This window comes from Hymenobacter sp. M1-2 (assembly GCF_057808495.1).
The window spans coordinates 56913-114583 of record NZ_JBTYZO010000004.1; the positions used below are offsets into that span (position 1 = coordinate 56913).

Annotated in this window: 43 protein-coding genes (2 of these 43 cut by a window edge); 19 read left to right on the forward strand and 24 right to left on the reverse strand. The window is 56.2% G+C overall.

The window, feature by feature from the left end; translation table 11 throughout:
- A protein-coding gene (locus tag ACYSMN_RS05425; protein WP_488922834.1) for an N-acetyl sugar amidotransferase crosses the window boundary here: on the reverse strand, positions 1 to 954 show its 5' portion. It extends 210 nt beyond the left edge of the window; the window shows 954 of its 1164 coding nt (coding positions 1-954); it begins with the start codon at positions 952 to 954; its stop codon lies beyond the left edge, outside the window.
- 193 nt (positions 955 to 1147) lie between these two features.
- A complete protein-coding gene (locus ACYSMN_RS05430; protein ID WP_488922835.1) occupies positions 1148 to 2089 on the reverse strand; it encodes a carbon-nitrogen hydrolase family protein in 942 nt (313 codons plus the stop codon).
- Between the two features lie 449 nt (positions 2090 to 2538).
- On the opposite strand from ACYSMN_RS05430, the gene ACYSMN_RS05435 reads away from it, so the two are divergent.
- Positions 2539 to 5223 (forward strand): valine--tRNA ligase, encoded by a 2685-nt coding sequence (locus tag ACYSMN_RS05435; RefSeq protein ID WP_488922989.1) that lies wholly within the window; start codon positions 2539 to 2541, stop codon positions 5221 to 5223.
- 621 nt (positions 5224 to 5844) lie between these two features.
- Here ACYSMN_RS05435 and ACYSMN_RS05440 read toward each other — a convergent pair.
- The 5 genes from ACYSMN_RS05440 to ACYSMN_RS05460 form a co-directional block, all read right to left on the reverse strand.
- Positions 5845 to 6375 (reverse strand): hypothetical protein, encoded by a 531-nt coding sequence (locus ACYSMN_RS05440; protein ID WP_488922836.1) that lies wholly within the window; start codon positions 6373 to 6375, stop codon positions 5845 to 5847.
- A 325-nt stretch (positions 6376 to 6700) separates the two neighbouring features.
- A complete protein-coding gene (locus tag ACYSMN_RS05445; protein ID WP_488922837.1) occupies positions 6701 to 8455 on the reverse strand; it encodes a tetratricopeptide repeat protein in 1755 nt (584 codons plus the stop codon).
- A gap of 440 nt (positions 8456 to 8895) precedes the next feature.
- The gene (locus ACYSMN_RS05450) at positions 8896 to 9102 is read right to left on the reverse strand and encodes a hypothetical protein (RefSeq protein WP_488922838.1); all 207 of its coding nucleotides are present in this window, start codon (positions 9100 to 9102) and stop codon (positions 8896 to 8898) included.
- 96 nt (positions 9103 to 9198) lie between these two features.
- Entirely contained in the window at positions 9199 to 10626 is a 1428-nt protein-coding gene (locus ACYSMN_RS05455) for a dihydrolipoamide acetyltransferase family protein (RefSeq protein WP_488922839.1), read from the reverse strand.
- Positions 10627 to 10863: 237 nt separating this feature from the next.
- Entirely contained in the window at positions 10864 to 12120 is a 1257-nt protein-coding gene (locus tag ACYSMN_RS05460) for a competence/damage-inducible protein A (protein WP_488922840.1), read from the reverse strand.
- Positions 12121 to 12220: 100 nt separating this feature from the next.
- Here ACYSMN_RS05460 and ACYSMN_RS05465 point away from each other — a divergent pair, with 100 nt between their 5' ends.
- Both ACYSMN_RS05465 and ACYSMN_RS05470 read left to right on the forward strand, forming a co-directional pair.
- The gene (locus ACYSMN_RS05465; protein ID WP_488922841.1) at positions 12221 to 13027 is read left to right on the forward strand and encodes a DUF4197 domain-containing protein; all 807 of its coding nucleotides are present in this window, start codon (positions 12221 to 12223) and stop codon (positions 13025 to 13027) included.
- 368 nt (positions 13028 to 13395) lie between these two features.
- Positions 13396 to 14169 (forward strand): DUF4197 domain-containing protein, encoded by a 774-nt coding sequence (locus tag ACYSMN_RS05470; protein WP_488922842.1) that lies wholly within the window; start codon positions 13396 to 13398, stop codon positions 14167 to 14169.
- Between the two features lie 125 nt (positions 14170 to 14294).
- On the opposite strand, the gene ACYSMN_RS05475 is transcribed toward ACYSMN_RS05470, so the two are convergent.
- The 8 genes from ACYSMN_RS05475 to ACYSMN_RS05510 form a co-directional block, all read right to left on the reverse strand.
- Entirely contained in the window at positions 14295 to 14651 is a 357-nt protein-coding gene (locus ACYSMN_RS05475; protein ID WP_488922843.1) for a hypothetical protein, read from the reverse strand.
- Positions 14652 to 14780: 129 nt separating this feature from the next.
- Positions 14781 to 15356 carry a Uma2 family endonuclease gene (locus ACYSMN_RS05480; protein WP_488922844.1) on the reverse strand — a complete coding sequence of 192 codons (576 nt, stop codon included), beginning with the start codon at positions 15354 to 15356 and terminating at the stop codon, positions 14781 to 14783.
- A 39-nt stretch (positions 15357 to 15395) separates the two neighbouring features.
- On the reverse strand, positions 15396 to 16022 hold the full coding sequence (locus ACYSMN_RS05485; protein ID WP_488922845.1) for a Uma2 family endonuclease: 627 nt from the start codon (positions 16020 to 16022) through the stop codon (positions 15396 to 15398).
- Positions 16023 to 16070: 48 nt separating this feature from the next.
- Entirely contained in the window at positions 16071 to 16706 is a 636-nt protein-coding gene (locus tag ACYSMN_RS05490) for an ABC transporter ATP-binding protein (RefSeq protein ID WP_488922846.1), read from the reverse strand.
- Positions 16707 to 16809: 103 nt separating this feature from the next.
- A complete protein-coding gene (gene lpxA / locus ACYSMN_RS05495) occupies positions 16810 to 17607 on the reverse strand; it encodes an acyl-ACP--UDP-N-acetylglucosamine O-acyltransferase (RefSeq protein WP_488922847.1) in 798 nt (265 codons plus the stop codon).
- Between the two features lie 118 nt (positions 17608 to 17725).
- On the reverse strand, positions 17726 to 19120 hold the full coding sequence (locus ACYSMN_RS05500) for a bifunctional UDP-3-O-[3-hydroxymyristoyl] N-acetylglucosamine deacetylase/3-hydroxyacyl-ACP dehydratase (RefSeq protein ID WP_488922848.1): 1395 nt from the start codon (positions 19118 to 19120) through the stop codon (positions 17726 to 17728).
- 119 nt (positions 19121 to 19239) lie between these two features.
- Positions 19240 to 20280, reverse strand: a complete 1041-nt coding sequence (gene lpxD, locus ACYSMN_RS05505; protein ID WP_488922849.1) for a UDP-3-O-(3-hydroxymyristoyl)glucosamine N-acyltransferase — start codon at positions 20278 to 20280, stop codon at positions 19240 to 19242.
- Positions 20281 to 20429: 149 nt separating this feature from the next.
- Positions 20430 to 21659, reverse strand: a complete 1230-nt coding sequence (locus ACYSMN_RS05510) for an HD domain-containing protein (RefSeq protein ID WP_488922850.1) — start codon at positions 21657 to 21659, stop codon at positions 20430 to 20432.
- A 360-nt stretch (positions 21660 to 22019) separates the two neighbouring features.
- On the opposite strand from ACYSMN_RS05510, the gene porX reads away from it, so the two are divergent.
- On the forward strand, positions 22020 to 23588 hold the full coding sequence (gene porX, locus ACYSMN_RS05515; RefSeq protein WP_488922851.1) for a T9SS response regulator signal transducer PorX: 1569 nt from the start codon (positions 22020 to 22022) through the stop codon (positions 23586 to 23588).
- 422 nt (positions 23589 to 24010) lie between these two features.
- On the opposite strand, the gene ACYSMN_RS05520 is transcribed toward porX, so the two are convergent.
- The 5 genes from ACYSMN_RS05520 to ACYSMN_RS05540 form a co-directional block, all read right to left on the reverse strand.
- On the reverse strand, positions 24011 to 24304 hold the full coding sequence (locus ACYSMN_RS05520) for a hypothetical protein (RefSeq protein ID WP_488922852.1): 294 nt from the start codon (positions 24302 to 24304) through the stop codon (positions 24011 to 24013).
- Positions 24305 to 24358: 54 nt separating this feature from the next.
- Positions 24359 to 26224, reverse strand: a complete 1866-nt coding sequence (locus ACYSMN_RS05525) for a M1 family metallopeptidase (RefSeq protein WP_488922853.1) — start codon at positions 26222 to 26224, stop codon at positions 24359 to 24361.
- A gap of 413 nt (positions 26225 to 26637) precedes the next feature.
- Positions 26638 to 27552, reverse strand: a complete 915-nt coding sequence (locus ACYSMN_RS05530; protein ID WP_488922854.1) for a metallophosphoesterase — start codon at positions 27550 to 27552, stop codon at positions 26638 to 26640.
- A gap of 507 nt (positions 27553 to 28059) precedes the next feature.
- Complete coding sequence (locus ACYSMN_RS05535; protein ID WP_488922855.1) at positions 28060 to 29166, reverse strand: Smr/MutS family protein; 1107 nt, start codon at positions 29164 to 29166, stop codon at positions 28060 to 28062.
- A gap of 323 nt (positions 29167 to 29489) precedes the next feature.
- On the reverse strand, positions 29490 to 30281 hold the full coding sequence (locus ACYSMN_RS05540) for a DUF2279 domain-containing protein (RefSeq protein WP_488922856.1): 792 nt from the start codon (positions 30279 to 30281) through the stop codon (positions 29490 to 29492).
- 407 nt (positions 30282 to 30688) lie between these two features.
- Here ACYSMN_RS05540 and ACYSMN_RS05545 point away from each other — a divergent pair, with 407 nt between their 5' ends.
- On the forward strand, positions 30689 to 33514 hold the full coding sequence (locus ACYSMN_RS05545; protein WP_488922857.1) for an alpha-amylase family glycosyl hydrolase: 2826 nt from the start codon (positions 30689 to 30691) through the stop codon (positions 33512 to 33514).
- 122 nt (positions 33515 to 33636) lie between these two features.
- Here ACYSMN_RS05545 and ACYSMN_RS05550 read toward each other — a convergent pair whose 3' ends face one another.
- Positions 33637 to 34479 carry an N-acetylglucosamine kinase gene (locus ACYSMN_RS05550; RefSeq protein WP_488922858.1) on the reverse strand — a complete coding sequence of 281 codons (843 nt, stop codon included), beginning with the start codon at positions 34477 to 34479 and terminating at the stop codon, positions 33637 to 33639.
- Between the two features lie 460 nt (positions 34480 to 34939).
- Between ACYSMN_RS05550 and ACYSMN_RS05555 the strand changes: the two genes are divergently transcribed.
- Positions 34940 to 36160, forward strand: coding sequence for a T9SS type A sorting domain-containing protein (locus tag ACYSMN_RS05555; protein ID WP_488922859.1), 1221 nt, complete (start codon positions 34940 to 34942; stop codon positions 36158 to 36160).
- 465 nt (positions 36161 to 36625) lie between these two features.
- On the opposite strand, the gene ACYSMN_RS05560 is transcribed toward ACYSMN_RS05555, so the two are convergent.
- The 3 genes from ACYSMN_RS05560 to ACYSMN_RS05570 form a co-directional block, all read right to left on the reverse strand.
- Positions 36626 to 37423, reverse strand: a complete 798-nt coding sequence (locus ACYSMN_RS05560) for a SusE domain-containing protein (RefSeq protein ID WP_488922860.1) — start codon at positions 37421 to 37423, stop codon at positions 36626 to 36628.
- Positions 37424 to 37491: 68 nt separating this feature from the next.
- Complete coding sequence (locus tag ACYSMN_RS05565) at positions 37492 to 39087, reverse strand: RagB/SusD family nutrient uptake outer membrane protein (protein ID WP_488922861.1); 1596 nt, start codon at positions 39085 to 39087, stop codon at positions 37492 to 37494.
- Positions 39088 to 39110: 23 nt separating this feature from the next.
- Positions 39111 to 42122, reverse strand: a complete 3012-nt coding sequence (locus ACYSMN_RS05570) for a SusC/RagA family TonB-linked outer membrane protein (RefSeq protein ID WP_488922862.1) — start codon at positions 42120 to 42122, stop codon at positions 39111 to 39113.
- Positions 42123 to 43509: 1387 nt separating this feature from the next.
- On the opposite strand from ACYSMN_RS05570, the gene ACYSMN_RS05575 reads away from it, so the two are divergent.
- From ACYSMN_RS05575 to ACYSMN_RS05635, 13 genes are all read left to right on the forward strand, one after another.
- Entirely contained in the window at positions 43510 to 44493 is a 984-nt protein-coding gene (locus tag ACYSMN_RS05575; RefSeq protein WP_488922863.1) for an alpha/beta hydrolase-fold protein, read from the forward strand.
- Between the two features lie 306 nt (positions 44494 to 44799).
- Positions 44800 to 46215: an anthranilate synthase component I family protein gene (locus ACYSMN_RS05580; protein WP_488922864.1), complete on the forward strand. Its 1416-nt coding sequence runs from the start codon at positions 44800 to 44802 to the stop codon at positions 46213 to 46215.
- A gap of 96 nt (positions 46216 to 46311) precedes the next feature.
- On the forward strand, positions 46312 to 46878 hold the full coding sequence (locus ACYSMN_RS05585; RefSeq protein ID WP_488922865.1) for an anthranilate synthase component II: 567 nt from the start codon (positions 46312 to 46314) through the stop codon (positions 46876 to 46878).
- Between the two features lie 103 nt (positions 46879 to 46981).
- Positions 46982 to 47971 carry an anthranilate phosphoribosyltransferase gene (gene trpD / locus ACYSMN_RS05590; protein WP_488922866.1) on the forward strand — a complete coding sequence of 330 codons (990 nt, stop codon included), beginning with the start codon at positions 46982 to 46984 and terminating at the stop codon, positions 47969 to 47971.
- A 105-nt stretch (positions 47972 to 48076) separates the two neighbouring features.
- Positions 48077 to 48883, forward strand: a complete 807-nt coding sequence (gene trpC / locus ACYSMN_RS05595) for an indole-3-glycerol phosphate synthase TrpC (protein WP_488922867.1) — start codon at positions 48077 to 48079, stop codon at positions 48881 to 48883.
- A gap of 240 nt (positions 48884 to 49123) precedes the next feature.
- On the forward strand, positions 49124 to 49756 hold the full coding sequence (locus ACYSMN_RS05600) for a phosphoribosylanthranilate isomerase (protein ID WP_488922868.1): 633 nt from the start codon (positions 49124 to 49126) through the stop codon (positions 49754 to 49756).
- A gap of 78 nt (positions 49757 to 49834) precedes the next feature.
- A complete protein-coding gene (trpB, locus tag ACYSMN_RS05605; protein ID WP_488922869.1) occupies positions 49835 to 51025 on the forward strand; it encodes a tryptophan synthase subunit beta in 1191 nt (396 codons plus the stop codon).
- Between the two features lie 97 nt (positions 51026 to 51122).
- Entirely contained in the window at positions 51123 to 51902 is a 780-nt protein-coding gene (gene trpA, locus ACYSMN_RS05610) for a tryptophan synthase subunit alpha (RefSeq protein WP_488922870.1), read from the forward strand.
- A gap of 92 nt (positions 51903 to 51994) precedes the next feature.
- Positions 51995 to 53008, forward strand: coding sequence for a 3-deoxy-7-phosphoheptulonate synthase (gene aroF, locus ACYSMN_RS05615; RefSeq protein ID WP_488922871.1), 1014 nt, complete (start codon positions 51995 to 51997; stop codon positions 53006 to 53008).
- 833 nt (positions 53009 to 53841) lie between these two features.
- Entirely contained in the window at positions 53842 to 55173 is a 1332-nt protein-coding gene (locus ACYSMN_RS05620; RefSeq protein ID WP_488922872.1) for a helix-turn-helix domain-containing protein, read from the forward strand.
- Between the two features lie 90 nt (positions 55174 to 55263).
- A complete protein-coding gene (locus tag ACYSMN_RS05625; protein ID WP_488922873.1) occupies positions 55264 to 55737 on the forward strand; it encodes a hypothetical protein in 474 nt (157 codons plus the stop codon).
- A gap of 447 nt (positions 55738 to 56184) precedes the next feature.
- Positions 56185 to 56919: a phenylalanine 4-monooxygenase gene (locus ACYSMN_RS05630; RefSeq protein ID WP_488922874.1), complete on the forward strand. Its 735-nt coding sequence runs from the start codon at positions 56185 to 56187 to the stop codon at positions 56917 to 56919.
- 255 nt (positions 56920 to 57174) lie between these two features.
- Positions 57175 to 57671, forward strand: the 5' portion of a protein-coding gene (locus ACYSMN_RS05635; RefSeq protein WP_488922875.1) for a phenylalanine 4-monooxygenase. The gene runs 259 nt beyond the window's last position; 497 of the gene's 756 nt are visible here — the first part of the coding sequence; it begins with the start codon at positions 57175 to 57177; the stop codon falls past the right edge of the window.

Here is a 57671-nt window from a genome sequence, read left to right on the forward strand (position 1 = left end):
CTCAATAGGGTTGATGTGGCTGACCCGTTCTAAGGCTACCTCACGCGGCATCTGCCCAGAGCGCACCAGTGCCGAGTAATTGAACAGCCGCCGGTCGATGTTGAATTTGGTGCGGTTGAGGTAGTAGATGACGCTCTGGTACAGGTCGTCGAAGTAGTGCGCGCCGGGGTTCACCCAGTCCAACTCCCGTTGCAGCAGTTCGTCCACGTCGGCTCGCACGTAGTCGACGTGGTAGAGCAGCGTGACGGTTTTGATGCGGCGGATGAAGGCGTAGTAGAACATTTCCTTCAAGTCCAGATTGAAGCCTGGGTCATCAGGCTTCCAGGGGCGCAGCGGCACCGTGCCAAACTGCTTGTGCACGGCTTTCAGGTACTTGCCATCGAGGTAGTTCCAGGAAAGCGGCGCAATGCCTTCCGTGCGAAACGACTGCCCAATGACGATACGCTGAATGCCTTCCTTGGCCGCCACACCATACAAGGCCGTGGCAATACCCAGGTCGGTGCCTTCCTCCATATCGGGCGTGGAAGCCTTCAGGAATACGATTTTCAGGTCCTTGGACTCGCGCCAGTCGGAGGTGATGGTGCGCATTTCCACGCCGAGCTTGCGGCAGGCTTTTACCATGTTCTCGCCGGCCACGGGGTTGCCGAAACCGTCGTTGAAATGCACGGCTAACGGCCGCAGGCCTAGTTTCACCACGCAATACCAGAGGGTGAAGGAAGAGTCGCGGCCTCCGCTCACGCCGAGTACGCAGTCGTACTTTTTGCCTTTGCCGGTGCGTTTGATGTCGGCGGCTAGCTCCTGCACTTTGCGGCGGCCGGCTTCGCCGAGCGGGAAGGCGCGGTCCATATGGTCGTGGACGGCGCAGAAGTTACACTCGCCCCGCGCATCGAACCGGATGCCGGGAACGGTGGTGTCCATGATGCAGCGCGTGCACTGCTGGTACTGTTGCGTCATGCGAAAGCGAAACGGGATACGGGCGCAAGGGGGCTCGTTCCGTCTTAGGTGAAAATGGACAGGTCCAAAGCAGACCCGTGAGTAGTTGAGTTATCGGCTAGAAGCAAGCAGGTAAAGACCGCATGATAGAGCCCTTAAAGTCAGAGTGTGAGCTAAGCTCTAACTTCTCACATCTAAGGTCTCACTACATAGGTTAACTAGGCAGCGTGTCGAACTTAAAGCCTTTGCGTAGCAGCATCTCGCCAATCTGGGTGCCTTTCTCGGCGCGTACCGGCCGGGGTAGGTCCGCTACCACTAGGTCGCCGGCAAATTCGTTGAAGGTGCCCTGGGCCCGAATGCCGGAAGCATCTACGGCCAGCGAGCAGCCTACACTTTTCTTGCCTTCGTAAGGCCCGCCCACGATGTAGCCCACCGAGGTAGTGCCTACCACTGTCACATTGTAAAGTTGAGCCAGAATGGAGTAGGGCTTCACCCACTTTTCGCGGTACGGGTCGTCTTCCTCCGTGATGGAATAATCGACGGTCCACGACGAAGGGGAGAGGATGAACTCAGCGCCCATACGGGCCAGCGTGTGCCCGATGCTGAGGCCGTCGAGGAAGTTATCGGCGCAGATATTGACCCCGATTTTGCCCAGCGGCGTGTCTACCACGTTCAGTGTCTGCCCTACGGCGTAGAACGGATGCTCTACCGTGAGTAGGTTGATTTTGTGGTATTTGGTGATGATTTCGCCCTGGGGGTTGATGAGGATGGCGGCGTTGTAGTTGAGGCCATTGGCGCCGCGCTCCGTGAGGCCCGCGCAGATATAGATCTGGTGGCGGATGGCTTCCTGGCAAAGCCGGTCGGAGTAGAGGCCGGGAATGGGCTGGGCTTCCGTAAGGGCGCTGGGATGGGTCCAGGCAAAGTCAAGGGTTTCGGGGAGGAGCACGACGTCGCAGCGCTGCTGGGCGGCTTCGGCAATCATGAGGGCCGCCCGCTCCAGGTTACGGTCTGGCTCGCCGCCTTCCACTAGCAACTGGCCCATGCCTACGCGCAGCGTGCCCGCCGAAGCTGGCGGGGCCACGGTGACGGGCGGCGCTACAACGGGTGCGGGAGCGGCGGGCGGAGCAGACTTGCGAAACTTAAATAGAGAAGCCATAGGTGTTGGTGAGGCAAACGCGCAGGGGCGCAAACAGAGCTTAAGATAAGGGTGCGAAACCAATTAAACCCCCTGTGCTACTGCTTGCCGGGGGCGAATTTACGGCGAAACGCGGCAGCAGAAATTGACTACTCCAAATTGCGTACAAAGTCTAGGAAGCTGTGGGCTAGTTCCCCTCCTTGGAAAGGAGGGGCTAGGGGTGGTTGAGGACGTTAGAACGATTGTTAGGACTAGCTCTAGTATCGTTCTGACGTAAATCAACCACCCCTAGCCCCTCCTTTCCAAGGAGGGGAACTAGCTTGTAGCTCTAATCGGCGGCTTGAGTTACCTCGAACCGCAAATCCAACCTCACTTTCTACCATCAACCCTGAATGCGGGCCGGGACGGTGGACCGCCGCCGCGAAATGTCTACTTTTGCGGCCATTCTGAACCGATTTTTCCCGTTGTCGATGTCCATCGCCAAAACCTATACGCCGGCCGAGGTCGAAGAAAAGTGGTACCAACGCTGGCAGGAGCAAGGCTTTTTCAAAGCCAAAGCCAACCCCCGCAAAACGCCGTACTCGGTGGTGATTCCACCCCCGAACGTGACGGGCGTGCTGCACATGGGCCACATGCTCAACAACACGATTCAGGACGTGCTGGTGCGCCGGGCGCGGATGCATGGCAAAGAGGCGTGCTGGGTGCCCGGCACCGACCACGCTTCCATTGCCACCGAAGCCAAAGTAGTGGCGCTGCTCAAGGAGCAGGGCATCGACAAGAAAGACCTCACCCGCGAGGAGTTTCTCAAGCACGCCTGGGCGTGGAAGGAGAAGTATGGCGGCATTATTCTGGAGCAGCTCAAGAAGCTCGGCGCCTCCTGCGACTGGGACCGGACGCGCTTCACCATGGAGCCCGAACTAACTGAAGCCGTTCTGCGCGTATTCGTGGACCTCTACCAGAAGGGCCTCATCTACCGCGGCATCCGCATGGTAAACTGGGACCCCCAGGGCGGCACCGCCCTGTCCGACGAAGAAGTAATTCCCAAGGACACGATGGCCAGGATGTACCACCTACGGTATGAAGTGGTGGATGTTAGAAGTGAGAAGTTAGAAGTGAGAAGTGAGAATTTGGCCGACGATTCCGCTAGCACTTCTCACTTCTTAACCGTTGCTACTTCCCGGCCCGAAACTATCATGGCCGACGTGGCGGTGGCGGTGAATCCTAACGACCCGCGGTACACACATTTGCACGGCGCTAAGGTGCGTATTCCGCTGCTGGGGCGCGAAATTCCGGTGATTCTGGACGAGTACGTGAGCATCGACTTTGGGACGGGGGCGCTGAAAGTGACGCCGGCCCACGATTTGAACGACTATGAGCTGGGCCTCAAGCACAACCTGCCCGTCATCGACATTCTCAATAACGACGGCACGCTCAACGAGAAAGCGCAGCTCTACGTGGGGCAGGACCGTTTCGCGGCCCGCCGCAACATCGTGAAGGACCTCGAAGCCGCCGGCCTGCTCGACAAAGTGGAGGAGTACGCCAGCGTGCTGCAAACGTCGGAGCGCACCGGGGCCGTTATTGAGCCGCGCCTGAGCTTGCAGTGGTTCCTGAAAATGGAGCACCTGGCCAAGCCCGCGTTGGCGGTAGTGGAGAGCGACGAAATTCGGCTGCACCCGGCCAAGTTCAAGAACATGTACCGCTCGTGGATGGAGAACGTGCGCGACTGGTGCATTTCGCGGCAGCTGTGGTGGGGGCAGCGCATTCCGGCCTACTACCTGCCCGATGGCACTTTCGTGGTGGCTCTGAACGAAGAAGAGGCGTTGCGCCAGGCCCGCGAGCAAAGCGGCAACGCCAGCTTGCAAGCCACTGACCTGCGCCAGGATGAAGACGTGCTCGATACCTGGTTCTCGTCGTGGCTGTGGCCAATTTCGGTGTTCGACGGATTCAAGGACCCCGACAACGAGGACGTCAACTATTTCTACCCGACCGATGACCTCGTAACGGCGCCCGAAATCTTGTTTTTCTGGGTGGCGCGCATGATTATGGCCGGGCTGGAATACCGCAAGGAAGTGCCGTTTCGCAACGTCTACCTCACGGGCATCGTGCGCGACGACCAGGGCCGCAAGATGAGCAAGCAACTCGGCAACTCGCCCGACCCCCTGGACCTCATTGCCCACTACGGCGCCGACGGCGTGCGGACGGGCATGTTGTTTTCGTCGCCGGCCGGCAACGACTTGCTGTTCGATATCAAACTGGTAGAGCAGGGCCGCAACTTCACCAACAAGCTCTGGAATGCCTTCCGCCTCACCAAGGGCTGGGAGGTGGATGCCGCATTGCCCTTCACCAACGAGAAGGCGGTGGAGTGGTTTTCGGCCAAGCTGCACACCACCCTGGCCGAGCTGGAGGAGCACTTCGACAAGTTCCGGATGAGCGATGCGCTGATGACGGTGTACAAACTCGTGTGGGATGATTTCTGCTCGGTGTACCTGGAAATGGTAAAGCCCGCCTACCAGCACCCCATCGACGCCGAAACGCTGCGCCACACCACCGACTTCCTCGAAACGCTGCTCAAGCTGCTGCACCCCTTCATGCCCTTCATCACGGAGGAAATCTGGCACGAGCTGGCCCAGCGTACCGAGCAGGATTACGTGTGCGTAGCCGCCTGGCCCAAAGCCCAGCCCGTAACCGGCGCCCCCGAGCTGCTGGCCCGCATGGACAAAGCCTTGGAAGTGGTAGCCGGCGTACGCAACATCCGCAACCAGAAGGGCCTCGGCCCCAACAAGCCGCTAGTCTTAGATGCTAAGGCAGATTACGATAACTTGTTGAGTGACTATGGGAGTGTGATCATGAAATTGGCAGCTTTAAGTAGCATCCAGTATGGTAGCAATAACTCAGCAGCATCAATAAGCTTTGTTGCTGCGGGAGCAGAATACTCCGTGCCACTGGAAGGTCAGATTGACCTTGGCGCCGAAAAAGCCCGCCTCGAAAAGGAATTGGAATACGCCCAGGGCTTCCGCGACTCGGTGCTGAAGAAGCTCTCGAACGAGAAGTTCGTGCAGAACGCCAAGCCCGACGTGTTGGAGCGGGAGCGCCAGAAACTCGCCGACGCCGAAGCCAAAATCGTGGCCCTGGAGCAAAGCCTGGCCGGCCTCTAGCGCAAGGTTTCAGTTCCTGTCATTCGCGCAAAGAAGAGGCTCTGCCCATCAGTGGGGTCTTATCCAAATCGCAAAACGCTCCGGCTTAGCCGGAGCGTTTTTGTTGGGCCTAGCTAAGTATTCCATCTGGCGGGGCCTTTTTGCGTGATAGAACTTGCGCCCGGCGGCCTACCGACAGCCCCGGCGGGGCGGCATATCGGTAGCAGCCAATGGGATGTTAACTTTCAAGCCCTGTAGGGGCGACACTAATCGTTGGATGGTTGGTGTCGCCCCTACGGGGCTTTTCTCATTCTTACTACCATTTTACTACCGATATGCCGCCCCTCCGGGGCTTCCCGTAGGCCGCCGGGCGCAAGTCCTTGAGCGGTTTCGGCGTCAGTGTATGGCGGGGTTGGTAGGGGCAGGTCCCACCTTGGTGGCTACTTCTTCTTAAACCGCCCTGAGTAGTGGGGCGACGGACTGAAGTCCGTGCCACAAGCAGCGACCCGGCAACGGCTTGTGGCACGGACTTCAGTCCGTCGCCCGTCTACCTACCGCCCGTCTACCTACCGCCCGTCTACCTGCCGCCCGTCTACCTACCGCCCGTCTACCTACCGCCGCGGGCCTAGAGCGGTTTCGGCGTCAGGGTCCGGCAGGAACGGCCTCTACGCACACGCATCCCGAAACCACTCTAATGTGAATAGTAAAAAGTGGCGAAAAGACGCCTGCCCGGACCAGATGGACCCTCTTACCAACGATGGTAATGACATTCCACACGCGCAGACCTGTCTTACCACAAGCGGTAAGGCTATCCAGCAAATAGTCAAGTTTCCAAGCGGGTAAGAAGCCGCCTGCCCTCAACAGACAGATGCCTTCACGATTCATCGTGAAGGCATCCTGCAAGTGAAAACCTGCCCCACGATCCATCGTGAGGGTACCCAACAGGCGTAGACCAGCTTCACGACTCATCGTGAAGGTCTCAGGCAAGCGCAGACCTGCCTCACGATGAATCGTGAGGATATCCTGCAACCGAAGTATTGCTTCACGATGGATCGTGAAGGTACCCAGCAAACGAAATGCGGCTTCACGATCCATCGTGAGGCCGCATTTCGTTTGCTGAATAGAGGTCCAAACGTTTGGAAAGAGCTCCACGCTTGCAGAATGGCTTTCCAAATGTTTGGACGAAGGAAATCACGCGTCGGGCCTTCATCCAAACGTTTGGAAGCAGGTCTACGCGCGTCAGAGGTCTTTCCAAACGTTTGGATAGAGGTCTACAGGTGTCAGAAGTCTTTCCAAACGTTTGGAAGGAGGTCTACGGGCGTCGGATACCTTTCCAAACGTTTGGAAGGAGGTCCACGCGTGTCGGATGGTCATCCAAACGTTTGGATGGAGGTCTACGCGTGATTTCCTCCTTCCAAACGTTTGGACGCCGGGGAGCGCGCTAGCTGACAGGCTCATCGTAAGGAATGAGGTAGATGGTTCGCCCGCCTTCAGGCTGTCAGGTGCGGGGGCGCGGGGCGGGGCCCGGCTTGCTCGCCAAATCAGGGCTCTTAGCATCCGCCTGCCGGGCCAAAAAGGACTGCGCGGCTCTTAGCTCCGGTCTGGTGGAGCCGGCAGGTGGCGCAACCGCTAGCAGCTGCTGGTAATACTGGCGGGCTTTGGTTGAATTGCCAGCTCGCTCGGCCGCTAACCCGGCCCCGTAGAGAGCATTGAAGCGCCTCGGATGCTTTTGTAAGTCGGCCTCGTAGGCGGCCAGCGCCCGCGCTGGTTGCTGCAATTGCAATAGCATGTCGGCCAGCAGCTCACGGGCAGGAATGACTTCACCGGGCGTGACCGGGTGCTTTTCGGTGTTGTCTTCCAGCTCAGCGGCTAAAGTCATCAGCCGCAGGGCTTCGTCCGGCTTTCCGGCTTGCAGCTGCATCCACGCCTGGCCAGCAGTAATCTGAATGTGGACCTGGTTGGCTTTGTAGGAATCCTTCTGCTGTACCAGGGCCGCCTCTAGCTGCTTGAGCTTATCCAGCTCCCCCTGGGCGGCCTTCTCATCTTTGGTATGCACGGCCCCCATGAGCCGGGTGAAACGGAGGATGGCGTGCTGCCAGGGAAATTTCTCCCACGCAAAAAGAGTCTGCTGGCTCTGTAGCGCGGCAGCTTCCTGCCAGCGCTTGTTTTCGAGCAGGTAGCGGGCCGGAACAGCCGCGAAAGTGTACGCCACTTTGAAGGTGACCGGCTGCACTTTCGTAATAGTGTCCAGGTACTGCCACTGGCGTTTCGCCCGGGTATTGTCGCCCTTTTGCAGGTAGGCATACACGAGGTAATCCACGCCGTGCAGCTCTTCATCCCAGTGGCCTTTAATGCCTGCTTGCTGCGCGTAGCATTGGGCCGCGGAAACGGACTCCAGATTGGACGTTATGCTTTCATCCCACAGCCCCAGCCGGGTGAAAATGTGGGAAGGCATGTGCAGGGCGTGGGCCGAAGAAGGCGCCACCGACGCATACCGGCGGGCGGCCGGCAACGCCCGCTCCGCCAGCGCGGGCACATCGTAGGCGTGAATGAGGTAGTGCACGACGCCAGGATGGTCCAAATTGTTTGGATACAACGCCTCCAGGATGGCCCCGGCCTTCTTTTGCCTGGTAAATGTGGTGTCGGTTGGCTTGGCCGCGGCCGTCAGCGCCAAGGCGTGGAAAATGGCCGCCTCTTTGTCTTGTGGGTACTTCCGGGCGAGTTGTTCCGTGGCTTTTTCAAACCGTACGCAGCGGGTAGGGTGGTCCACGGTAGCCCAATCCTGGTAGAAGGCGCCCACCGCCGCCAGATAATCGGCTTCCCGAGCTGAGGGGCGCGGCAGGCCTTGCGCGATGGCCAAAGCTTGCGCGCCTTTCTGTAGCTCGGGCTCGGAAGGAGGCATCCAGAGCGGGTGAAAGTTGCTCATCGCCACCCCCCAATACGCCATGGCACAATCCGGCTGCTTACTTAGGATGGCCGCGAATACCTTCTCCGCTTCCTCGTACTCGAAGGAGTGCAACAGCTTCAACCCCAGCGCGAAATCAGCTTGCAACTCGGGCCGGCACGAAACCGGAAAATCAACCACGCCAAACTGCTGGTTCGGCACTCCGCACATAATGGGCGAACCCGCTTTCAGGTTCAGCCCGCTTACGGTTTGGCTGGATGGAGGCTGCTTCTTCTGGCTGCAAGATTCACCTAACCCGGCCAGCAAGAGGCCAAGCACGAGGGAGAAAAGGAGGCGTGCGTTTTTCATGACCCAAACCACGGATTGGTTGAACAACCACTCGCCCGGTCGATAAGCTTTGGACGCTTTTCCAGGAGCCAACCAAGCCGCCATTATCCTCGGGCTGTGTAGGATGAAACTACACAAATCCAGTGTAGCCCTCAAGCGGGAAGACGCCATCAGTAACCACCCCACACCGGAAATTTATCCCAGGAGCCGTGCTCCACCAACTTGAGCAACCTAGCATTCAGCTGGCGGAGCATGCTGCTCAGCATAGCTATAAAACAAAGTATACAGCCTCTGCACGGCCTTTTCTACTCTTACGTTGTGCTTTCCTTCCACCGGAGCAGTCCTGTTCCGGGCGCGTATGTGGCCGGTTTTCCTGCTCGGCTGCCTCACATGATTATGTGAGGCAGCCAGGCCAGTCAAGGCACCGTTACCAATGCTGAATATGGCAGCAAAAAGGCACTTTACTCGCCCACTTTCAGGCTATCGGGCACGGGGCCACGGGTGGCGGTGGTGAGCTGGTTCTGAAGCTGGAAGTTCACTTGGTTGCAGTCGTTGAACTGACGTTGCGAGAGTTTCAGTGCTTCTTCGGTCTTGTCGAGGCGTTGGTAGAGGTAGATGATAAGCGCCAGTGAAACCACCAGGGCGACGAGAGAAACGACTTTATTCATGAAGTTTAATGGTTAAATGGCTTAATGGTTAAATGGTTGGTCGTTCAACGAATTAGCAGAACGACCAACCATTCAACCATTAAGCCATTTAACAATTCAAATTGAAGTATTCGGGTCGAACTGCTCCAGATAGTCGGCCACGCGGCGCACGAACATGCCGCCGAGCGAGCCATCGACTACGCGGTGGTCGTAGGAGTGGGAGAGGAACATGAAGTGGCGCACACCGATCAGGTCGCCCTGCGGCGTTTCGATGACGGCGGGCTTCTTCTTGATAGCACCCACGGCCATGATGGCCACCTGCGGCTGCATAATGATGGGCGTGCCCATCACGTTGCCGAACGAGCCTACGTTGCTGACGGTGTAAGTGCCGCCTTCCAGGTCTTCGGGCTTGAGCTTGTTCTGACGGGCGCGGTTGGCGAGGTCGTTCACGCGCTTGCTCAGGCCGTTGAGATTGAGCTGGTCGGCGTTGTGAATCACGGGCACGATGAGGTTGCCAGAGGGCAGGGCCACGGCCACGCCAATGTTGATGTCGCGCTTCTTGATGATGTAGTCCCCATCTACCGACACATTGATGTTGGGGAAGTCCTGAATGGCGCGCGCAATGGCCTGAATGAAAATGGGCGTGAAGGTCAGGTTTTCGCCCTCACGCTTCTTGTAGGTGTCCTTATGCTTGTTGCGCCAGTTCACGATGTCCGTCACGTCGGCCTCTACGAAGGAAGTAACGTGCGGCGAAATCCGCTTGGAATCCACCATGCGCTGGGCAATCATCTTACGCATGCGGTCCATTTCAATCAGCTCCTGCGCCCCACTCACCGAAGGCGCGGCTTTGGGCGCGGCGGTCGAAGTGCTGGCAGCAGACTGTGCGGCGGGTTGCGCGGCGGCAACAGGCTGCGGCGTGGTCGGAGTGGAAGCAGCAGCGGTCGGAACTGGCGTAGCGGCGGGTGCCGTTTGCGAGGCGGGCGCGGCTTGCTGGCTTAGGGGCTGCTTGCCATTGGTTACGTAGTCGAGGATATCTTTCTTGGTCACGCGGCCTTCGCTGCCAGTGCCAGGCAGATACTCCAGATCCGCCATCGAAATACCTTCTTCGCGGGCAATGCTGAGCACCAGTGGCGAGTAGAAACGGCCGGGCTGCGGCTGTGCTGTACTAGCGGCAACGGCCGGTGCCGGGTTGGTCTGCGGAGTGGTGGCCTCAGGCAAATAGGGCAGTTCAGCCGTGCCATTATCGGCTGAAGGCTCGGCAGCAGCTGGCGTAGCGGCCAGAGCGGCAGCGCCAGCGGTGGCCACGTCGGTTTCAACGATGGCGATGGGCGCGCCCACGGCCACCACCTGGCCTTCCTGCACCAGAATCTCCTGCAACACGCCGGCGTGGATGGCGGGCACTTCGGTATCGACTTTGTCGGTAGCCACTTCCAGCACCGATTCGTCCTGCTCAATGGTGTCGCCTACTCGTTTGAGCCATTTCAAAACGGTGCCTTCCATGATGGATTCGCCCATCTTGGGCATCGTCATTTCCACTCGTGCCATGCGGGTTGGGGTAGAGGTTGAGATATTGGGTGGGGAATTTTCGGACTCAAAGGTAACCGAAAACCAGAAGGCCTCGCACGCCGGAGTCACTCAATCACCGGAATGAGTTTTGGAGCGACTATCCGTTTTCCAAGAAATAACGCAGGCCAAGAATGCCTCAACAGGAGACGTGAAGCAGCTAGGCGCAGCTTTTGTCGCCTAGCGTCATGTCAACAATGGCTACCCAGCCAAGGCGTGCTAGTTAGCATCTGGTAGGCTCTTGCGCAGTAAGTCCAACGCCATCGTCACGGTGTATTCCACGTTGAGTTGGCGGCCCCGGTTGAAGGTGAACTTGCGGCTCACGGTTTGGTGGGCGTCGGCGTAAGCAAGGCAGATAGTGCCCACGGGCTTGTCGGGCGTGCCGCCATCGGGGCCGGCAATACCGCTGGTGGCTAACGCCACGTCTACACCAAGGCGGGCGCGGGCGCCTTCGGCCATTTGGCGCACGGCTTCTTCGCTCACGGCTCCGTGCGCAGCCAGCGTTTCGGGCCGCACGCCTAGCTCCTGCGTTTTGATGTCGTTGTGGTAAGCCACGATGCTGCCGCGGAAGTAGCGCGAACTGCCCGGTACACTCGTGATTTTGTGCGCTAGCAGGCCACCCGTGCAGCTTTCGGCGGTGCCCATGGTGAGGCCGCGCTCTTGCAGCAGCGTTCCAATAGCATCTTCAAGCTTCACTTCGCCTTCCGCGAATATGTACTCTCCGATACGGGTGCGCAGTTCCGGTAGCAACGCTTCCATGCGCTGGCGCAGATCGGGTTGGCCGTCGGCGTGGCCGGTGAGACGCAGGCGTACGCCGCCGAGATAGGGCAGGTAGGCCAGCTTGATGTTGGACGGTAGGGCCGTTTCCCAATCGGCAATTTTCTCTGCCAGAAACGACTCGCCCATGCCCACCGTCTGCACCACCACGTGCTCGATGGGCGGTACCTGAAACTGCGTTTGCAGGCGCGGCAGCACGTGTTCCGTCATCAGGTACTTCATCTCATGCGGCACGCCGGGCATGCTCACGAACACCGTACCCTGGTCGTCGAACCACATGCCCGGTGCCGTACCCACTGCGTTAAATAGCACGTCACAGTTGGCGGGCACCAGCGCTTGCTGGCGATTCACCTCCAGCATGGGGCGGTTGAAGCGGCGGAAAATGTCTTCGACGTGGGTGAGCGTGGGTTGGTGCAATACCAGCTCGGCGCCAAAGTAACGAGCCAGCACGTGCTTGGTGAGGTCGTCTTTGGTGGGGCCCAGGCCGCCGGTGATGAGCACCACCTGGGCGCGCTGCCGGGCTTGGTCGAGTGCCGCTACAATCTCATCGGCGCGGTCCGAAACGCTGGAAATCTGCCGGATGCGCAGCCCAATTTTTGCCAGCTCCTGACCCATGAAGGCCGAGTTGGTGTCGATGACTTGCCCGTAAAGCAGTTCGTCGCCAATGGTCATGATTTCTACGTCGGGCAGCAGCGGCATAAGGAGCAGGTTAGGATGAGAAGGGGATTTGGCGCAATTTGGCATCCCCGACGCGTAAGACCGCCACGTTGGCGTTCTGGTTTTCGTCGTTTACTACTTTATGCCCGCATTTCGTACTCTTCTCGTAACTCTCTCGTTGGCGCTAGTAGCTCCGGTAGCCGTGCAGGCCCAGACTAAGACTACAACTACCAAGAAAACCACGACCACCAAAAAAGCCCCGGCTAAGACCACAACGGCCAAAACGGCCGCGAAAACGACTACCACTAAACCGGTGGTAGTAGCGGCCCCGGTAAAAATCCCCCTCACTGCCGACGAAGCCAATGGCGGCCTGAAAGAAGCCCTCACGCAAAGCATCAAGCGCAGCGTGGAGCAAGCCTCCGCCACCGATGGCTTCAACGGCAACGCCGACATCCGCATTCCGTTTCCGCCCGAAGCTGAATTGGTGTCGGCTATGATGCGCAAGCTGCGCCTGGGGGCTTTGGTTGATAATTTCGAAGTGGCCTTGAACCGCGGCGCCGAAACGGCCGCCAAAGAAGCTACCCCCATTTTCTTGGGCGCAGTACAAAACCTGAGTTTCCAGGATGCCTTGGGCCTGGCCACCAGCAAAGAGAACGACGCGGCCACCACTTTTCTTTACGAGAAGACGAATACCGAACTCAAAACGGCCTTTCAGCCCATCATCAAACAGTCGCTCGACCAAACCGGCGCCACCAAGTTGTATGCCGAAATGGTGAGCCGCTACAACAAGATTCCGCTCGTAACGCCTCTGAACTCCGATTTGAACGCCTACGCCAGCGAGAAGACGGTAGATGGCTTGTTCACGCTCATCGCGGCCGAAGAAGCCCGCATCCGGGCCAACCCCACCGCCCGCGGCAGTGAGCTGCTCAAGCGGGTATTCGGGAAGTAGATAGATACTTCAAGACATTGTTTCGGCCGGTGAATTGATGCGCCAAGGCGCCCAATCACTGGCCGAAACTTTATTCTCACGTCTGCCGGTCTGCTGGCTTTTTCGCCAGCTGACCGGTCGCCGCCAGAACGATGCCGCTTAACAGGTTTCTAACTGAAGCTGTTGTATCAAAGCATAGTCAGACATACTGCGGGACCATTCTTCGAATTATGGAGACTTTCAGCGCTATGGCTTGTGGCCTACGCAAGCAACATCAGCGTACTTCGACCGGTCAGCTGGCGAAAAGCCAGCAGACCGGCGGGTGTCAGCACACGGTCAGGTGGTTTGGTCCGGTTTATGTCTAGGGCCTAACGAAACCGTCCTGCACTATGAACAACCGCCTCTTCACCGCCCTGCTGCTTGCTTTGCTGACACTACAATTTCAAGCCAGCGCCCAACTGATTCGCCTGCCTAAAATCGGCGACATCAAGCTGCCAACTCCAACACGTGCCGGCTCAACCATCGGCTCGACCAGTAGAAGCCAAGGCGGCCTCACCAATGCCGAAGCTGCGAGCGGCTTGAAGGAGGCCCTGGCTCAAGGTATCAGCAAAGGTGCCGACCAAGCCTCCCAAACTGACGGGTTTTACCTTAACAAGCTTATCCGCATTCCTTTCCCGCCCGATGCCCAACGCGTTGCCAACACCCTGCGCACGGTTGGACTCGGCGGTCAGGTCGATAAGTTTGAGCTGGCTCTGAACCGGGGCGCGGAAGACGCATCTAAAAGCGCCAAACCCATCTTTTTATCGGCCATCAAGAGCCTGACCTTTTCGGATGTCTGGAACATCCTGACGGGCGAGAAAAACGCGGCTACGCAATACCTGCAACGCACCACTAGCTCGCAGCTAAGCACCGCCTTCAAGCCCATCATCCAGCAAAGTCTGAGTAAAGTAGGTGCCACCCGCTACTACACCGACCTCACCACGCGCTACAACCAGATTCCGCTCGTCACGCCCGTGCAAACCGACCTGAACCAGTACGCCACCGACCGAGCTATTGGTGGGCTGTTCACGCTCATCGCGCAGGAAGAAGCCAATATTCGTGAGAATCCCGTGGCCCGCACTACCGAATTGCTCAAGCGAGTGTTTGGCGGCAAAAGAGCGTAATAGCAGCAATGCCTGCCATTGTAACAGTAGCAACATTCAACGAAAAAGACCCTGTGTGCAACACACGGGGTCTTTTTTATGAGTGATTCGACTAATCGACGGTGCGGGATGGATTCTATGACCGATTAAAAATCGTCGTCGAAGCCCGTGCTGCCACGGCCGGTGCGGCGGCTACCAAAATCCTCCTCGTCGTCTTCATCATCGAAGTCGTCGTCATCGTCGAGGCTGCTGAATCCGCTGCTGCCGTCGGGGTCTTCGGCGGCTTCGGCCGTGGTGTACTCTTCTTCCGTCATGCTGGCTAGGTCCAGCGCCTCGTCGTGCGAGGAGCCGGTGTCGCGCCACATCAGGTAGTCGGCGTACTTGGCGGAGAGCTGGTCTTCGGAGGAACCGCGAGTTTTGCTGCCGCCGGTTTTCGCGAAGGTATCCAGCTCGTCGTCATCGTCGAAGTTGTCGTCGTCGAGGTCGTCGTCGTGTTGTCTCATGGCCTTTGTCAGGGGCGTGAAAGAATGAAAGATTGGGGATTTGGTCCGATGGTTCGTGGCTGCGAAGATACGGGCTGAAAGGTTATGTGGTTGGCGGAATCACGAAGTTTTGTGGCTTGAAAGTGGGTTTCAGGCAGTCAGAAGTACTTTACGGTAGAGTTCCGCGAGCGGCAGCTCTAGGTGCAGAACAGGTAGCGAAAGCACTGCTTGCGGACCCTCAACTTTCTGATATATCCAAGTGCCCGCCGCCCCGCGAGAGTGCGTGCCGACCACCATGCGCCGGCTATCTACCAGCACGTAATGGTACAGGCTGGGAATGCTCTTACATAACATAAACTTGCTCTGCCGGCCGTTTTTGGCAGTGCTCGGCGAAATTACTTCAATCAGCACCACCGGATTGAGCAGCGTGTCAAGGTAAGTTTCATCCAAGTACTGCTCCTCACCGCATACCACCGATACGTCGGGGTAAGTGTAGAGCCCATTGGCTGGCACATGCACGCGCATGTCGCTCGGAAACACATTACACGTGTCGCCTAGCCTGTTGCCTAAACCAATAATGAGGTTAGACACCAGCAAATTATGCGCTCTGCTGGCCCCGGACATGGCAAATACTTCTCCATCATAGTATTCGCTCTTGAAGTCCGCGGCGCGTTCGGCGGCCAGGTACTCTTCGGCAGTGACGTAAGGCTTGGGCTGAGCAGACATGGCAGGTTGAGAAATAGGGAAATAAATGTCAACAGCAGCTCACGAAGAAGCTTCTGACGAGCCTTCCGCCGCACGAAACGGTACTTTACGGTACACTTCTGCCAAGGGTAGCTCCAGTTGCAGAAGTGGTAGTGGCGCTACGGCGTCTGGATTGGTAAACGCCTCGAAAATCCATTTCTCACTCTCCGCCCGCGTATACACGGATACCTCCATTTCCTTGGTTTCAACCAGCACGTAGTGTTGCAGGCTAGGAATGGAACGGTAGTACAGAAATTTGCTGCCCCGGTCGTGCTTGCCGGTGCTCTTTGAAATTACCTCAATGAGCAATGTTGGATTTAGCAGCGTATCAAGATGGGCATCGGGCCGGAACTCCGGCGGCCCACACACCACCGACACGTCGGGGTAGGAGTAGAGGCCGGCGGCACTGGTTTGTAGACGCATGTCGCTGGCGCGCACGGTGCAGTCCCGGTCTCGTATCTGATTGCCTATCAGGATAACCAAATTACTCACAATAAGCGTGTGCTCGTTGCTGGCACCCGCCATGGCGTGAACTTCGCCCTGGTAGTACTCGTGCTTGAACTCCGCCTCGCGCTCCGCCGCCAGATACTCTTCGGGCGTGATGAACGGTTTAGCGGGCGGAAAATACGGTTGGGGCTGGGCAGACATAGCAAGTAGGGCTTTACCAAAACTACTCAGACGGCCGCAAACCAGCACCTAGCGCGCTGCCCGCGCCCCAAAGTCCGTCACGTTTAGCTGCTCGGAGCAGAAATCATACTCCTCTGGCACATTCGACGAAACCAGTACCGTGCGCCCAGCTAGTGTGGCGCGCACGTGTTCCTGGTACCAGGCCACACCGGCTCGGTCGAGGTTAGTGGTTGGTTCGTCGAGTAGCAGCAGAGGGGTATCAGCGTAGAGAGCTAGGGCCAGCTTGAGGCGCTGCTTCATGCCCGACGAAAAGTCGCGGATTAGCTTGTGGCGCGAGTTTTCCAGGTACATCAGCTCCGTAAGCCGAGTAGGAGAGAGGCCGGGCCGCAACGGTTTGAAGCGGGTGTGAAAACGTAGCAGCTCCGTGAGCGTCAGTTCCTCAATCAGCTCCAAATAAGGCGCCGCGTAGGCTAGCAGGGGCGGAACTTCTTCCACGGGTACCGGGCGGCCCTGATGCACGTAGGATAAGGTGCCGGCGGTGGGCAACAACTGGCCCGACAGCGTATTGAGCAAGGTGCTTTTACCCGCGCCGTTGGGCCCCAGCACAGCCGTGGCCGTGCCCGGCTGAAAGGTGTGCGTCAGGTTGCGGAAAATCCATTCGCGGGCGTATCGTTTGCCGAGCCCGCTGGCTTCAATCTGCATCATAGAGAAGTGAGACGGTGAGACCTGAGAAGTGAGACTTTGTACTGGTGCAAGCGCCGCCAGAACGTAGTCTCACCTCTCAGGTCTCACTGTCTCAGGTCTAATATTAATCTGCACCGTTGCCGCCGCGCGAATAGCCTTTGATAATGCCCCGGCCCGAATTGCGCACGAAGTTCACCACCTCATCACGCTCCGGTGAGGGCGCTAGTTCCAACTCGATCTTGTCGAGCGCGTCGTTGTTGTTCATGCCACCCAGGAACAGTAGGCGGTAGAGCTGCTGGATTTCGGAAATCTTCTGGTCCGAAAAGCCCCGGCGGCGCAGCCCGATGCTATTGATACCCGAATACGTAAGCGGTTCGCGGCCCGCTTTCACGAATGGTGGCACGTCTTTCCGCACTAAAGACCCCCCCGAAATCATGGCGTGCGGGCCTACTTTCACAAACTGATGCACCGCCGAAGTGCCACCAATAATGGCATGGTCGCCGATTTCGACGTGGCCGGCTAGCTGCACGGCGTTGGCCAGCACACAGTTGTCGCCGATGATACAGTCGTGGGCTACGTGTACGTAGGCCATCAGCAGGCAATTGGCGCCCACTACGGTTTTGAGCCGGTCTACGGTGCCGCGGTTCACGGTCACGCATTCCCGAATGACGGTGTTGTCGCCGATGTGCACTGTAGTTTTCTCGCCCGCAAACTTGAGGTCCTGGGGCATGGCGGCAATAACGGCGCCAGGAAATATCTTGCAATTCTTACCGATACGGGCCCCAGCCATAATGGTAACGTTGGAGCCAATCCAAGTACCTTCCCCGACTTCCACATCCTTATCAATGGTCGTGAAAGGCTCCACGACCACGTTTTGGGCAATTTTGGCTTCCGGATGGATGTAGGCGAGCGGCTGGTTCATTCGTTGATTAATTAGTAATTAAGAATTAATAATTACTAGTTAAGAATGTCTCAACGCTCCACGAGGCGAATGTCGTATGAGAATTATTCATTCTTAATTACTAATTATTAATTGAGAATTAAGCGTCCTTACGAACGATACTGGCGGACATTTCGGCTTCCATCACCACTTTCCCGTTCACGAAAGCTTGGCCCTTCATCTTGGCGATGCCGCGCTTGATGGGCGCCAGCAGTTGGCAGCGGAAAATGAGCGTGTCGCCGGGAATTACCTTGCGGCGGAAACGGCAATTCTCGATGCCCATGAAGTAGGTCCAGTAATTCTCCGGATCAGTTACGGTGTTGAGCACCAGAATGCCGCCGGTTTGGGCCATAGCTTCAATCTGCAACACCCCGGGCATCACCGGGTTGCCGGGGAAGTGGCCCATGAAAAACGGCTCATTGATCGTCACATTCTTCACGCCCGTTACCGTGGTGGCGTCGAGATGAATGATTTTGTCGATGAGTAGAAAGGGATAGCGGTGCGGCAGCGTGGCCGAAATCTGGTTGATGTCCATCACCGGCGTCCGCGAAGCATCGTAGCTAGGAATCGGCGACGAATCGGCTTCCAGCATCTTCTTCTTGATCTTTTTGGCGAAAGCCACGTTGGCCGCGTGGCCAGGGCGAGCTGCCAAGATCTGGCCTTTCAATGGCCGACCGACTAGGGCTAAATCGCCCACCATGTCGAGGAGCTTGTGGCGGGCGGGCTCGTTTTTGTGGCGCAGGTCCACGTTGTTGAGGATGCCTTCCTTCTTCACGGCCACTTTGGGTTTGCCCAGCATGGTGGCTAGCTCTGTCAGCTCATCTTCGCTCACCACGCGGTCTACTACTACAATGGCGTTGCTGAGGTCGCCGCCGCGGATGAGGTTCTGCTTGTAGAGCGTTTCCAGCTCGTGCAGGAAGCAGAAGGTGCGCGACGAGGAAATTTCGCCTTTGAAATGGCTGATGTCGGTGAGGGAGGCGTGTTGGGAGCCCAGGACCGGCGAATTGTAATCCACCATCACTGTAAGACGGTAGTCGTTCAGGGGCAAGGCGGCAATTTCTACGGCCCGGCCATTATCCAGGAAGCGGATTTCTTCAGGAATCTCGAAGTAGTTGCGAAGTGCGTTCTGCTCTTCCAGTCCGGCTTCTTCCAGCGCCTGAATGAACTCGTAGCTGGAACCGTCCATGATGGGTGGCTCGGGGCCGTCGAGCTGAATCAGGACGTTGTCGAGCTGCAAGCCTACCAGCGCGGCCAGTGTGTGCTCCACGGTGTTGACGCGGGCGCCATTCTGCTCAATTGTGGTGCCGCGCGAAAGGTCTACCACGTTGTCCACGTCGGCATCCACGATGGGCTGGCCGGGTAAATCCACGCGCTGAAATTTGTAGCCGTGGTTTACGGGTGCCGGGCAAAACGTCATGGTAGCCTGCACGCCGGTATGAAGGCCGATGCCACTCACGGTGACGGGCGCCTTGATAGTATGTTGCTTGTCGTTCATTTACAGGAGCTAGGAGCTGGGAGCTAGAAGCTAGGAGCGTGGTAAAGAAGATGGAACGCCAGAACAGCCCTTTCTTCTAGCTCCTGACTCCTAGCTTCTAGCTCCTCAGGGCTGCAAAGCTAGGACTTTTCCGGCGGGTTTGTGTTGCGCTCCAACTGGCTAAGGCGGCGCTCCAAGTCGGGTAGATGGCGGAAAACGGCGTTGGCGCGCAGACTGTCGCGCAGGTTGAAGGCGGGCGCGCCCTGCAAGAACTGGCCTTCTACCTTGATGGATTTGCCCACGCCCGACTGTGCCGTAACGGTCGTCCGGTTCGCCAGCGAAAGGTGCCCCGCAATGCCTGCTTGGCCCGCCAGTACGCAGAAATCTCCGATTTTGGTGGAGCCGGAAATGCCAGTTTGCGCGGCTACCACCGTGTGCCGGCCAATCTCCACGTTATGAGCAATCTGCACGAGGTTATCGATTTTGGCACCTTCCCGGATAATGGTAGAGCCCAGCGTAGCGCAGTCGATGGTGGCGTTGGCGCCGACGCTCACGTTGTCTTCCAGCACCACGTTGCCGATCTGCGGAATGGGGCGATAGGAGCCGTCGGGCTGCGGGGCGAAACCGAATCCATCGGACCCAATAACGGCGCCGGCATGAATGACGCACCGGGCCCCAATCACCGTCTCGGCGTAGATTTTGGCTCCGGGGTACAAGATAGTGCCATCCCCAATGGTGCACCGGTCGCCGATGTACACGTGCGGAAAAATCACCACGTCGTTACCAATCCGGCAGTTCTGCCCGATGTAGGAAAAGGCGCCGCGGTAGTGGTTGTCGCCGATGGTGGAGTTTTCGCCCAGGTAGGCTGGTTCTTCTACGCCTCGTTTGCCGGTGCGCGTGGCCTGCTGATAGAATTCAAGCAACGTGGTGAAGCTCGTGTACGGGTCGTCGACGCGGATGAGGGCCGTAGCCACGGGTTGCTTCAACTCCAGCGTGCGGCTCACGATGACGGCGGAGGCGCCGGTGGTGTAGAGGTGGGGCTCGTATTTGAGGTTGGATAGAAAGGAAAGGGCGCCGGTTTGCGCCTCCTCAATCTTGGCCAAACGGTCAATCCGCTGGCTTGCGTCGCCTTCTACCGCGCCGCGCAACACTTCTGCTATCTGGCCTACCGTAAATTCCATAGGGGGCAAAAGTAGAGAAATTTAGTGCTTAGTACCTGGTGCTTGGTGCTCAGGTTCTTCGGATTTCTCCCCGCAGATTCACGCAAAGCAGGTTCTCTCTTTCCGTAGTAGAACAACCTAAGCACTATGCACCAGGCACTAAGCACTGGTCACAAAATTTCCTTCGGATAGCAGATATAATGTTTCTCCACGCGCTGGCCCAGGGCTTTGATGTTGGGTAGGTCGGAGGCTTCGGCTACGTTGATGACGCGGCCACGCTTGGTGAGTACGTCAATAGTGTCCTGGCCGTCGGCGTCGTAGGCGTTGTTGCTGATGCGGCCGGCAATCATGAGCTGGGCGGCGTCGTTGGGCGGCAGGCCGAAACGCTCGGCAATCAACTCCACGATGCCAAGCTGGAAATCTTCCTCGAAGGGCTCGGCTTGCAAACTGATTTTGAACAGGCGCCGGTCGAGGATGCTTTGGGCGAGGTAGTTGAGTACTTTGTCGGGGTGGTCGGCCCAGAGCTTTACGGCGCTCCACACGTCGGTATCATCGAGGCGGGTGAAGCGGCGCAGGATTTTATCGTCGGCCTCAAACTCCGGCTGCGTCACGTTGCGCGACAAGAAGAAATGCAGGGCGGGCGAGGCAGGCACTTCTACGCCGCTGCGTACCAGGTCGCGGGCGCGCTGCATGATGCGAATCACCATCTGCTCGGCGCTGGTCACGGTTTTGTGCAGGTACACTTGCCAGTACATCAGCCGGCGGCTCACCAGAAAGTTTTCGATGCTGTATACGGCTTTTTCTTCGAGCACCAGCCGTTCGTTCACCACGGTCAGCATCTTGATGAGGCGGTCGGCGCCGGGGCGGCCTTCCTGCACGCCGGTGTAGAACGAGTCGCGGTTGAGGTAGTCGAGCCGGTCCATGTCGAGCTGGCTGCTGACGAGCTGGTGGAAAAACGGCCGGTGGTAGGTGCCCTGAAAGATGGCAATGGCCAAATCCAGCGCCCCGCCAAACTCAGCGTTCAGCTTCTGCATCAAGTGCAGGCTGATTTGCTCGTGGTGGACATCATGAAAAATGCTGCGCTCCAGTGCGTGGGAGAGGGGGCCGTGGCCGATGTCGTGAAGCAGGATGGCGGCCTGCGCCGCTTCGCCCTCCCGGGCCGTGATGGCGACACCCTTGTCTTTGAGTGTGCGCAGGGCCAGCGTCATGAGGTGCATGGCGCCTAGCGCGTGGTGAAAGCGCGTGTGCAGCGCCCCCGGATACACGAACATGGTGAGGCCCAATTGCTGAATGCGCCGCAGCCGCTGGAAATAGGAGTGTTCAATCAGGTCGAACAACAGCTCGGTTGGAATCGTGACAAAGCCGTACACCGGGTCGTTGAAGATTTTCTTTTTGTTCATAAGAAGTAGCGCGAAGTCCTGGATGCGCGCGTCGGGGAAGGGCTAATTAGGGATTGTTGCGCGCTTGTCGGGCAACGATGCGCGAAGCTGGAGCTTCGCGCTACAGGTAGTCGGCGGAACTCAAATCAACTATTTTCCGCTTCTTTACGGCGGAGTTACGGCGAAATATCGGCGGCCGATAATTTTTTCAGAACCAAAAGTCAGGGATTGGGAGTAAAGCTACTTACGAAACAGCAGTTGCAACCTGCGCACTGGGTTTAGCCTCTTTGGGGCAAACTATGCCGCGCGGGCTGCTGTTGAATAAAAGCTCGTTCAACGACGCGCCACGCAGGAGCTTGGCGTTACACTTAAGACCCTACCATGCAACAATACTCCATCCTCTGGGCCGACGACGAAATTGACCTGCTCAAGCCGCACATTCTCTTTCTGAAGGAGAAAGGCTACGAAGTCACCGGCGTCAATTCCGGAGCCGATGCCATCGAACAAATTCAGGAGCAAACCTACGACATCGTCTTTCTGGACGAGAATATGCCCGGCCTCACGGGCCTGGAAACCCTCACCGAAATCAAAGCCGTGCGCCCGACCGTGCCGGTGGTGATGATTACGAAAAGCGAGGAAGAACACATTATGGAAGAGGCCATCGGCAGCAAAATTGCCGATTACCTCATCAAGCCCGTCAACCCGAGCCAGATTCTACTCTCGGTGAAAAAGGTGCTCGACAACAAGCGCCTCGTATCCGAAAAAACCAATTCCGGCTACCAGCGCGACTTCCGCCAGCTGGGTATGCAACTCTCCGACCGGCTCTCGCCGAGCGAGTGGGCCGACGTGTACAAGAAGCTGGTGTACTGGGAGCTGGAAATCAACGAGACGGAAGGCAAGAGCATGGCCGACGTTTTCAACATGCAGAAGGACGAGGCCAATACCTACTTCGGCCGCTTCATCACGGAAAACTACGAGGACTGGGTGAACGGCGACGATAAGGACGCCCCGCTCATGTCGCACCAACTGTTCAAGGACCGCGTGTTTCCGCTCATGAAAGCCACCGGCGAGCAGCCCGTGTACTTCGTGCTGATCGACAACCTGCGCTACGACCAGTGGAAGATACTGGAGCCCATCATCGCCGAGCTGTTCACCGTGGACCAGGAGGAAATGTACTACTCCATTCTGCCCACCACCACGGCCTACGCGCGCAACGCCATCTTCTCAGGCATGATGCCCGGCGACATCCAGAAGAAGTACCCCAACCTGTGGGTGTGGGATGATGACGACGAGGGCAAAAACCTGCACGAGCAGGAATTCATGGAAATCAACTTCCAGAAGGCCGGCCAGAAGCAGAAGTTCAGCTACAACAAGGTCACCAACCTGCAAGCCGGCAAGGACCTGCTGGGCAAAATGGCCAACCTGCACAACAACCACAAGCTCAACGTCATCGTCTACAACTTCGTGGACATGCTCTCGCACGCTCGCACCGACATGGCCATGATTCGGGAGCTGGCCGCCGATGAGTCGGCGTACCGCAGCATTACGCGCTCGTGGTTCCTGCACTCGCCGCTGTACGAGATGCTCCAGCAGATTTCCGAGCGCAAAGGCAAACTCGTTATCACCACCGACCACGGCACCATCCGCGTGCGGCGCCCCTACAAAATCGTGGGCGACCGGAACACCAACACCAACCTGCGCTACAAGCACGGCAAAAACCTGGGCTTCGACGACTCCAAGGACGTGTACACGGTGCGCAAACCAGAGCGCATCTTCCTGCCCCGCGAAAACGTGAGCACGGCCTACGTCTTCACCGTCGGCGACTATTTCTTCGCCTACCCCAACAACTACAACTACTACGTGAACTACTACAAGGACACGTTCCAGCACGGCGGCATTTCGTTGGAAGAATGCATCATCCCGTACATCACGCTGACGCCGAAAGGGTAGGGATGAAGATTGATTTATAGCAAATAAAAAAGGGCGCCAGCAATGGCGCCCTTTTTTAGTCACTCACCCAGTGGCCGTTGTGCTTGTGGTGGTAGGGAAAATGCACCTCTGTCTCTGCCGCGCCTTGCTAACTAAGGCGTCACCGCTCTATTCCTCTAGCAGCTTCAGCAACTCCTGCAACTCGCCAGGACGCAAGTCATCTTTCTCAGCTTTGTCGTAGATGGTGAGCAGCACAATTTCCTCATTCACTACAGCAACATAAGTAATTAGCCGTGCGCCACCGGATTTCCCTTTCCCTTTACTTTCAATAGCAAGGCGTAGCTTATAGCAGTTCATGCCAAGCAGAGTACCAGCCCTAGGATTATCGGGCATTAGGTTCATTAGCTGCCTCAGGTCCTGGGGTAAAGAGGCGTATTTTTTGGCTAGCTTCTTGACGCGGCGCTGAAATTCGTTGGATGGCCTAAATCTTGTAGCTCATCCAGAAATTCTTCGAGGGTAGGCAATGTGATTTCGCCGCGCTTATACTGATTGAGTTCCAGAATAGCTTCTCTCAAGCTGCTAGACAGAGAAAATACTTCTGCTGGCTCCTCCACTTGGTCTTTCGTTTCCAACATCAGCTTGGCGAGCTGCTGCCGCTCATCGGTGGAAAATTGAGTGCGCAGCAACTCGGCCAGTTGAGGAATCGTGAGCGGAATAGTCAGGTGCAGCGTATTCATAACCGGAAGATACAAGGTTTCACTTTTAACGCATAAGCAAGTGAAAAAGTGGCCTCACTTCCCTTCCCATACGTTATCCTTCACGAACTTATCCGGCACGTAGGTGCTGCCTAGCTCTACTTTGCGTACTGTCTTCCTGGTAGCTACAGGCACCGTGACGCTGGTATCTCCGGTTTGCCACACGGCTACGGTGCGGTGGATTTGCTCGGTTTTGCCGTCGGCAAATGTTACGGTCAGGTCCACGGGAACGGGTTTGGTGCCTTTTGCTTGCACTACGATGTCGTAGCCGGTGGCCGATTTATTGACGTTGGCAATGGCCAGGTCGGGGTAGCCGCCTTCGAAGAACCAGCGCTGCCAGAACCAGTTGAGGTTCTGGCCCGCACCGGTGTTCATGGAGTTGAAGAAGTCGTAGGGCATGGGGTGCTTGCCTTGCCAGTTGCGGATGTAGGTGTGCAGAGCCTTCGTGAACAGCTCCTCGCCCAACAAATCCTTGACGTAGAGGTAGCCCAGCGCCGGTTTAGGGTAGGAGTTGAGAAAGAAGGCGGTGCCGGTTTGCTGGGTGCTGAGCGTGGTAATGGGCACATCAAACTCCTGCGCCGAGCCGCGGGCGTAGGGCTCGATGCCGTATTCGTCCACAAAACCAGGCTGAATGATACCCGAGATAATCCACTCGCCGATGGTAGCCCAGCCTTCGTCCATCCAGCCGTACTTGGTTTCGTTGGTACCCATGTAGAACGGAAACATGGTGTGGAATACTTCGTGGTCGGTGAGGCTGATGGCGTCTTGGCGTGTGGCTACGGGGTTGTCGTTCACCATCATGGGGTATTCCATCTGGTCGAGGCCGTCGAATACGGTTTCGTGGGAGTAGGGGAAGGGCCACTTTGGAAACGTGTAGCTCATGGCTTCCACGGTGCGGCGGTTGAACTGTACTACCTCCTCGAAATCCTTGTGCTGCGGATTATACGCGGCATCGACGCGGGTGCGGCGCTTGGTGGCGGGGTCTACTACAAGGCTGCTGGCCTGCCACACGTAATGGTCGGTGGTGGCGAAAACGAAGTCCGTTACGTTTTTGGCTTCAAAGCGCCACGTGTTCTGGGCGTTGCTTGCCGTAATATCCCGGCGCTTGAGGTCGGCCTCGCTGATGATGGTGGTAATGGCGTCTTTCTGCTCAGCATCCTGTAGGCGCTTGGCGTACTTCTTAGTCAGTACCTGGTCGGCGTTGAGTAGGTCGCCGGTGGCCCACACCACGAAATTGCGCGGCACTGTGATAGCCGCCCGGAAGGTGCAAAAGTCGTTGTAGAACTCCTGGGAGCCATTATAGTCGAATAAATTCCAGCCATCGATGTCATCGTAGACGGCGATGCGGGGGAAGAAGTAGGCAATGAAGGCCGAGTTGGGTTCTACCTCGCCGGTACGCATGTGGGAGCCTTTATTGAGGATGTACGAGTACGTCACCCGAACCTTGATGGTACCGCCTGGCATGAGGGGCGCGGCAAGCCTGACGGGCATGTTGGTAGCCTGAATGCGGAGCTTTTTTACATCCTGCTCCTTGCCATTGAGGCTGAGACTCTCAATCTGCACGCCTTCCCCCACATCTTCGGGGCTGATAGGATTGACACGGGGCGCACCTTTCTGGTAGTAGTTGGGGTAAAGCTTGAACTGTAATTGCCGCAGCGAGTCGGGACTCTGGTTCTGGTAGGCGATATCGACGGTGCCCGCCACGCGGCGCGTAGTGGGGTCGAAGCTTACGTTGATGTCGTATTCGGCGGTGTTCTGCCAGTATTTAGGGCCGGGGGCGCCAGTCTCCGAGCGAGTATCTTTGGTGTAAGTAGACCGCAGGTTGAGCGGGATGGGCAGCTGCTGCGCCAAGCCAACGAATGTGGGCAGCAGCGTAGCAGCGAGGAAAGTGAAAAATTTCATGAAGCAAAGTAACGGCTTACTCCTCTAGGCTGCATGGAAGCGGTATGGGGTTGAGCCGAAGGGGGAAGCTGTAAGCCACAAGCTCCAAGCTGTATCCTGGCAGCACTTCCGCCCAGTGACGTATGAGGAAGCCCCGGAGGGGCGGTATATCGGTAGCCATCCGTTGATATAATGTTCCAGAGCCCCGGCGGGGCGACACATCCAAACCACCTCACTCGGTGTCGCCCCGCCGGGGCTTGTCTTCACTACCGCCGTTTTACTACCGATATACCGCCCCGCCGGGGCTTCCCTGTACAATTGGTGTGATAGCCAGAGGGAGAAATCAAAAGCCACACCGCGTTCCTTTCGCCTGACCATTTATACTGCCAACCATAGGAGCCTGCAACCACGCGGAGCTTTGGTCAAATCCCGAGCTACACGGTTACCAAGCCAGTTGGCGTCAGCTCCTGCTCCCCGTGCCAGCGGTAGGCTACCAAGTCTCCCTCTTTAGCTACACTATAGTCGAGGCAGACGGCGTGTGGGCTGAGCAGCTGGGGAGTGCCCCGAAGCCAATAGTGGCCGAAAAACACGGGAACGGCGTCCTGGTAATGCCAGATTTCAGTTAGCGCGTCCACATCTACCGGAAGGGCGTTCAAGGCCTCTACGGATTCCAGGTAGTAGTCGGCGTAGGTGCAGTTGGTGGGGTTTTGCCACCAACGGGTGCGCATTTTGGTGCGGACGTTGCCGTCTTTGTCATGGAACTGCACGCCGGTGGGGAGGTCCACTTCTTTGCCTTTAAGCGTGTCTTCTACGGCCAGGTACTCGGCGGTGCCGCGAGTGGCGCTACGGAGCAGAAAGTCTTCAGTGAGACGGGCATCAGGGAGACGCTGGCGCAGGAAGGCAATGTGGCGCGGGTCCCAGCAGGCGTGGACAACGCGCAGGCCGGGCAGCTCCAGAAACAGCGGCAGCGTCTTGAACCACCGGATATAGTCCTGCCATTCGGCCCAGCCTTCGCGGCTCGAAAACTCTTGCAAAGTGCGTAGGTGCTGGAAGATGTTGCGCGGAATATGTGGCCGCAAGTGGCCGCCGCGCGGGTGCTCTTCGTGGAAGCAGATGGCGTTGTACTCGTGGTTGCCCATCACGGCCAGGGCCGCCCCGCCGTCTACCATGCCCCGCACTAGTTGCAGCGTTTCTCGGATGCGCGGCCCCCGGTCCACGAAATCACCCACGAAAATAACCTGCCGCGTAGGGTGGCGGTACACGCCTTGCTGCTCCGTGTATTCCAATTTCGTGAGCAAGGCCCGCAGCTCCGGGGCATGGCCGTGAATGTCGCCGATAAGGTCGTACATGCTGATAATAAAGTGAGGAAGCAACCACATTGCCCTCCTTGGTCTAGCGGCTATTAGAACAAGGAGGACAGGACAAGTTAAAATGATTAGGATGTAAGGCGGCTATCGAAAGCCCCAGAGGGGCGGCATATCGGTAGTAACCCCGTAATCTATAATGTTCTAAAGCCCTAGCGGGGCGACACTTCTAGACTGCCTTACAGGGTGCCACCCCGCTGGGGCTTAATTTCTCACTATCCTTTTACTACCGATATGTCGCCCCTGCGGGGCTTTCGAGAAGCAGCTGTGCGGAAAAGCTAACAGAAACAAGCTCACCCCAAGTTGCGGCGTAGCCGCGTAGCGGCGGCAGGTTTGTAGCCTCGAGTCGGTTCGAGGTAGCGCCGCGTAGCGGCGCCAGGGACGCCAGACGATCTGGCACCGCTACGCGGCGCGGGGCATTTTAGGCTTGGGTTTCTACAAGCCTTAAGCCGCTATGCGGCTACTAAGCAACTGGAGTTAGCTAGGTGAAGCTTACTTCAGCCGGACCAGCGTAGCGCCATAACCGAACTTCTCCTTGCGGGAATCCTCGAAGAACTTGATGTCTTTGTTGCGGCTCAGCAGCTTGTGGATTTCTTTGCGGAGCGTGCCGCTGCCCGAGCCATGAATGAAGACGATTTCGTGCATGTTGGTGGCCAGGGCGCGGCTCAAGGCATCTTCAAAAGCTTCGAGCTGGAGCTTGAGAATAGCCGTGTTGGAAAGGTCTTGAGGTCCTTCCGGCTGTAGAGCTTCCAAGTGCAGGTCTACCTCATGCGGCGGGGGCACGATGGCCTTGGCGGGCTCCGGTATTGGGGCTACGGCGGCTGGCTTGGCGGGCGCGTTGCCGCTGAGCTGCGCTTGCAGGGTTTCGGCCAGCTTCGCGGGGGCAATGGGCGCGGCGGGCTTTTCGTCGAGCTGAAACAGGTAGGCGTCCTGCTTGAGCACGGGAGCTTCGCGGCGGCTGGTGTAGAAGCTGCTGGCTCGGAACTGGGTGCGCTTTGTAATCAATTCGTAGGCTGATGTGCCGTTCACTTGGTGGGGGAGCAGCTGCACTACTACGGCTGGCCACTGGTCGAAATCCTTGAGGTGCACGTGGGCCAGCGCCGCGCTTACGGCCTTCGGCCCCAGCTTATCCGACGACAAGCCCCGGTACTGCTCGCGCCTCTCCTCGCCGTAGGTATACAGCACGTCGGTATCGGTGTTGTTGATGAGGTGCACGGATAGCAGCTCCGGCGACTGGTGGCTCAGGGCTAGATAAAGGCCTTTGGGAGCGGGCTGGGGTACAGAGGCTTTGGGCGGGGTAGGCTGCTCGGCCCCGCTGCGGGCGGGAAACGTGGCAGCTTGCGCGGCGGCTGGCTGGGCTGCTTTCGCTGATTTGGCAGCCTTGGCCGCTTTGGCTACGTCGCGCGGTGCTACGGGGCCCTGGGAAGATATGCCGAAAGCTTTTTGCTCCTCGGCGGCTACCACTACCACTTCCCGGCGCAGCACCGGAATAGTGAAATCATTATCGATGGCAACTTCTACTAGTTCGTCGCTGAGTAGGCGGGTGATGATGCCTTGCTCGCGGCCAGTTAGCAGGCGTACTCGGTCTCCTACATTCATATCAGTCAGGCAATGGGTGCGAATTAAAACAAAGAGCAAAAATAGCCCAGAGTTCGGTGCTTTGCGCGAGGCGGTGATATTTTGCTTTCTGCGGAAGTCAAACCCATCCAACATCCCAAGCATGAAACTGTGTTTCGCCGTGCTCAGTAGCGCTTCAGCCTGAAGCCACAAGCTGTCTGCCAACTCACCGGTATCAGGTCGAAAAAGTCTGGGGTTGGTGATGAGCAGCTAAAGCGTGCCTTCCTAAAAATAGGTGCCCTTAGCTTGTCCGGCATAGAGAATGAATATCGCTCACTACTAGCTGCCACAGCAGAAAACATGCATCAGTAATACAGCCCATGCGCGACTAATCCGCGCCGCTTGTTCCACTCCAAAGCAGGAGCAGGCAGGTGAAAAATACTAGCCACGTAAAATACGCGCCGTAGCAGCTTGCTATGAGTTGGAATGCGGCGCAGGTCTATATCAAGACTTAGGTAATACTGGCGGTAGGAGCGTAGACCTGCGGCAGCGTTGGTGGCGGGGTCGTTGTACACCATTTCCTGCGCCCCGTAGCCCACGGCCGGTTGGAGCCAGCGGGGCCAGCGCGAAGCAGCTGGCAGCCAGGCGCCCACATCGGCGCAAAGCCAATAAGTCTGGCCGTTGTAGTCCTTGAGCGTTTGCTCGGCGAGGCTGCGGCCTAATATGTTGGGGCGCAGCTTAGCGTAGCGCGTCGTATGGAAGGAATATTTGGGCATAATGCGCACTTCGCCCCACGCTAGCTGCTGCCCAATAAGACCCGCTGAGCCCAAAAAATTCGCCGCTAAATCAGTTGCCGAAGCTCCGTAAGCCGGGTCACGGCCGTCGAGCAGCTCAATGGGACTTTGCAGCAAAAAGCCTACGAAGCCGCCGTACCAGATGGCACGCCGGTCGGGTACCCCGGCCCAGCGCAGCATATCCACGGCGCCGCGGCTCTCGTGAAACGCCCCCCAGAAATGCCCGGCTTTGTCTAGCTGTTTCCACTCTTGCAGATCGTTGAACCAGTGGAGCGGTACTCGTTCGCCAGTATACCAGCCCTTGCTAAGCAAGTACAGAGAGCCCGTGTACGTAACAGCCAGTCCGCCCGCCAGCAGCGGCAACCGACCACTTAAGCGGCTGCTATCAGCTGCCGCAAGTAATATAGATGCTGACGCGGGTTTTGAGTAGGCTGGATCGAAGGCATACGGCACGGCCGAAGTCAACGGGACCTGCGCTTCTGCTAGCAGTGGAAGAATTGTTGCTCCCGCTAGTACACCGCAGCGGCGTAGCCATAAGGCCGACCAAGAGAGCAAGCAAAAAAATAGCATTGGTGGCTGCGGCAGCGAAGTGAAGATTAAAAGGGGCTTAAAGCTACAATAAATGCACTTTACTGTTTGGCTGTATCCCTAGTGACAATGTATCTTTAATGCCCTCTTGCACTGATTGAGAGATAGATAATCTTATTATTGGTCAATAGGGCACTAGTACGCGCGTTTTCTTTTCCCCAAAATTCCCAATCTCACTCTTCATGAAAGCACTTCGACTGTTGCTCAGTCTTGTGGCGTTGCTAGCCGGAATGCCGGTTTTGCGGGCCCAGGTGGTCACGACCCAGCCGGTTTTTTTCCAAGATACCACGCCCATTACGCTCACCTACGATGCCTCCCAAGGCAATGGAGCATTAGCCGGTTTCACTGGCCCCGTATACATCTGGACCGGCGTTATCACCAACCTCAGCACGTCCCCTTCCGACTGGAAGTACGTGAAGAGTCCATCCTTTAGCCAAGCCGACCCGGCCGCGCAAATGACGCGCGATGCTACTAACCCCAACCTGTATCACATCAGCTTCACGCCGCGCACCTTCTACGGCGTACCAGCTAGTGAGCAAATGCTGCGCTTGGGCATGATCTTCAAGAATGCCGATGGCAGCATTGTGGGCCGCGGACCCAGTGGCGACATTTTCGTGGACATTCAGCAGGGAGCGGGCCTTGTAGTTCGTATCACGAACCCAGCTCCGCCAACCGGTGGCAACCCGCTGTTCGTCAACCTCAACGAGCAAATCGCCGTCAGTGCTACGGCTTCGGCCAGCACCACGATGTCGCTGTACCTGAACAACGCGCTAGTAACGCAGCAAGCCAATGTCACTACCCTCAGCGGCACCGTAACGGCAAGCCAGATGGGGCGCAATGTGGTGAAGATTGTAGCTAGCAGCGGCACCGACCAAGCCTCCGACTCACTGATTTTCCTGGTGCGTCCCACCGTGAACGTCGCCGCGCTACCTGCCGGCGCTAAAGACGGCGTGACTTACCTGAACGGGGGCACTTCTGTACTGCTGAACCTGACTGCGCCCAACAAGCAATTTGTGTACGCGCTTGGCGAATGGAACAACTGGCAGATAGAAAATGCCGGGCTCATGAATAAGACCCCGGACGGTAACCGCTGGTGGATTCAGATAAATGGACTCACGCCCGGCCAAGAGTATGCCTACCAATACCTTGTGGACGGCACGTTACGTATCGCTGACCCGTACACGGAAAAGGTACTCGACCCCAACAGCGACCGATTTATTCCGGCCGTTACCTACCCCAACTTGAAGCCCTATCCGACGGGCCGCACGACGGGCATTGTATCGGTGCTGCAAACCAACCAGACGCCCTACCAGTGGCAGACCACCAACTTCCAGAAGCCTAAGAAGACGGACTTGGTTATTTATGAACTGCTGGTGCGCGATTTCGTAGCTCGCCACGACTACGAAACCCTCCGCGACACACTCAATTACTTGCAGCGCCTCGGGGTAAATGCCATTGAACTGATGCCTTTCAATGAATTTGAGGGCAACGAAAGTTGGGGCTACAACCCTTCCTTTTACTTCGCTCCCGATAAGTATTACGGCACGAAGAATGAGCTGAAGCGCTTCATCGATGAGTGCCACCGCCGGGGCATTGCCGTTATCATGGATATGGTGCTCAACCATTCCTGCGGCCAGAGCCCCATGGTGCAGATGTACTTCGATGGTGTTGCTGGTAAGCCCACTGCTAACTCGCCCTGGTTCAATCAAGATGCTACGCACCCTTTCAACGTGTGCTACGACTTCAACCACGAGAGTGCTTTCACGCAATATTTCGTACAGAAAGTAAACGAACACTGGTTGCAGGAATATAAGATCGACGGTTACCGTTTCGACCTGAGCAAAGGCTTCACGCAGGTAAATTCTGGGGGCAATGTGGCTCAGTGGGGGCAGTATGACCAGTCGCGCATCAACATCTGGAACCGCATTTACGGCCAGCTTACTGCCATTGACCCCAACGTGTACTGCATTCTGGAGCACTTCGCCGACAATACGGAGGAGAAAGTGCTAGCCGACGCTGGCATGATGCTGTGGGGTAATTTGAATGGCGCATACAGCGAAGCTACTATGGGTTTCATCGGCTCTTCCAATTTCAGCGGTGGCTACTACGGCGCGCGCAACTGGAATAATCCGAACCTGGTAACCTACATGGAAAGCCACGACGAAGAGCGCCAGATGTATAAGAACCTCACCTTCGGCAATCAGCTGAATCCCGCTCACAACCCACGTGACTTGACCACTGCTTTGGCGCGCAGCGAAGCCGCCGCCGCCTTCTTCTTCACCGTGCCCGGCCCCAAAATGGTGTGGCAGTTCGGCGAAGTGGGCTACGATGTGAGCATCGATTTCAATGGACGGGTAGGCAATAAGCCAATTCGCTGGAATTACTATCAAGAGCCCGCCCGCCGTAAGCTCTACGACGTGTACCGCTACCTCATTACCCTGAAGAAGATAGACCCAGTGTTCGAAACAGGCACTTTCACGCAGCAGGTGGGAGGCGCTACGAAAACCATTCACCTCAGCAGCCCCCGCCTCAACGTAACCGTAATCGGCAATTTCGACGTGACGGCTCAAGACGTGAACCCCGAATTCCAGGGTACGGGCAAATGGTACAACTACCTCACCGGCGACAGTATCACGGTGACCAACGCTACGGCGCCTATTTCGCTGCAGCCCGGTGCATATGCCGTGTACACTTCGCGACTCATTAAAAAAGACAACGTACTCAGCACCCGTCCCCGTTCTACCGATGCTCTGCGTCTGACAGCCGCCCCCAACCCAACTAGCACTACCGCAACCCTGCGCTACGAGCTGACGAACACTTCGCCCGTTATCGTGACGGTGCAGAACGTATTAGGAGCTACCGTGCGCACTATCAAGGCTAGCACTAAGCAGCCAGCAGGAGCACATCAGATACAGATACCCGTGCAAGACCTTGCCAATGGGGTCTACATTGTGCGCCTCAGCACTGGCCAGCTCATGCAGACTACACGCGTGGTAGTACAGCACTAAACTGTCTAACTGACCATAAAAAGGGCCGCCTCCAATAGGAAGCGGCCCTTTTTTGTGGCAAACAAGAACGAAAGACGAGACAGATTTGCGAGTAACTAACTCACCTCAAGGGCGCTATCAGCCTATTTACTCTCGTGATAACTTACAAGGTCGTCGATAGGAGAGCGGATAATTTTACCGACTTCCATGCCGTGGTTACGGGCTACTTCGGCCAGGGCGTCGCGGAAGTTGTAAGCCACCGATCCTACGCAATTGAAACTGTAGTCCTGGTAATTAGGATAGTGCGCCACGATGTTATCGAAGAACGTTTCGAATCCTTGCAACACAATCTCGCGGCAGTAGCTGATGTTGTTGTGGTCGTAGGTGAACTTGCCGAAGCTGGCTAGAAAACGGTTAGGCAAAGGCTGGTTGTAGAGCCGATCCAGAATGTCTTCCCGGGTGAGCTTAAACTCGTTCCAAAAGATGTCCTGCAAACCATCGGGCAACAAACCGCGCAGGTAATCACGCAACAGCCGTTTGCCAATGAACGAGCCGCTACCCTCATCTCCCAGAAAGTAGCCTAGGGAGTCGACATTATGAATGATTTTCTGGCCGTCGTAGAGGCAAGAATTAGTGCCGGTACCGAGAATAGCTCCAAATCCCGGTTTGTCGCCGAGTAGGGCATGCGCCGCCGCCAACAAATCATGATCAACTTTGACTTCGGCGTTTGGAAAGATTTGGCGCATTGCCGTTGCTACCATCTCTGCTTTCTTCGCGTTCGACACGCCCGCTCCATAGTAATGGACCTTCGTTACCTCTGCACGGATTAGCCGTTCAGGCAAGTTCTTATCGAGTGAAGCCGCAATGGCCTCAGTCTTCATAAAGTCGGGGTTATACCCTTCAGTATTGAAGTAAACACGGTTGCCATTCTCGTCGAGTTGGCACCAGCTGCTCTTCGTCGAGCCACCGTCAGCAATAAGAATCATGTGAAAGAGAAGGTTGAGGCGAAATGCAGGCGTGCGGGTCGCCAGTTAGGAATGTGAGTAGGTACGAAAGTAAGGGAAGTACTCACTTTCACAATCAATCCTCGACCGTTCCGTTTTCGCGCGGGCCACGCCAACATGCCGGCTGCTAGTGAGAAGCGCGCACAGGCCTTCACACCAACAGGTAGCAGCCAACGGTTAGGAAGCACTCACGTTCCTATTTAAGTGCAAGCATGGCTTTTGAAGCTACTCGGCCCAATACAAGCCACAAAGCCGGATGGATTATTTTCCGAAAACGCGATGATAAGTTGATGAAACCTAGAGATAGGGAGTGTTTTGTTGCAGCCGCCAGTAGGAATTAAGATGTGGCAAGTTATATTTACTGCGTGCGAAAGGAAGCCATGTCACATACTTCCAAATCGCGACATCATTCATTTTTCACATTTCCCCACTTCTCTTTTTCATGAAAAAAATCTTTACTCTGGTTGCAGCTGGCGCACTGACGGCTGCTTCATTCACCGCCCAAGCCCAAGTCACTGTTGATGGACAGCTAACGGCTGCGGAAGTAAGCGCAACAGGCTACACTTTGGTTGGGCGTGACAATGGGCCTCGGGGCTTTTCGCCGTCTCCTACTAACGAGGCAGGGCTATTAGCACTTTATGCTGCTGCCGATGCTAATAACATTTACTTTTTCTTGGTTGCAACGTTGCAAAATGATGCCACTCCGGCAACAATTTCTAACTCATTGCAGTTGTTTGTCGCGCGTCCAGGAGTAGCTGGTGTTCCTGTGGGAACTAGATTGCCTAAGCCCGCAGGAGCTGTGGCCCCGGCTGTAAATACCTCCTTCCAAAACTTTGGCCCCTTCTTAGATCAGGCAGGTGACATGGCTGTGGGTATCAAAGGCACTACCGCCGCCGCACAATACCAAGTGGACGGAATAGTGTACACGGGGGGGGCAACTCCCGCTGCGAGTGCTGCTGTATTGAGCGGTACCACTGGCGTGGCTGCAACAGGCGCTGTTGCTTCTGTAGCTGGACAAACGGGAGCATTTACCGTTTTTAATGGAGCACAAGTCGCTTATCGGACGGCTGCTAATTTAAATGCCAATCCTGGATATGGCGTTGCTGGTGCTGGTGCTGTGCCAGCAATTGGCCTGGAAATTTCAGTAAGCCGTGCCTCTATCGGGCTGCCTACTACAGGAGGAGCGTTGCGAGTCTTTGCTTTACATAACAATCAGGATGGCGGGTTTGTATCTAGTGACTTCATTCCCCAGAACGCCGGGCCTTTGCCGGCTTCGTTTTCAAGCGCGCCTAATCTTGGAACTGATCCCGATTTCCGCCTTGTTCCTGGTACCCAATCTGCTACTGTTAACGTGGGTTCTGGAACCAGTGTAACTGTCCTCAATAACCGCCAGGCCGACGACGCGGCGTTAGCTTTGAGCGTATTCCCCAATCCTAGCGCCGCTGATGCAACCATCGCCTATCGCGTGCTCAACAAGCCCCAGAACGTCAGCATTCTGCTGACCGATTTACTAGGTCGTCCGATTCGCACGGTACAGAATGGGGTGCAGGCAGTAGGTGCCCGTACCGTAGAGCTGAGCCGGGGCAAGCTAGCCGCTGGTTCCTACCTAGTGAAAGTGCAGGTAGGCGAGCAAACATCTACCCGTCGCGTGGTATTGCTATAAGCACTGAGAATAAAATAAAAAAGGTGGTCAATTAATTGGCCACCTTTTTTTATGTAAAAGATTCTTCGGAAACGGTCCTTGTATCACTAGCTACAGAAGCCACTTACAAAGCCAACAGGTAGTTATAGCTTCACTTAGCACCCGTTCGTGGAGAATAGCTGCCTTTTGCCTCTCTCAGCAGTCTTATAATCGCCAATCTACTATTACTTGCCCAAGCTTCCTTCAAGGACAGACTCAGTGGTTGCAGACGGCACTTACGTCTCTATTTGTGGTTTTACTGAAAATGCCATGGATGACAGAGTTCTTATTCGAATTAAGCAGGAGGTTTTGAATACATTTTGGATTGAAATAGATGAATGAACAATATGTATTTACTGTGCGTGATTGCATACTGCCTGTTTGCTAAAAAAAGGTCTGCTCATCTAATTGAGCAGACCTTTTTTTAACTTTACGGAAAGTTCTGAATTACCTTCTTATTCTAAATACCGGATTTGGCATCGCATTTACATCCAGCGTAACTGTGTAGGTGCCAGCAGCAGGTGCAGCTATGTTTGGCGGATTAGGGGTAGGAGCAACATTGTAAACCAGTTTACGACCAGTGGTTGCCGGATCTCCGCTTCCTTCATCTCCTAGGTTAACTGCCCAGCTGTTGTTGGCACGAAATTTAAATTCGGCGGCGGTAAGAGGAAGAGTTACACTCCAAGTACGCGAACAGAAATCGTAAGTCATTGGCGTCTCCCGATCCCAGCCCCCTGGAGTCGCCGAGCCTATGATTGCCCACGAGTTCGCAGGCAGAGTTTGCGCTTGATATGGAGACGCCGTTATGTTGCTAACTGCTGAGTAAGCAGCTTCGGCTCTATCGCCAACAGAGGCTTTCACCCGCACATCCAGCCGAGTAGGCACGGCAGTAGTAATATTGCAGTCTAAACCATTGTACAGGTTATTCAACTCCCCGACTGTAAACATTTTAGTGAGGGCAGGCCCCACATTAATTTCTTGAACCGAAGCGAAATCAGTACCCTGTTTAGCAAATTGCAGGGTATAAGTTATACTTGCCTTGTAGCCAAAGTCAGCTGGAGTCCAAGTATAAGTTACTGCTTGGTCATTAGTAGCTGTGGGTGTGATGTTAGCTGTCGTGGCTGAAGCTGTTAATTGCGGTGACGCACTTAAATTAAGTACGGCTTTTGTTTCGTCTTTCTCGCAAGCCGAGAAAATGAACAGTAGCGAGCAAAACCCTGCTAGTTGAGTGAACCAGTTTTTCATGGAAGTAGAGAAGGAGGTGGGACAGAAATTTTGCTGGCCTAGCCTTAGAAAGCTAGGCCAGCAAATGACTAGTAGCCAGTGTTCTGCTTTAGGTTAGGGTTGGCAATAATGTCTGAAGAAGGAATGGGAAACAGATTTAAATTATCTGAAACACTGCGCCCTTCACGCACACCACCTTTCCAGGGCCAGATGTAGCTGCCACCCGCGAACTTGCCAAAGCGGATAAGATCTGTGCGGCGGTGGCATTCCATGTATAATTCGCGGGCACGCTCATCAAGAATAAAGTCCAAGGTGAGCTGTGTATCGGTAATTGGAGTGGCTTTGGCCCGCTGCCGAACTAGATTGACGTACTCCAAAGCCAATGGCCGACTACCGCTACCGCCACGCAGTACTGCTTCGGCATACATTAAGTGTACATCAGCTAAGCGGAACATAGGAAAGTCGGTGTCCGGATGATCTCCTGCTGGATCGGACCCTTTAACGCCTGTTGAGCTTACATTCCGATATTTCTGTAGCGCATAGCCATCAGTGAATTTAAAGATATCGGTGTTTGCCCGCTGGTGGCCAGTAGTCACAAAATTGCGTGCACGCTCATCAGTAGCGCCAGTTATATCCGGAAACTTATCGGCAAGCGAAGACTTAGCACGATACCCGGACCAACCACCATTAATGCCATAGCTAGCCGGGTCCATGGTATCGTTGTTCACACCAGCGTGCACCAGAAAGGTCATGCCACCGAAACTCTTCGTGCGCAAGCCATCAAAAGTGATGGGGAAGATAATTTCCGGCGACGTATTGTTATCTGTGCGAAACAAGTTGGTGTACACCGGCGTCAAGGAATAGCCAGCGTCGATTACTCGTTTGCTATACAGCGCAGCCTCGTTAGCTTTCGACTGCTGCGTATACACCTGAGCATTCAGATACAGCTTGGCCAAAAGAGTCCAGGCCGCTGCTTTGTCGGCCCGTCCGTATTCGTTTGCTCTGGCATCTGCCAGGTCTGCATCAATAGCTTTCAATTCAGACTCGATGTAGGCAAACAAATCCGCGCGATTGGTTTGCTTAGGCAAGTAGGAGCCCGTTATTACGTCCTGGTCAGTTACGAACGGAACGTTGCCAAACATGTCCAACGCATGGAAATAGCTCAACGCCCGCAGGAAGCGGGCCTCGGCTCTAAAGCGTTTAACCTCCTCAACGATTTCTGCCCCAGCACCCCGTGAGCTCAACTTAGCATCTGTTGTTTCGCGAATGAATTCGTTACAAACCGAAATCTGGTAGTACAGACGGTTGTACATGGCCCGAACAAACTCATTGCTCGAAGTCCAGGTCAACTTATTGTAGTCGGGGAGAGAACCATCGTTCCAGGCGATGATGGCTTCATCAGTTGTTAATTCCTGCGCCTTGAAATACTGACGCAAGTAGTTCGAGAAGCCTTCGTCAATACCCCGAATGTCGGGCGCGCCTGCGGGACCTTGCTGGCCGCTCACTGCCAACCCCGCGTACAGTTTAGCCAAGCCAAGCTTGTAATTAGCCGGATCGTTGTAGACGGTACTGGAAGTAGGATCAAAAAAAGGCTCCCTGTCGAGGTCATTGACACAGGAAGAAACGCCGAACGAGCTGGCTACTACCGCAAGGGCGACAAGGCTACGAAGAATGTTCTTTTTCATGGTTGCAAGTACTTACGTACCAATTAGAAGCCCAGATTTAGTCCCACTGTAAACGTCCGCGGACGAGGGTAAACGTTGCGGTCGATACCGAACGTGGAAGCAGTGTTGGCACCGCCCGTAACGATTTCAGGGTCAAGGCCCTTATAATCAGTTATAACGAATGCGTTCTGAACAGCGAATGTTAAGCCAAAGTTTAGTTTCTCATTGAAAAGTTTACCACCGTTGTAGCCAACCGTAATATTGTCCATGCGCAGGAAGGAAGCATTTTCAATGTAGTAGTCGGAGAAATACTGATTGTTGCCGAACTGAGTCTCCAGAGCATTGGGCGAAACGTTACCCAGGAAAGCATTCGGGTCGAACAGGCTGCGGAAAGTGCCCCGGTCCGAGTAGATGTTGTTATACACGTAGTTGTCGAGGTAGCTGCGTAGCGTGAAGGCGAGGCTAAACTTGCGGTACGACGCATTCGAGCTGAAGCCAAGGATGGTCTTCGGGTTACCCGATTTGTAGCGGTACTTGTCGAGGTCGGTGATGACGCCATCACCGTTCAAATCAGCATACAACCCTTCAATCGGCTTGCCATCGGCGTTGTACACCTGTTTGAACACGTAGAACGAGTTAGCAGGAAAGCCAACGGAGTTGATCTGAACGTTGTTGCCGGTACCGCCCGAAATACCACCTACCAGATAGCCCGGAAAGTTTGGGTCCACAACATCATTGAGCTGCGTGATTTCGTTCTTGTTGTAGGCAATGTTGAAGTTGACGTTCCAATTGAAGTCTTCCGTGCGCACGGGCACCAGATTCAGCGCGGCCTCAATACCGTTGTTCTCAAGCGTACCAACGTTACGAGCAAACTCGTTCGTGTTGTTGGAGCCGGCGGCCAAAGCCACTACTGACAACAAGTCTTTGGTTTCGCGCTGGTAAACATCAACCGAGCCAGAGATACGGTTATCCAGAATGCCGTAGTCTAAGCCGAAGTTGAAGGTGGTTGTTTCCTCCCATTTCAGATCGGTGTTATAACCTTCAGGACGGAGGGTTCTGAAGAAAGAGTTGCCAAACTGCACCTGCGCGGCAGCGTCGCCGTTAGTGTAGCGGGCGAGGAAAGGATAGTTTCCTACCGCTGCTTCCAGATCCTGCTGACCAGTGATGCCATAACCGCCGCGTAGCTTCAGCTCTGAAAGCACACTTACATCTTTCAGAAAGGATTCTTCCTTCAGGCGCCACGCCAAACCCACGGCGGGGAAGTAGCCCCAGCGGTTGTCTTTGCTGAAGCGTGAGGTGCCGTCCGCCCGAAACGTAGCCGTCAGGATGTAGCGATCCTTGAGCGTATAGTTAGCCCGGCCGAAGAAGGATACGAGCGTATACTGCGTTTTATCCGGGTAGGAAAGACGAGCCGGCGCGAACTCCGTGCCATCAGCCCGCAGATCAGGATACCGGGGATCCTCACGAATGAAGTCCTGGTAGGAGTAACCACCCGTTACATCAAACCGGCTGCCGCCAGCTTGCTTGTTGTAATTCAGGTAGAAGTCGAGCAGCTTGTTGTAGCGGTCTTGGCTGTAGGTGTTATTTTCACCGCCGCGGCTGAATGCGCGCGCTGAGTTAGCCTCTACGAAACGGCTTCCTTCGCTCGACGAACGGTCGTAGCCCAGGTTCAGATTTGCCCGCAGATCAGGGAAGAAAGGAAGCTTGTAATCGAGTTGGGCATTGCCGATGAAACGGTCAACCGTGCTTTCGTCGCGCCGCTGTTCCAGAATTGCTAGCGGATTCCGGGTTGCTTGGGTGTTCGGGTCGCCGTTGGCTTGGGTCCACTCGTAAAAGCCCCCAAACTTGCTATCGCTGGCATAGATGGGCTTGGTAGGATCGAAGTTGATGGCGGAAGAGATGGCAGCATCGGCGTCAGCGAAGCGGCTATCAATGCGTGAGCCTTTAGCATTGATTGTCACGCGCAGATTGTCGTTGAGCAATACGGGAGTCAAGCTAATGGACCCCGTAACGCGCTTCAAGCTGGTAGTTTTGAGAATGCCATCCTGATTTAAATAGCCGCCTGATACCCGGAAGGGAAGCTTTCCCACCGAACCGGTCAAGCTCAAGTTATTGTCGTAGGTAGAGGCCGAGCGGAAAATAGCGTCCTGCCAATCCGTGTTGGCTGTGCCCAACAGTGCTTTTTGGTCAGTTGTGCCACGCTCATTAACTATGGCGCGAAACTCATCTGCGCTGAGCACATCCACTTCATTAGCTCGCTTTGAGCGAGAGTACTGCGAGTTGAAAGCAACTGTAAGCTTTTCTCCTTGCAAGCCTTTTTTGGTGGTGATGAGAATAACCCCGTTAGAAGCGCGCGAGCCATAAATCGCAGTAGCTGAGGCGTCTTTTAGAACTGTGTATGTCTCGATGTCGTTGGGATTGATGAGGCTCAACGCGTTGGATGCGCCATTGATACCAGCATTATCAACCGGCACACCATCGATTACGATCAATGGGTCGTTGGTGGCATTAAGCGAGGCGCCGCCCCGGATGCGGATAACACTAGCTGCACCAGGAGCACCGCCGCCAGATGTGATTTGCACGCCTGCTACTTTACCAGCAATCAGTTGTTCTGGGTTCGTGATTTGGCCTTGCACGAAACTTTTCGAATCGACGGTGGCTACCGCCCCCGTTACATCCTGCCTGCGCTGCGTGCCGTAGCCCACCACTACTGCCTCGTTGAGCAGGGTGGTGTTTTCGTTTAGCGTGGAGGTAGGCACCGCCGAGTTCTGGCCCGCCGTCACGGTCACGGGAATCCGGGAGGTAGTGAAACCCACGAAGGAAATAATCAGCGTTTGCGAGCCAGCCGGAACACTCTGGATAGAGAAAGTGCCGTCCGAATTAGTGGAGTTGCCGAGCGAAGTGCCTTCGATGAGGACGGTTACGCCGGGCAGTCCTTCGTTCTTCTCATCAACGACGCGGCCACTTACGGAACCAGTCTGAGCGAATGCACCGGTGAACCCGGTACATACAAACAGCAGCAGAAACAGTAGTTTCGCCAGGTAGGGTTGTTTCATTGAAAAAATGTTAGGGGGGTTGGGATGTACTTTTCCGGATTCGCCGGAGTGGGAATTGATGGCAAAATGTAAAGGCTGCACAAACGAAACGAGGCCTAGCCGGCGGAGCTTGCTTCTTCTCATTTGAGGACCGTCCAACATCACCATATCGTTAAGAAACTACGCAATTTAAAGTAGTGTGCTTGACAAATACAATGGCTTGACTACCTGAAAGAGGTATAATGATAATTGGACTCTAGTTCTGCACCAGCGCCTGAAAATAAAGAAATCAGATTATGTATTGCTCTCCAGATAACAAGCACCACTAGCGCGAGAGGAAAGCAGAGCATATAAAGTAGCTTGTCTCCTATTTTAAGGCTTTGTTGATGGCAAATCCGGCCAGCCGCCTCGTGTGTGCTTGTTGTTGAGTATCGGTGCTATATTGATCATTAGTGTGTGCACTCGCTGATGCTGTATTTTGAGGTGCAAGGTGTCTGTTGTCAAAAGTCGCTGTTAAGGCATTAGAAATATGTGCTGAATATTTGGCTCAGATTGCTAAATAAACATTGCGTTCAGTGGCTGCAAACTTGCCGAGATCAACCGATATGTTCTTGCTGCTCGAAACATGAAATACTGGAAAGTCAATTTAGAACCAGTAGGCCTAAAGGTTTAAGATTGCTTTATTTCTCTCTTTTTTGGATATATCTTAGAACTGTATTTCTACTGTAATGAGTAGCTTGGCCGTCTGAGTGAGCAGACGCTCACCACAGTTTCTGTTTGAGATACATCGGTGCTAATGTGCTATCATGGTTGGCGGAGATAAATCCGTTTTCTGGGAAAAATACAGATAAATGGAACTGAATTTAAGGCAGGAAGTGTAGGATTCTTCCTGATAGAGGCAGATGTAGGCACCCTGAAACGCTTTAGTCGACAACTTTGCTAGTGAGTTCACACTCACTATTACCAGCCGCTCATGAGGTTTCTACTCTCACTACAATTGTTGCTTCTGCTACCCACCACTATGGCAGCTCAGAGCATAGTTTCAATTAGTCGTGTGCCAGCTAACACTCCTCCTACCGATACGCTCTACCTGGCAGGTTCCTTTAATGAGTGGAATCCGTGCAGTACAGCATACATTCTTAAGCGCAGTCCAGACGGTAGATACCAAGCCAAGTTGCCGGCAAACGTTGTAGGAACGATAGAGTTTAAAGTGACTCGCGGCACTTGGGCAAAGGTGGAAACCGATGCGCAAGGCAGCGAAATCAAGAATCGGACTTATACTATAGGGAGCAAGCCAGCCACGCTCGCTATTCAGGTTGCGAACTGGAAGGATTTAGGAGGAACAAGCCAGCCCTGCGTAAGTACGGCACTACAGCCCAACGTACGCCTATTTAGCACCCAATTCGCTATGCCGCAGCTGGGCCGCAACCGCCGTGTCTGGGTGTACCTGCCCAACGACTATGAGACTGAAACAGCCAAACGCTACCCGGTACTTTACTTGCACGACGGACAAAACGTGTTCGACGCTTGCACCAGCTTTTCGGGTGAGTGGGGCGTGGATGAAACCCTGAGCCAACTGCAACAGCAGGGACTTGACGCTACGGGCAGTATTGTGGTGGCCATAGACAACGGCGGGCAGGAACGGTTGAACGAGCTTTCGCCGTGGCGAAATGCCAAGTACGGTGGTGGACAAGGCGACCAATACGTCGACTTCCTGGTTCAGACCCTAAAGCCGTACGTGGATGCTAATTACCGCACGCTTACCGGCCGGGAGTACACTGGAATTGCGGGCAGCAGCATGGGCGGACTTATATCAGCTTATGCGGCACTGAAGTACCCTTTGGTGTACAGCAAAGTAGGCGTGTTTTCGCCCGCCTTTTGGTTTGCGGAGAAAGAACTATTCGCCTACTTACGGCAGCACGCTCCACGTCCCGAAGCGCGGTTTTACTTTATAAGCGGTATGCGGGAGAGCGAAACAATGGTGCCCTTGATGCGAGCTATGCGCGACTCACTGGCTGGTAGAGGCGTGCCTGCTGACTATTTACGTTACGCCACCCAAACCGATGGCCAACATGCTGAATGGTTCTGGCGGCGTGAGTTTGCCGCGGCGTATCAGTGGCTCTATGGTCCGGTCACTGCTGGTGCTTCCAAACCAGCCCAGACCCTACAGTTCAGTGCGTATCTAACACCGGACCAACGTAAGCTGATGCTGAAATTGCCAGTTCCAAGTCGTAAGACTACATTAGAAATAACAGCAGCTGGCCGACGAGTACTCAAAAAAAGAATCAGCTTTAGAGACTCTGTTGATGTGAGGCAGCTACCGAAGGGAGAGTATGTGTTGCGGCTGTCGGCAGGTGAGCAAACAGGTGCTCAGTTGCTGGTGAAGCAGTGAAGCAAATTATCAGTAACGCAATACTGTCTATCTTTCATTGCAAGAAATTCATCTGAAAAGTTGAAAATCTATTTGGATGGCAAAAAACGAAGTCTACCTTTGTGCCACTCAACGCCTCAACTGACCTAATTGGCAATGACTGCTCACATGACGCTGCAAGCTTGGTGGTGGCCCAACGGAATATCCGGACGGGACAGCCTGTGCGCGTAGTGGAGCCATATACCTCTGCTCAAGCAAACAAACAGCAAGCCCGGCCGCCCGCCGGGCTTTTTTAATGTCCGGCGTTCAACCTCCCTCAACGCCACTATGAAACACTTTCAACTCCTCACTCGCCACACTCGCGTACTCGCCGACACCGTTACGCCCGTGGGCCTCTACCTGCGTCTCCGCGACCGGTACCCCAACTGCCTGCTGCTGGAAAGTTCCGATTACCACGGCCAGCAAAACGCATTTAGCTACTTGGCTTTTGATCCGCTGGCTCGGTTTGAAGTGCGCAGCGGGGAACTGACCTTGACGCTGCCGGATGAAACCACGGAGAAGGAAACCCTGGCTTCGCCGGGCCTCGCGCTGGAACGGTTGCAGGAATTTGCAGCGAGCTTCGCCACCGAGGACACGGGGTTCGACTTCATTACGGGCGGGCTGTTTGGCTACGTTGGTTACGAAGGCGTGCAGTACTTCGAGGAACTGGAGCTGCGGGCCGACAAGCAGCCAGCGGGCCAGATCCCGGACATCATATACGGCACCTACCGCTACGTAATTGCCGTCAACCACTTTCGCAACGAGCTGTACGTGTTTGAGCACACGCTGGCGGGCGAAGAAGTAGACCCCGATGGCCTAACCCACCTGGTGCATCTGATTCGGAACCCTTCATTGCCCGAATACAGCTTCCAGGCGACGGGGGAGGAGCAAACCAATCAAACCGACGAGGAGTTTTTACGGGTCTTGGCCGCTGGCCGCCAGCATTGCCACCGGGGCGACGTATTTCAGATTGTGCTTTCGCGGCGTTTCCAGCAGGGTTTTACCGGCGACGAATTCAATGTGTACCGGGCGTTGCGCTCTATTAATCCGTCGCCGTACCTGTTCTACTTCGATTACGGCAGCTTCAAGATCTTCGGCTCTTCGCCCGAAACCCAACTGCTCATAAAAGGCCGCCAAGCCAGCCTATTCCCCATTGCCGGCACTTTCCGTCGCACCGGCCACGACGCTGAAGACGCCGCGCTGGCGCGAAAGCTGGCTGAAGACCCCAAGGAAAACGCCGAGCACGTGATGCTGGTGGACCTCGCCCGCAACGACCTGGCCCGCCACGGCGACCAGGTAGAGGTGAAAACCTTCCGCGAAATTCAGTTCTACTCGCACGTTATTCACTTGGTGAGCGAGGTAAAAGCAACGTTGGCGCCCGACGCCAGCCCCTTGCAAGTGGTGGCCGATACATTCCCGGCTGGTACGCTCTCTGGCGCGCCCAAGCACCGCGCCATGCAACTCATCGATGCTCTGGAACCTACCGCTCGTGGCTACTACGGCGGTGCCATCGGCCACCTGGGTTTCAATGGCGACTTCAACCACGCCATCATGATTCGCTCCTTCCTGAGCACCGGCGGGCAATTGTATTTCCAGGCTGGCGCGGGGGTAGTGGCCGCTTCCGACATCAACTCCGAACTACAGGAAGTGCATCACAAGCTAGCCGCGTTGCGCAAAGCCTTGAAAGAAGCCGAAACAGTGTAAGTCGAATCTCAATTACTCAACGCACACCAACGAGCATTTACGCTGGTCTGCCCCAACTCCGTCCACTTCCTGCGCAACGCATAAAACTCACCTCTTATGAATATCCTCGTCCTCGACAACTACGACTCCTTCACCTACAACCTCGTGCAGGTGCTGCGGGAGCTGGGCCATACCAGCAACGTCACCGTCATTCGGAATAATAAGCTGGCCGTGGAAGATGTGGCGGCTTATGATGCCGTGCTGCTTTCGCCGGGGCCTGGCTTGCCATCGGAGGCGGGCCTTATGCCGGAGGTGATTCGTCGATACGCTCCCACGAAGCGGATATTGGGTGTTTGTCTCGGTCATCAGGGGTTAGCGGAAAGCTTCGGCAGTGAGCTGTATAATTTGCCCGATGTGCTGCACGGCGTGGCAACGGATGCCGAAGTGGTAGCCGACGACCGGCTATTTGCGGAGTTGCCCCGGCAGTTTCGGGTGGGGCGCTACCACTCGTGGAGCGTGCGGCCGGAGTCGGTGCCTGCCACGCTGGAAGTAACGGCCCGCGACGCCGATGGACAAGTGCTGGCGTTTCGGCACCGCGAATATGACGTGCGCGGCGTGCAGTTTCATCCCGAGTCGGTACTGACGGAGCATGGGCACCAGATGATGCGCAACTGGCTGGCTTGATGCGCCCCATGCTCGGAATGACAGTAGCGCCGGGCAGCTGCGGACGGGTTTATCGGCATTCAACTTCTTATATGATTCGCCGGGCGAAAGCAAGGTGTTAGGGATGAAGCAAATTCTCAATCAATTGTTCGACCAGCAACTGCTGACTCACTCCGAGGCGCGGGAGGCCATGCTGCGCATTGGGCAGGGCGAGGCCAACGCGTCGGAGATGGCCGCTTTCATGACCGTGTACCGGATGCGGCCTATTTCGGTGCCCGAGCTGGCCGGTTTTCGCGAGGCCTTGCTCAGTCTGAGCCGCAACCCCGAGCTAGGCACCCGCGATACGGTGGACATTGTGGGTACGGGCGGCGACGGTAAGAATACGCTCAATATCAGTACGCTGGCTTGCTTCGTGGTGGCCGGCGCCGGATACAAAGTCACCAAGCACGGCAACGTGGGCGTTTCGTCGGTCTGCGGCTCGTCGGATGTGCTGGCGCAGCTGGGGGTGGATTTTCAGAGCGGCAACGAGGTGCTGAAGCGCCAATTGGAGCGAGCCAACATCTGCTTTCTGCACGCACCATCCTTCCACCCGGCCATGCGCCACGCCGGGCCGGTGCGGCGCGAACTGGGGGTGCGCACGTTCTTCAACATTCTGGGGCCGCTCGTGAATCCGGCGCGGCCCCGCTACCAAGTGGCTGGCACGTTCAACTTGGAGCTGCTGCGCCTCTACCAGTACCTGCTACAGCAGACCGATACGCGCTATGCTGTGGTACATGCCCTCGATGGCTACGACGAGCTTTCTTTGACCGGCGCCGCCAAGCTGGCCACTTCCGCCGGAGAACGGGTGGTGCAGGCCGCCGATTTAGGCTTGCTCGCCACGCAACCCGCTGAGTTGGCGGGTGGCCGCACGGTGGCCGAATCGGCCAAGCTTTTCGTGGATGTGCTGGAAGGCCGGGGCACCCGCGCCCAGCGCGACGTAGTGACGGCCAACGCGGCCTTGGCCATCAGCTGCCTGGAACCAGAGTTCAGCTTTGCCGATTGCCTGGCCGCGGCTCAGGAATCTCTGGATGCGGGAAAAGCCCGGCAGGCGCTTCGGCTGTTAGTCTGTGACTAGGTAGTTGCGTATCGTGGCGGCGCTACTTGAGTAGTCCTTCATCATTTCATTCACCAACTCGAACTCGTGGCCGGTAGCCACACTCCAACAACTCTACTTCACACCATGACTATACTGGATAAAATAATTGCCCATAAGCGCCAGGAGGTGGCCAACTGCCAGAGCTTGGTGCCTATCAAGCAGCTGGAGCAGAGCCTGTACTTGGAGGCGCAGCCGTTGAGTCTGCGCCGCTACCTGCTCCGCGACGACCTAAGCGGCATCATTGCGGAGTTCAAGCGCAAGTCGCCGAGCAAGGGCTTCATCAATCAGCACGCGCCGGTGGAGCGCACCACGCTCGGCTACATGCAGGCGGGCGCGTCGGCACTGTCCATCCTCACGGACACGGAGTTTTTCGGCGGCAAGAACGAGGACCTCACCATTGCCCGGCGCTACAATTTCTGCCCCATTCTGCGCAAAGACTTCGTGGTAGACGAGTATCAGATTCTGGAAGCTCGGAGCATTGGGGCCGACGCCGTGCTGCTTATTGCCGCCGCTCTTAGTGCCGACGAGGTGCTGCGCCTGGGCCGTTTCGCCAAAAGCCTAGGTTTGGAAGTGCTGCTCGAAATTCACAATGCCGACGAACTGAACCGCACCCTGCACCCCGACGCCGTAACGCTGGTGGGTGTCAACAACCGCAACCTGCACGACTTCAGCGTCAGCCTCGACACTTCCGGCGAATTAGCGCAGCGCATTCCGGCCGAATTCGTCAAAGTGACGGAAAGTGGGCTGACTTCGGCCGCTGACATCCAGGCGTTGCGAGCCGTGGGCTACCAGGGTTTTCTAATCGGCGAGACATTCATGCGGCACAGCCGGCCGGAAAAGGCTTGCGCCGCGCTGGTGCAGGAATTGCGCGCTGTAGTAGTGAGTAGTTAGTATTGAGATATGAGACATTAGTATTGAGTAGTGAGATATGAGTAGTGAGATTATAGCGATTTTGTAAACGATGGGGCCTTTGTCACTTCTGCAACATTGTATTTTTCAGCAGTTAATATCAGGGGGGCGGTGCATCAGACCCGAAACCGCTATAAAGTGAATAGCGAAAACAAAGACTTAAAAAACATCTAAATAATCACTACTCATGTCTCACTACCTAATACTCACTACTCAATACTAATGTCTCAGTACTATCTAAAGGTGTGCGGTATGCGCGAACCGGCCAACGTGGCGGCCGTAGCGGAGTTGCGGCCAGATTTCTTGGGATTCATTTTCTACCCGAAATCCAGCCGCTACGTGGGAGAGAACCTGCGGCCGGAAAGTCTGGCTCAGCTACCGACTGCTATTCAGAAAGTGGGTGTGTTTGTGGATGAGGACGTGGCGGTGATAAAGCAGCGCATTGCCGACTATGGCCTGAACCTAGTACAGCTGCACGGCCACGAAACTCCCGAAATCTGCGCTGTGCTCCAGGCTGCCGGTGTACGTGTTATCAAAGCATTTGCGGTGGGAGAGGAGCTGGATGTTGCGGCTCTGCAACCCTACGTGGGCCGTGTCGATTTCTTCCTCTTCGATACGAAAGGCGCGCAGCCCGGCGGCAACGGCACCGTCTTCGACTGGCGACAATTGGAACAATATCACCTGCCGGTGCCTTACTTTCTGGCGGGCGGCCTCGGCCCGGAGCACGCCGAAACCTTACGAAACCTACGTCTGCCCGGCCTCTACGCCCTGGACCTGAACAGCCGCTTCGAAACCGCGCCCGGCCTAAAAGATGCCGAATTGCTGCGCCAGATGTTTACTGACTTACGAACCTGACATGGTAGCCCGCTACGTGCTGCCACCAGCACACTGCGAAACACCGCGCCACCACTGCGTAACACTGCGAGAAACCCCATGACCTACCAAACCCCCACGGAACGCGGCTACTACGGCCAATTCGGCGGCGCCTTTATCCCCGAAATGCTCTATCCCAATGTGGAAGAGTTGCGCTCCACCTACCTCGATATCCTGGCCGAGCCGGAGTTTCAGCAGGAATACCAGCAGCTCCTCCGCGACTATGTAGGCCGGCCCACACCGCTGTTCGAAGCCAAACGGCTATCGGCACGCTATAACACGCGCATTTTCCTCAAGCGCGAGGACCTGTGCCACACCGGGGCCCACAAAGTTAACAACACGGTGGGGCAGATTCTGCTGGCCCGGCGGCTGGGCAAAACCCGCATCATCGCGGAAACTGGCGCGGGCCAGCACGGCGTAGCCACGGCCACGGTGTGCGCGCTCATGGGCATGCAGTGCGTGGTGTACATGGGTTCCGTGGACATGGAGCGGCAGCGGCCCAACGTGGAGCGTATGCGCCTGCTCGGGGCCGAAGTACGAGCGGCCCTCAGTGGCAGCCGCACCCTCAAAGACGCCACCAACGAGGCCATTCGGGACTGGATTTCCAACCCCGTCGACACGCACTACATCATTGGCTCCGTGGTGGGGCCGCACCCGTACCCCGATTTGGTGGCGCGGCTGCAATCCGTCATCAGTGAGGAAATGCGCTGGCAACTGCTGGAGAAAACCGGCTCCGAGCTGCCGCAATACGTGGTGGCTTGCGTGGGTGGCGGCTCCAACGCGGCCGGCGCGTTCTACCACTTTCTCGATGAGCCATCGGTACAATTGGTGGCGGTGGAAGCGGCCGGGCACGGTATCACGTCCGGGCACTCGGCGGCTACGTCGGTGCTAGGCAAGCCGGGCATCATTCACGGCTCCCGCACGCTGCTCATGCAAGACGAAGACGGCCAAATTACGGAGCCGTACTCGCTGTCGGCGGGGCTCGATTATCCGGGTATTGGGCCGCTGCACGCCTATCTGGCGGCGGAAGGCCGGGCGTGCTTCATCTCCATTGAAGACGAGCCTGCCCTACGTGCCGTGGCCGAATGCAGCCGCCTCGAAGGCATTATCCCCGCCCTCGAAACCGCCCACGCCCTGGCCGCCTTAGACCAGCTTGGCGCGGGGCCCGATGAGGTAGTCGTCATCAACCTCTCCGGCCGCGGCGACAAAGACCTCGACACGTATTTGAAGTACGCCGATAAGCTCACTTAATTTCCCGCAGAGGGCGCAGAGGTTTCCGCAGAAGTCGCGGAGGTCGTTCTTCTGCGTCATCTGCGGAAACCTCTGCGCCCTCTGCGGGAAACTCTACATGAACCGAATCCAACAAGCCTTCCAACGCAAGCAGAAGGGCCTGCTCAACGTCTACTTCACGGCCGGCTACCCGCGCTTGCATGACACCGTGCCGCTCATCGAAGCCCTCACCACCGCCGGCGCCGACCTCATCGAAATCGGGATGCCCTTCTCCGACCCGCTCGCCGATGGCCCCGTGATTCAGCAGAGCAGCACCGTGGCTCTGCAAAACGGCATGAATATGCGCGTGCTCTTCGGGCAGCTCAAAGACGTGCGCCACACCGTGCCCGATACGCCCATCCTGCTCATGGGCTACCTCAATCCGGTATTGCAATTCGGGGTGGAAAACTTCTGCCGCGAAGCCGCCGCTGCCGGCGTAGACGGCGTTATCCTGCCCGATTTGCCACTCGACGATTATGTAACCGAATACCAGGAAATCTTCCAGCGCTACCACCTGCGGCCGGTGTTCCTCATCACGCCCCAAACCGCCCCGGACCGTATCCGCCGCATCGATGAGCTAACGGATTCCTTTCTGTACCTCGTGTCGGGCCCTGGCACCACGGGCGGCGCCAATACGCAAGCAGCCGGCGTGCAGGAAGCCTATTTCCAGCGCATCGAGGACATGCAGCTGCGCAATCCGCGCCTCATCGGTTTCGGCATAGCCGACAAAGCCTCTTTCCAGCGCGCCTGTCGATACGCCGAAGGCGCCATCATCGGCTCGGCCCTCATTCGGGCTTTAGATGACACTGAAGACGCGCCAGCCGCCGCCGCAAGGTTTGTAAAATCAGTCCTACAATAAAATCTTACGCGGTATGCTGACGCCTGCACACCGCGCCAACACCGCGAAACACCGCGCCAACACCGCGAAACACTGCGAGAACCCGACCACGCATGATAATCCAGCTCGACCCCACCATCCAGGAAGCCGACCAGCAGGCCATTGAAGCCCGTATCAAAGCCCTCAAATACAAAGTCACCGAGGTCAAGACGCAGCGCGCGCACTACCTCGTGGCCATCGGCAAGGCCGAAGTAGACCTGCGTGCCATCGGTCAGCTGCCCGGCATCCTGGATCTGCACCGCGTCTCGGACGACTACAAGCTGGTGAGCCGCAAATGGCGCGTACGCCCCACCGTACTCGACCTCGGCGACGGGGTGCGGATAGGTGAGGGCAGCCTCACGCTGGCCGCCGGCCCGTGCAGCATCGAGAGTGAAGCGCAGATGGAAGGCATCATGCAGCACCTGCTCGATAATGGAGTGCGCATCATGCGCGGGGGCGTGTTCAAGCCTCGCTCGTCGCCGTACTCGTTTCGGGGGCTGGGCATGGAGGGGCTGAAACTGTTCCACCAAATGGCCCGGCAGCGCGGCATCAAAATCGTGACCGAGGTGATGCAGGTGTCGCAGGTGGAGGAGATGCACGATTACGTGGACGTATTCCAGGTGGGCGCCCGCAACACGCAGAACTTCAACTTGCTCGACGCGCTGGGCGGGGTTGATAAGCCAGTGATGATTAAGCGCGGTATTTCGGGCACGTTGGAGGAATTGCTGTCGTCGGCAGAGTACGTGTTTTCGGGTGGCAATGAAAAGCTGATTCTGTGCGAGCGAGGCATCCGCACCTTCGAAACTGCCTCTCGCAACACCCTCGATCTCAATGCCGTGCCCATCCTCAAGGAGAAAACCCACCTGCCTGTCATCGTGGACCCTTCGCACGGCATCGGCATCCGCGAGTACGTATCAACGATGGCGCTGGCCGGTGTTATGGCTGGCGCGGATGGCATCATCTACGAAGCCCACGAGAAGCCCGAAGAAGCCGCCTCCGACGGCCAGCAAACGCTCAACTTCGACGAGTCGGCCCGCCTGATTCGCAACCTGCGCAAAGTCTACGCGCTGCGGCAGGAGCTGGAATAGTTGGATATTGGTTGTTGGTTTTTCTCTCAGGGCTTACGCACGGCGGTCCACGGGAAGCCCCGGCGGGGCGGCATATCGGTAGGAAAACCCTGGTAATGATTAACCGAGCCCCGGCGGGGCGACACTAATCGTTGGACGGTTGGTGTCGCCCCGCCGGGGCTCGGAGGCAGTAGAGCAACAGGGTACTACCAATATGCCGCCCCGCCGGGGCTTCCCGTGGACCGCCGTGCGTAAGTCTTATGATTGCTGGTTTCAGCCAGTCATGAATGATTCGGCTAATTGCCCCTGCCAGCCGGCAGGTCTGGCGTGAGCCGTAGGTCTTCGGTCCATTCTCAAATAATCATTTGGCCACTACGAACAGCCAGTTAGAGCTTGCGGAGGCTCCAATAAGTAGTTCCGAGGGTGTTTTTTCTCCCTCTGAGGGAGAAGAAACACCCTCGGAACTACTTATTGGAGCCTCCGAACGAGTAAAAACACCCTCGGAGGGAGAAAAAACACCCTCGGAGGGTGTTTTTAGAGGATCAGAAGGAGAAAAAACACCTTCCGAAGGAGTTATTGGAGCTTCTTGAGTAGCAATTACTCGTTCCGAAGAAGAAACGGCCACCTCGCTGTGGGCAATCAGCGCCTATAAGCTCATATTTGTTGCTTCTAAGACTGGTCTAGCGTTACCGATGTGGCACGGACTTCAGTAAAGTTGTTGCTGCGCGTCAGGACTGGCTTTGAGGCGGAGCGTTACCGATGTGGCACGGACTTCAGTCCGTCGCCTTACACGGTTGCTTGCAAGGCACTATCCGAGCTTTCCCACCAGCAGACCGGCGTAATCCAAAACCAACATGACCTTCACCTTCAGCGCCTACAGTGCCCTGCTGCTGCCCTTCTTCTTGCAGGGAGTAGTGGTAGCCGTGGTGTTGCTGGCCCGTGGCCGACGGCATGGCTCGCCTGCCGATGGGTGGCTGGCGCTGCTGCTGTTGCTGCAAACGGCGCGACTGGCGCAGTGGATGCTGGGTTTCGGCGGCTGGTACGACTCGCACGATGCCAGCTCGACGTTCATGTTCTATTTTCCCTTCAGCAACTGGCTGGCGGTGGGCCCGGCGTTTTACTTTTACTTCCGCAGCCTTACCAACCAGGAATTCCGGTTCGAGCGGCGTCATTGGTGGCATTTTGGGCCGGCGCTGGCGTATTTGGGTTGGAAGCTGGTAGCGTACGGAATAGACGTGGGGTGGCAGCACGCCGTACTCGGCCAGCCGTTCCCCTTTCACTTCGGCACTAAAGGCCGGCTGGCCAACGTGGCCGATGACGTGGTCGGCTGGGTGGAGGCGCTAGGCTACGTGTCGGTGGCCGTGTACAGCTGGCTCACCTTGCGCGACTACCGTGCCTACCGCCGCTACATCAACGACTATTTCTCCGATACGGAGCGTATCCGGTTCGTATGGCTGCGTAACCTGTTGGTAGCCATGCTGGTGGGCGTCAGCATCACGTTCTTGTTCAGCGTCGTGGATGTTGGCCTCATGGGGTTGTCTTACTACCAGTTTTGGTACGAGTATTTGTTGACCGGCATTCTGATTTATTTCCTGAGCATTGCCGGCTTGTTGGCTAATCATCGACTAGCCGCCCCGCTGCATTTTCAGCCAGCCCCAGAATCTGTTGTGCCAGTCGCCGCCAATGAAGCAGCCGAAATCGAGACAGATGCAACCGTCGTTGTTGCACCGCTAATATTTGCTGCTGATCAAGTACCAGTTGCTCGGGCTGGTTTAGGGCAAATGTCAGCGCCGACTGAGAAGCTGACAGTACCCGATACCAGCGTGCCTGCCGATTCTGACCCAGAGCTACAGCGCTGGGCCGCCCGGCTCACCCGCCACATGGAAACGGCCCGCCCCTATCTGGCCCCCGAACTAACGCTGGGCGAACTCGCCTCCCAGCTGCGCACCAACACGTCCACGTTGTCGCGCATCATCAATGCCGGGTTTGAGCAGAACTTCAACGACTACATCAATACCTACCGGGTGCGGGAGGCGGAACGTAAGCTCAACGACCCCCGCTTCGCCCACTATACATTGCTAGCGGTGGCCCTAGAATCGGGCTTCAATTCCAAATCCACTTTCAACCGGGTCTTTAAAAAGCTGCGCGGCGTTACTCCTAGCCAGATAAGCAGTGCCAATTCATAAGTTGGGACGTCTCGATGCATAATCTGAGGCGTTTAAGATAAGTGCGGCCGGCACCTTTGAGTCATTCCAACATACTCAAAGTCTTTCGCCATGGACAAGCTCTTTACCGCAACCTCATCCTCTTCGCACCTCGCCGCTGTGGCTGGGCTACTCTTCCGCCTACACATTGGTGTATCTAGCGCCTTTGGGGCTGGCCGTCGGGTGGTCGTGGTGGGGGGAGTGGTACTCGCCTTATGTTCTGCTACTGCCTGCTGGGCCCATTTGCGCTCTAATCTGCTGATTGAACCAAGCAAGCAATTCGTGCTAGGAGGCGGGCAGCCAGGGGCCTTCAAAGTAGTAGCTCGAAACATTGGTAAGGTGGATGTCGAGTTTAAGGAGCGCCCGGCCGGGGGAGGCATTTTCGGTAAGGGAATACTCAAACCAGGCCAACGAGCCACGTTGCGTTTTGGCGCCGGTTCTACCGCTCTTCTACTCAATCCCTCCCCACAAACCGCCAACCTTGACCTTGTCGTCACGGGAGATACAAACCTAACCATGAGCTATGAGCCAAATGATAAGAAATGAAGTTGCTGCTGTGAGTGCAGGTCTATTCTCCCATTGAGGCTATAGCCTGCCTTTATGTAATACACACGTTGCACAAGTGAAGAGGTACAATTCACGAAAATGTAGCTGTGCTTGTAGGGCGGGTAAAGAAAAAAGTGACTATAATTTTGCTTATTAGCCTTAAAGTCAAAGGGGGTATTGTCAAGAATAAGTGATTATATTGTCCAGTTGACTTAAAATAAATGTGCCTTTGGGGTGTACAACTTATTTCCGAGTTTTTCTATATTTGCTTCATCATGTTGAATCTGTCCGCGAAATGCTTCTACCTAACCAATATTCGCCCTGTGATGGGCGGGGTCGGGCTGCATTGCCGGTACGGAAGCTAAAGGAACATGAAACTCCTTCTCCTCTGAAAACCAGTAAGGCCCGACTCCAAAAGGAATCGGGCCTTTTTTTATGCCCACTGCCATGTTTCAGCAACACTACGACCGGTATACGGCGCAGGACCAGTTGGTCTGGAAAGTATTGTTCGACCGCCAAACTGCGCTGCTGCACAAGCGCGCGTGTTCCGCTTTTGCGCAAGGTCTGCAACGCATTGGTTTTCATCGCAACGCCATTCCTAACTTCGATGAAGTGAGCCAGCGCCTCCACCAAGCCACCGGCTGGACGTTGGTGCCAGTACCGGGCATGGTAGATGACGCCACGTTTCTCAATCTGTTGGCCGACAAGAAATTTCCGGCTACCACTTGGCTCCGCAGCATGCAGCAGTTCGACTTCATCGAAGAACCCGATTTGTTTCACGATGTATTCGGGCACGTGCCGCTGCTTACGGATGCGGCCTTTGCCAACTTCCTGCAATTCCTGGGGCACGTGTCCCGCCTGCACCAGCACGATGCGCAGGCGTTGCAGCGGCTGCGGGCGCTCTACTGGTTCACGGTGGAATTTGGGCTAGTGCTCGAAGAGGGCAAACCCCGCATCTACGGCGCGGGCCTGCTTTCGTCGGCGGGGGAGGTGCACCATTGTGTGCACGACGAAACCACCCGCCACGCCTTCGATCTGGCCACTGTATTGCGCACCAGTTTCAGCGAAGTGCGGTTTCAGGAGCAATATTTCGTGCTGCCGCATTGGGAGCAGCTCACCGAAAGTGTAGCCGAACTGTCGGCCCTTCTAGCCACCAATTGGCAACTGAATACCGTGCCGTAGCGGCAGAAGAAAATGCGTATGCTCTTGTAAGTACGCCAGCTTCGTTTACCTTTGCCCCGATGACACTCCTCACTTCGCGCTATTACGCCTATACGCTGTACGTTCCCTCTGGGAGCGGAGCGGTGCTGGCGTGTTCCGAAGAGTAATCATCTTCCCCGGACATTTCGAAAGCCTGCTTCCGCTCAGCGGAGGCAGGCTTTTTCTTTTCAACCCCTTCACAAACGACTTTTTCTAACCTCTCATTTCTCTTTTGGTATGATGTCTTTGCCCACTTCCGCTGCACCCACCACTCTGCCTTTGCTCACGCAACAGTACAGCCACTACACCGCCGCCGACCAGCACGTGTGGCAGCTCTTGTTTGACCGGCAGATGGAATTGCTACCAGACCGGGCCGCCGACGTTTTTATCCAGAAAGTAAGCGAGATAGGCTTCACCCGCAACGGTATTCCCGACTTCCGGGAAATAAACCCCCGCTTGCAACGACTCACTGGTTGGGAATTGGTAGTGGTGCCGGGCATCGTCGATGATGCTGTATTCTTCGGGCTGCTGGCCGATAAGAAGTTTCCGGCCACCACGTGGCTGCGCAAGCTAGAGCAACTCGATTACCTAGAGGAGCCCGACATGTTCCATGATGTATTCGGGCACGTGCCGCTGCTGCTGGACCCAGGCTTCTCAAATTTTCTACAGCAGCTAGGAGAAGCTGCGTTGCGCAACATCACTCGCGAGCCAAGCACGCTGGACATGTTCACGCG

What these genes read in the sequence shown, in the direction of transcription:
- lpxD (WP_488922849.1), bottom strand. Translation starts at nt 20,280, where the DNA reads ATGGAATTTACGGTAGGCCAGATAGCAGAAGTGTTGCGCGGCGCGGTA.
- ACYSMN_RS05565 (WP_488922861.1), bottom strand. Translation starts at nt 39,087, where the DNA reads ATGAAAAAGAACATTCTTCGTAGCCTTGTCGCCCTTGCGGTAGTAGCC.
- ACYSMN_RS05445 (WP_488922837.1), bottom strand. Translation starts at nt 8,455, where the DNA reads ATGAAAAACGCACGCCTCCTTTTCTCCCTCGTGCTTGGCCTCTTGCTG.
- ACYSMN_RS05560 (WP_488922860.1), bottom strand. Translation starts at nt 37,423, where the DNA reads ATGAAAAACTGGTTCACTCAACTAGCAGGGTTTTGCTCGCTACTGTTC.
- ACYSMN_RS05525 (WP_488922853.1), bottom strand. Translation starts at nt 26,224, where the DNA reads ATGAAATTTTTCACTTTCCTCGCTGCTACGCTGCTGCCCACATTCGTT.
- aroF (WP_488922871.1), top strand. Translation starts at nt 51,995, where the DNA reads ATGATAATCCAGCTCGACCCCACCATCCAGGAAGCCGACCAGCAGGCC.
- ACYSMN_RS05575 (WP_488922863.1), top strand. Translation starts at nt 43,510, where the DNA reads ATGCCGCAGCTGGGCCGCAACCGCCGTGTCTGGGTGTACCTGCCCAAC.
- trpB (WP_488922869.1), top strand. Translation starts at nt 49,835, where the DNA reads ATGACCTACCAAACCCCCACGGAACGCGGCTACTACGGCCAATTCGGC.
- ACYSMN_RS05625 (WP_488922873.1), top strand. Translation starts at nt 55,264, where the DNA reads ATGGACAAGCTCTTTACCGCAACCTCATCCTCTTCGCACCTCGCCGCT.
- ACYSMN_RS05490 (WP_488922846.1), bottom strand. Translation starts at nt 16,706, where the DNA reads ATGATGCAGATTGAAGCCAGCGGGCTCGGCAAACGATACGCCCGCGAA.
- ACYSMN_RS05485 (WP_488922845.1), bottom strand. Translation starts at nt 16,022, where the DNA reads ATGTCTGCCCAGCCCCAACCGTATTTTCCGCCCGCTAAACCGTTCATC.
- ACYSMN_RS05460 (WP_488922840.1), bottom strand. Translation starts at nt 12,120, where the DNA reads ATGCCGCTGCTGCCCGACGTAGAAATCATGACCATTGGCGACGAACTG.
- ACYSMN_RS05510 (WP_488922850.1), bottom strand. Translation starts at nt 21,659, where the DNA reads ATGAACAAAAAGAAAATCTTCAACGACCCGGTGTACGGCTTTGTCACG.
- ACYSMN_RS05585 (WP_488922865.1), top strand. Translation starts at nt 46,312, where the DNA reads ATGAATATCCTCGTCCTCGACAACTACGACTCCTTCACCTACAACCTC.
- trpC (WP_488922867.1), top strand. Translation starts at nt 48,077, where the DNA reads ATGACTATACTGGATAAAATAATTGCCCATAAGCGCCAGGAGGTGGCC.
- ACYSMN_RS05520 (WP_488922852.1), bottom strand. Translation starts at nt 24,304, where the DNA reads ATGAATACGCTGCACCTGACTATTCCGCTCACGATTCCTCAACTGGCC.
- trpD (WP_488922866.1), top strand. Translation starts at nt 46,982, where the DNA reads ATGAAGCAAATTCTCAATCAATTGTTCGACCAGCAACTGCTGACTCAC.
- ACYSMN_RS05430 (WP_488922835.1), bottom strand. Translation starts at nt 2,089, where the DNA reads ATGGCTTCTCTATTTAAGTTTCGCAAGTCTGCTCCGCCCGCCGCTCCC.
- ACYSMN_RS05535 (WP_488922855.1), bottom strand. Translation starts at nt 29,166, where the DNA reads ATGAATGTAGGAGACCGAGTACGCCTGCTAACTGGCCGCGAGCAAGGC.
- ACYSMN_RS05480 (WP_488922844.1), bottom strand. Translation starts at nt 15,356, where the DNA reads ATGTCTGCTCAGCCCAAGCCTTACGTCACTGCCGAAGAGTACCTGGCC.
- ACYSMN_RS05455 (WP_488922839.1), bottom strand. Translation starts at nt 10,626, where the DNA reads ATGGCACGAGTGGAAATGACGATGCCCAAGATGGGCGAATCCATCATG.
- ACYSMN_RS05620 (WP_488922872.1), top strand. Translation starts at nt 53,842, where the DNA reads ATGACCTTCACCTTCAGCGCCTACAGTGCCCTGCTGCTGCCCTTCTTC.
- ACYSMN_RS05580 (WP_488922864.1), top strand. Translation starts at nt 44,800, where the DNA reads ATGAAACACTTTCAACTCCTCACTCGCCACACTCGCGTACTCGCCGAC.
- ACYSMN_RS05555 (WP_488922859.1), top strand. Translation starts at nt 34,940, where the DNA reads ATGAAAAAAATCTTTACTCTGGTTGCAGCTGGCGCACTGACGGCTGCT.
- ACYSMN_RS05475 (WP_488922843.1), bottom strand. Translation starts at nt 14,651, where the DNA reads ATGAGACAACACGACGACGACCTCGACGACGACAACTTCGACGATGAC.
- ACYSMN_RS05465 (WP_488922841.1), top strand. Translation starts at nt 12,221, where the DNA reads ATGCCCGCATTTCGTACTCTTCTCGTAACTCTCTCGTTGGCGCTAGTA.
- porX (WP_488922851.1), top strand. Translation starts at nt 22,020, where the DNA reads ATGCAACAATACTCCATCCTCTGGGCCGACGACGAAATTGACCTGCTC.
- ACYSMN_RS05435 (WP_488922989.1), top strand. Translation starts at nt 2,539, where the DNA reads ATGTCCATCGCCAAAACCTATACGCCGGCCGAGGTCGAAGAAAAGTGG.
- ACYSMN_RS05530 (WP_488922854.1), bottom strand. Translation starts at nt 27,552, where the DNA reads ATGTACGACCTTATCGGCGACATTCACGGCCATGCCCCGGAGCTGCGG.
- ACYSMN_RS05570 (WP_488922862.1), bottom strand. Translation starts at nt 42,122, where the DNA reads ATGAAACAACCCTACCTGGCGAAACTACTGTTTCTGCTGCTGTTTGTA.
- ACYSMN_RS05470 (WP_488922842.1), top strand. Translation starts at nt 13,396, where the DNA reads ATGAACAACCGCCTCTTCACCGCCCTGCTGCTTGCTTTGCTGACACTA.
- ACYSMN_RS05600 (WP_488922868.1), top strand. Translation starts at nt 49,124, where the DNA reads ATGTCTCAGTACTATCTAAAGGTGTGCGGTATGCGCGAACCGGCCAAC.
- ACYSMN_RS05545 (WP_488922857.1), top strand. Translation starts at nt 30,689, where the DNA reads ATGAAAGCACTTCGACTGTTGCTCAGTCTTGTGGCGTTGCTAGCCGGA.
- trpA (WP_488922870.1), top strand. Translation starts at nt 51,123, where the DNA reads ATGAACCGAATCCAACAAGCCTTCCAACGCAAGCAGAAGGGCCTGCTC.
- ACYSMN_RS05550 (WP_488922858.1), bottom strand. Translation starts at nt 34,479, where the DNA reads ATGATTCTTATTGCTGACGGTGGCTCGACGAAGAGCAGCTGGTGCCAA.
- ACYSMN_RS05450 (WP_488922838.1), bottom strand. Translation starts at nt 9,102, where the DNA reads ATGAATAAAGTCGTTTCTCTCGTCGCCCTGGTGGTTTCACTGGCGCTT.
- ACYSMN_RS05630 (WP_488922874.1), top strand. Translation starts at nt 56,185, where the DNA reads ATGTTTCAGCAACACTACGACCGGTATACGGCGCAGGACCAGTTGGTC.
- ACYSMN_RS05500 (WP_488922848.1), bottom strand. Translation starts at nt 19,120, where the DNA reads ATGAACGACAAGCAACATACTATCAAGGCGCCCGTCACCGTGAGTGGC.
- lpxA (WP_488922847.1), bottom strand. Translation starts at nt 17,607, where the DNA reads ATGAACCAGCCGCTCGCCTACATCCATCCGGAAGCCAAAATTGCCCAA.